Source organism: Pseudoxanthomonas winnipegensis (genome assembly GCF_004283755.1).
Lineage (GTDB): Bacteria > Pseudomonadota > Gammaproteobacteria > Xanthomonadales > Xanthomonadaceae > Pseudoxanthomonas_A > Pseudoxanthomonas_A winnipegensis.
Window position 1 is genome coordinate 681,855 of record NZ_SHMH01000001.1, and the last position, 55,295, is coordinate 737,149.

Sequence of the window (55,295 nt, forward strand, 5' to 3'; positions counted from 1 at the left end):
CCGAGGGCCAGAAGGCCAATCTGCTGTTCTCCATCGGCCCCCAAGTGGCGGGCGGTGTCGTTCTATCGGGACATACCGATGTCGTGCCGGTGGACGGCCAGCCCTGGACCAGCGATCCCTGGGCGCTCGTCGAACGCCAGGGCCGGCTCTACGGGCGCGGGTCGGCCGACATGAAGGGCTTCCTGGCCGTCGGCCTGTCGCGGGTGCCCGCCATGCTGGCGGCCAATCTCAAGCGCCCGGTGCATTTCGCCCTGTCCTACGACGAAGAGGTCGGCCTGCTGGGCGCGCCCGCGTTGATCCAGGCCCTGCTCGAACAGGTGCCAAGACCTGACCTGGTGATCGTCGGCGAGCCGACCGGCATGCGCATCGTCGACCGGCACAAGGGCATCATGGGCCTGCGCACCACCGTACGCGGCCACGAGGCGCATTCGAGCCAGACCCATCTGGGCGTCAGCGCGATCATGGTCGCCACCCGGCTGATGGCCAGGATCGCCGAGATCGCCGAGCGCCTGGCGGCCGAGCCGCTGGCACCCAACGGCTTCGAACCGGCGCATACCACCCTCACCATCGGCTTGGTCAACGGCGGTACCGCGCCGAACATCCTGGCGCGCGAATGCAGCTTCATCTGGGATATCCGCTCGACCTCGCCCCGCCAGGCGCGCGCGCTCTATGACGAGGTCCAGAGCCTGGCGAACGAACTGGATGCCCAGATCCGCGCGCGCTTCGCCGATTGCGGCATCACGACCGAGATCCTGTCCAACGCCCCGGCGTTGACCGGCCAGAGCAATGGCCCGGCCCTGGACTTCGTCTCGCGGCTGGCGGGAACCGACCAGTGCGAGGCCGCCTCGTATCTGGCCGAGGCCGGCCTGTTCGAGCAGGCCGGATTGCCCACCGTCATCTGCGGGCCCGGCTGGATCGCACAGGCGCACCAGCCCGATGAGTACATCGAAGTCGGCCAGCTCGCCGCAGGTGAGGCCTTCATGGACCGCCTGATCGACGCGCTGTGTCGATGAGCGCCTCCCCCTCCCTCCCCGGCAAACGTCTGATCGGCTCGCGCGGCTGGGTGCTTGGCATCCTCACCTCGATCTATCTCACCAACTTCATCGATCGCCAGATCCTGTCGATCCTGCTGCCGCAGATGCGCGATGAGTTCCACCTGTCCGACACCTCGCTCGGCCTGCTGGTGGGCCCGACCTTTGCGCTGTTCTACGCCACCATGGGCGTGCCGCTGGCGCTGCTGGCCGATCGGGTCAGCCGCCGGCGCCTGATCGCCGTCTCGCTGACGCTGTTCTCGGCGATGACCATGGCCTGCGGGCTGGTGACCCAGTTCTGGCAGCTGGCGCTGGCCCGCGTGCTGACGGGCGTGGGCGAAGCCGGCACCGGACCGGCCTCGCAGACGATGATCACCGACCTGTATCCGCCGCAGCGGCGCGCACGGGCGCAGGCGATCTACGCGGTGGGCTCCAATCTGGGCGTGCTGGTAGCCTTCGCCGCGGGCGGCGCCATCGCCGCCGCATGGGGCTGGCGCGCCGCCTTCATCGCCGCCGGCCTGCCCGGCCTGGTCTTGACCGTCCTGCTGCTCGCCACGGTGCGCGATCCCGAACGCGGCGCCAGCGATGGTCATGGCGGCGGCGAGCAGATTCCTGCGTTCGGCGGGGTGCTGGGCCAGCTGTGGCGCAGCCGCTGCTTCCGCTACCTGGCGCTGGGTGCATGCGCCACCTGCTTCACCTCCTATTCGCTGAGCGGCTTCTTCCCGCTGTTCCTGTCGCGCAGCCACGGCATGGCCACCGGCGACATCGGTCTGGTCATGGCCATGATCATGGGCGTGTGCGGCGGCCTGGCCACCTACGCCGCAGGCCATCTGGCCGATCAGTTCGGCAAGCGCGACGTGCGCTGGTATGCCTATGTCCCGGCGTTGGCGGCTCTCGCGCCGCTGCCGCTGGCGCCGTTCTGCTTCCTCGCCGACAGCACCGCCATCGCGCTGGCTGCGGCGATCGTGCCGCTGTCCATGACCGCCGCCTTCGTCGGGCCCACGATCACCGTGGTCCAGCGCCTGGTGCCGCTGCGCAGCCGCGCGACCGCGGTGGCGGTGCTGATCTTGATCGACAACATCGTCGGCCTGGGCCTGGGACCGCAGTTCGTGGGCGTGGCCAGCGACCTGTGGAAGCCGGCGCTGGGGCAGGACTCGCTGCGCTACGCCATGCTGGCCGCGATGGGAGGCTCGGCCGTCTCGGTATTCGGCTTCCTGATGGCGGCCCGGCACCTGCGCAGCGCCCTGGACGCACCCCAGGTCAAAGCCGGCGCGGCGGCATCGAATGGCTAAGCCGCGCGCCTTCACGACGAAGCAACACACCGCGCACTGGCGGTAGCTTCAGGCCAGGCCAGCCCACCACAGTCTGGTGGCCTGGAGGGTTGGATCAGCCGCGGCGCGCGCCCGCGCGTGCGCCGCGGATCCGATGTCCAACGCATCCCCGCTCTGCGAAGTCCCCACGTCCGATCCGGTGTCCGCCGCATGCCTGCGCCGGCTCCGGCGCTCCGTTCCGCCGCCTGCTCACCTGCCCGCCGCCCGAGGATTTCCATGATCACGCCCAAGCGCCCCGACCGCTGTCGTCCCCACCTTTCCCTGCTTGCGCTCAGCCTGTTTGCCGCCTTGAACGCACACGCCCAGAGCACCAATGCCGTGGCCGCGTCCAGTCCCGACCCGCAGGCCGAGACCACGACGGCCACCGCGCCCAAGGACCTGGACAGACTGATGGTGGTCGGCCAGCGCGCCACCCGGGTCAGCAACGGCGCCACCAACCTGGACCTGGACATCAAGGACACCCCGCAGTCGATCAGCGTGGTGAGCCGCGAGCAGATGCGTCAGTTCGGCGCCGACAGCCTCAACGACGCGCTGCGGCTGGCCACCGGCATCCAGGTCGAACAGGTCTCGACCAACCTGACCAACTTCCTGTCGCGTGGCTTCGAGATCAAGAACACCCAGATCGACGGCGTCGGCATGCCGAACGGCTGGGGCGTAGTCACCAATGCCATGGATGCCTACGGCTTCGACAAGGTCGAGGTGATCCGCGGCGCCAACGGACTGCTGACCGGCGTGGGCAACGCCTCGGGCACGATCAACTACGTGCGCAAGCGCCCGACCAACGAGGCGCAGGGCGAGGCCGGCGTCACCGTCGGCTCGGAAAACCGGCGCCGCGTGCAGGCGGATTACTCCACGCCCTTCAGCGCCGACGGCACCTGGGCTGGGCGACTCGTGTTCGCCCGCGAGAAGTCCGACTCCTATCTGCGCGGCTTCGAAAGCGACCGCACCTATCTCTATGGCGTGGTCGACGGCCAGGTGGGCGAGAACGGCACGCTGGCCTTCGGCTACTCCTACCAGAAGGCCGACACCCGCGGCGGCATGTGGACGGCGCTGAACTTCATCGCCACCAACGGCACCCAGCTGTCCTGGCCGCGCAGCGCCTCGACGGCGCAGGACTGGACCTATTGGAACTCGACCACCAAGGCCGCTTTCGCCGAGTACACCCATCAGCTGGGCGACAACTGGCAGGCCAAGCTGTCCTACAACGACCGCGAGTACGACCACATCGCGCAGCTGTTCATGGCCTACTCGCCCGCCGGCCTGGATGCGGCGACCGGCACGGGTCTGTACGGCTGGGCCTATCGCAGCCCTTACGAAACCAAGGCGCACATCGGCGACCTGACGCTGCATGGCCATTTCGACCTGATGGGCCAGGACCAGGAGGCGATGTTCGGCGTCAGCGCCGCACGCAGCGAGGGCGTGGACTGGTACAACCCGACCGATACCACCGGCCCGGCCTTCGGGCCGCTGCCAGGATTCCCGTACGCGGGCGATGTGATTGCCGAACCGCAGTGGGGCGCCAAGCAGGTCTATACGACCTTGAATCAGCGTCTGGTGCGCGTGTTCGGGGCTTCCCGCATCGCGTTCACCGATCGGTTCAAGACCATCCTCGGCTTCAACTGGGCGCAGTATCAGCGCGACAGTACCGACATCGTCGGCGGCAGGGCGGACAACACCGATCGCAACCTCGCCCCCTACGTCGGCGTGACGTTCGACTTCACCGACACGATCACCGGCTACGCCAACTATTCCTACATCTACCAGCCCCAGGACCAGGTCGACTACGACCGCCGCTATCTGGATCCCAGCAAGGGCAGCAACTACGAAGTGGGGATCAAGGGCGAATGGCTGGACCGTCGACTGCTGACCACCCTGGCGTTGTTCAAGGCCAAGCAGGAGGGGCTGGCCACCTTCGTCGGCACGCGTTTCATGACCGGCTACGCCTACAACTACTACGATCCGGTGGGCGTCGAGTCGCAGGGCGTCGAGCTGGAGATCAGCGGCCGGGTCGGCGAGTACACCCAGGTCCAGTTCGGCTACACCCAACTGGCGATGGATGGCGCCGAGGGGGACGACACCTACCCGTGGGTGCCACGCAGGACCGCGAACCTGTTGCTCAGCACGCGCCTGTCCGGCCTGCCGGCGATCTCCTTCGGCGCTGGCGCGCGCTGGCAGAGCGAGGCCGCCAAGTACGAGGGCTACGTGACCTCAAGACCGGTGCGCCAGTCGGGCTACACGCTGCTCAACGCCTTCGCGGCCTGGGACATCGGCAAGGACCTGACCCTGCGCGTCAACGCCAGCAACCTCACCGACAAGAAGTACATCCAGAGCCTTTACGCGATCGGCTACTACGGGCCGCCGCGCACGTACGCGGTGAGCCTGGACTGGCGCTTCTGAGGTCCTGTGCCTAGGGGCGCATCGACGAGCGTGCAGTCGGATGTGGAAACGGCCCCGAGGGGCCGCTTTCGTCGGGCGACTGGCTCTGACGTCAATAGCGCGAGTCGGCCATCTCCAACCTGGACACCGTTGATGCCGAGCACGGGCGCGATGGCAGCGCGTGGAACGAACGCCCACTCGCTATCAGTCAGTCCTTTGTACCGTCCTGCTCCTGCTCGATCCAGCGCTGCACCTGCACCGGCTTATGCGGGACCAGCGCGGGATGACGCGCGATCGCCGCATCCAGCGTGGCGGGCACCTGGCCCCGCAGCTGGACATCGAGAAAGGTCAGCACGACATCGTTCACCGCCGCGGCCGCATCGGCAGGCGCGAGGTCGCCAAAGCGCTCGACCCGCTTCTGACCCACCAGCAAGCCCAGATCGGTGAAGCCCAGATGGCGCAGCCCCTGCACGCGCAGGCGCACGATACGCGGGTCCTGGCCCGCGGTCCGCCAGGGCTCGTAGGCCAGGTCGTTGGGGCTGAAGGCCGGATCCTTCGGCTGCGGCGGCAACAGTCCGTAACGCGGCCAGTCGCTGAGCATCAGCAACAGCGGACGTTGCACCGGACTGTCGTACAGATCGGCATCCAGGTTCTGTCCATCCAGGTTGACCGCCGCCTGACATGCGACGACATGGCGACAGCCTGCCGCGGCGGCGGCGCCGCCCATCGACATCCCGACGAATGCCAGACGGTTGCGGTCGGCATGTTCCATGACCTGGCGCAGCGCCTGAGGCTCGTGTTGCGCGTGGATCGCATTGGCCACGAAGATCGCATCGTCACGCCACTGCGTCGCGGCGCGACCGACCCGACTGCCGGGTTGGGCCTGCGCGTAGATGGCCAGCGCCTGCCTGCGCGCGGACAGGTCGGCGCCGGCCGCCAGGATCTTCCAGGCTTCGGCGAACCTTGGGTCATCGGCCTGTCCCATCGGCTGGGTGGGCACCAGCGTGCCGTCCTGCAGCCGCAGGTCGGCCGCATCGCCGGGGTGGGCGATCGACACGACGATGTAGCCATGGCTAGCCAGCTGCATCGCCAGCGCGGTGTTCTGCTCGGGATACAGGAACAGCCCATGGCTGTACACCACGACAGGGAAGCCCCCCTTTGTCCGCGCCGGCAGCGCATTCGCCTGGGCCCGCACCCGCGCCGAGGCGAGCGACTGCAGGTCAGTGGGCGGATAGGCGAACAACCGCGCGATCGCCGGGAGTGTGGTGGCGATGCCGGCCTCCGACAGGTAGCCGACCGCTCGTTCCTGCGTTGCCGCCTGCGCCGGATACCACACCACGGCCGGCAGCCGGCGCGGCGCACTGGCCTCGTTCGCGACCTGCATCGCCCGCGCAGGATCGACGAATTCGGTACGGAGCACGCCCACCCCATAGCGGCCGTCCGCGGACAGCAGGTCTTCCGCGGTAGCGCGGGCGCTCAGGCAGGCAAGGATCGCCAGGGACAGAACGGCGAACGAGGTGCGAGGCTTCATACAGGATTCCCATGCTGCGCGGCGCTTCGACCGCACCATTGTGCCGAACGGATCGGCACTGCTTAGTTCGTAAGGTCAGCCGAGCCGCCATGCGCGTGCAGGACGGTCCGGCGCTGGCGCAGCGGTTCGCGCCGCGCCGCCGCCAGGGCACCGGTCCGATGCGCGCTGGGATTGGAACCGAACGCCAGCTTGAATGCGCGCGTGAAACTGCCAGGACACTCGTAGCCGCACTCGATGGCGATGTCGATCATCGACATATCGCTGCCGCTGACCAGCGCGAGGGCTTTTGCCAACCTGACCTGCTTGTAGGTCTGGCCCACGCTGCTGCGGAAGAACGCCTGAAACCCCTGCTGCAGCTTCTTGACCGTCATGCCGACAGCGTTGGCCAGGTCGGAGACGCTCAGCGGCTCACCGAGATTCTCCTCGATCAGACGCTTGGCCTCGCGCACCTTGTCGATGTCAGCCCGCCGCAGCATCGGCTCGGCGGGCGCCTCGACGGTGGCGTACGAACGGATCACCGAGCACACGATCTCGATCGACTTCGCCGTCAGGTACAGGCGCCGCAACTCGCCCTCGTAGGCGCAGTCCAGCGCCTGGGAAGCCGCGATGCCGGCACCGCTGTCCAGCGGCACATGCCGCAGACCGATCGGCGTGCGATGCAAGAGGTAGTCGCGGAAGAGCGCAGGCAAGGCGTCAATGTCCAGTCCCAGCGCCTTCTTGGCGCGGTCGCGGCGCAGGAAGACCGAGACATAGCGCAGCGGTCGGTTCGGCTCGTAGACCGTGCGGATCGACGCGCCGCTGGCCAGCCCGTAGAACGTGCAGAAGCCATGGGCAAGATCGTCTCCCGGCTGTCCGGCCTCGGCGCAGATCATGCTGCGCCCTTCGACCATCGCGCAGAACACCAGGTGATCGTCATGCCGATGCGAGCGGATGAGCCGGTCGGCCGCGCAGAAATCGATCATGGCGATCGAGAGCGCATCGTTGAGCTGGAGAAACTCCCATCCGCCCTCGCCCAGGCGTCGATCGTAGTGATGCCGGAATCCCTGACAGGAAGGCAGCGGCTCGCGCCAGCCCTCCTGTATCACGCCATGCCGTCCAGGCAGCCCGACGCTCGCTTTCATGTCCTCGATGGTCTGTTCGCTCAGGAGCACGTTCGATGTCTCCGCAACAGGGGCCGGAAGGGGCGCAAGCCACGGTGGTCCGTCGCCGACAGTGCCGGATCCCGTCCCACATCCAGGATCCGATGCCTCGGGCAGCGCTGGCCGCCCACCGCGGTGCCGGAACATCATGCGTGTGACATCCCGGTGGCTGTCCAGCCCGTCGCCGCGGTCGGACAACACGCCTATGTGGTTGTTTTGCAATAGCAAGCGCACGTGGGCACGCAACATCCGCGCGTCCAGCGGCCTGTAGACGCCTCAGGCGGCGAACACGGGGGCGCAACAACGCCGACAAATCGCACGGGCCGGCACCGGGCCACGCCGTTGCAACGCCGCGCGCGGGCACGCCACACTGCGGGCGTCGTCCCAGATGCCGCACGCGCATGCCTCCGAAGGACTCCATCGACCGCATCGACCTGAAGATCCTCCAGGCACTGCAGGAAAATGCCCACATCAAGAACCGCGACCTCGCCGAGCGCGTGGCGCTTTCGCCGAGCGCCTGCCTGCGCAGGGTCAAGGATCTGGAGGAGCGCGGCCTGATCACCGGTTATCGCGCCCATGTGGCGATCGACCGCATCCGCACGGTGACGATCGTGATCGCGCAGCTCTCGTTCGGACTGCATTCGGACCGGCAGTTCTCCGGCTTCGACGAATGGATCAGCCGCAAGCCGGAGGTGATCGAGTCGGTGCGGATCAGCGGCCACTACGACTACCTGCTGCGCGTGGTGACCAGCGACATCCACGACTGGAAGCGCATCATGCGCGAGATGACCGAGGAGAACTTCGGCATCGAGAAGATCGTCACCAGCTTCCTGCTGGACAGCATGAAGTCCTTCGACGGCTATCCGCTCCAGCCGACCGGTCAGAAGGAGCGCTAGATCGCGTCATCGGATCGGCCGTGGCGCCCGGCCACGAGACAGGCGGCATATCTCGACTCGGGTACAGCAAGACGCCGACGGGCATCCAGTTGGAACACTGCTGCATCATCCGCTGCATGGCGGTGTACTCACTGCGCGATCAGGAAGACCGCATAGACGTTTTCGGAAAGGGTGAGGGTGCCGGCTTCGAGCGATTCGCCGTCGGCCGGGCGCAGCGTTGGGTCCACCCGCGCGCCGAAGTCGGCCGAAGGCGGCGGTGGTGCCGGCGGGAACGGCGATTCCGGGCTTCGCCATGTCCCGGCCTGGATGCCGTAGCTGAAGGCGGGCGCCACGTCGGAGATGGTGTACAGGCCGGACAATCTGACGCCGTAGGCTTTTGCCAGCCCTTCGGCCGCCTGTCGCGATTGCGCGGCCGCTTCGCCCTTCAAGGTCGCGCGCAGCGCGGCCTCGTCGCGGTAGCCGGGCGTGATGCCCGAGAGCTGCAGGAACTCGCTGGTCTTCAATTCACCCAGGAAGGCGCGGGTGTCTTCCAGCGTGCCGAAGGCGACCGCCAGTCTGCGCGTGACTTCCGTGCCCTTGAACACCTCGCGCCCTTCTTCGTACGCATGCGCTGGCTTGATTTCCATCGTGGCCGCCTGGATCGAGCCGGGCAAGGCATGGTGGCGATGGAAGGCCGCCAGCACGCCGGTCGCATCGGCCTGCACCTTGCCGCGCGCGACCTCAGGCGACGGATCGACCCGATCGAGCGTCACCACCACGCCGAAGCGATCCGGCCGGACCTCCCGGTGCGCCTCGCCCTTGACCAGCAGATGCGGCTGCGCGGGCAGGCTGTTGATCTGCGCGGATGCGACCACGGGGTACAAAAGGGCCAGCAGTATCCAGAGACGTTTCATCGCATCGCTCCTGCGTTGGGCAACAGGCCGGCCAACGGCCTGTCGGATGATCCAGGCGTGTTCATCGCACCAGGCGCGCCACTTCGGCGATCAGCGCCTCCACCGCTTCCGGGCGGGTGGCCCAGGAGGTGACGAAGCGGATCACGGCATGGGTGTCGCTGTGCGGCGCCCAGCGCTCGAAGGCGGTCAGGCGGGCCAGCGCTTCGATGTGCGCATGCGCCAGCACGGGGAAGATCTGGTTGGTCGGCGAGTCGATCAGCATCTGGACGCCGGCCGCCTTCAGGCCCGACTGCAGGCGCTGCGCCATGGCATTGGCGTGCGCGCCGAGTTCGACGAACAGCGCGTCCTCGAACAGCGCCTCGAACTGGCAGCCCACCACCATGCCCTTGGCCAGCATCGCGCCGCGCTGCTTGATCAGGTAGCGCAGGTCGGCCTGCAGCGCCGGCTCGACCACCACCAGCGCCTCGCCCAGCAGGGCGCCGTTCTTGGTGCCGCCGATGTAGAAGGCGTGGGTGAGCGCGGCGATCTCGGCCAGGCCCAGGTCGTCGCCGGCGGCGGCCAGCGCGCAGCCCAGCCGCGCGCCGTCGAGGAACAGCAGCAGGCCGCATTCATCGCAGAGGTCTCGCAGCGCCTGCAGCTCGGCGCGGGTGTAAAGCGTGCCCAGTTCGGTGGTGTGCGAGACGTACACCAGGCGCGGCTTGACCATGTGCTCGCTGGTGTTGGCGGCCAGCAGGCCGCGCACGGCGTCCACGGTGAGCTTGCCTTCCACGTGCGGGGCGACCAGCACCTTGTGGCCGGTGGCCTCGATCGCGCCGGTCTCGTGCGTGGCCACGTGGCCGGTGTCGACCGCGATCACCGCCTCGTGCGGGCGCAGGAAGGCGGAGATCGCCAGCAGGTTGGTCTGCGTGCCGCCGGCCAGGAAATGCAACTGCGCCTGCGGCTGACCGCAGCGCGCGCGGATCAGTTCGGCCGCGCGCAGGCTGTGGCGATCCAGGCCATAGCCGGTGTTCTGCTCTGCGCTGGCCTGGGTCAGCGCCTGCATCAGCCGTGGATGCGCGCCTTCGCTGTAGTCGTTGCGGAACGAGGCCAGTCTGGTCATGCCGCTCCCGTCCATCACAGCCCCTTGGCGGCCTGCGCGACCGCGCGGAACAGGGCGCGGCCCTTGTTCATGGTCTCCTTCCATTCCAGGTCCGGGTCGGAGTCGTAGACCACGCCGCCGCCGGCCTGCACGTACAGGTGGCCGTCCTGGATGACGGCGGTGCGGATGGCGATGGCCGTGTCGGCATCGCCATGCCAGCCGATGTAGCCGACGGCGCCGGAATAGACGTTGCGCTTGACCGGCTCGAGTTCGGCGATGACCTCCAGCGCGCGGATCTTCGGCGCGCCGCTGACGGTGCCGGCCGGGAAGGTCGCACGCAGCACGTCGGCGTAGCTCAGTCCCTGCTTCAGCTTGCCGGTGACCTCGCTGACGATGTGCATGACATGGCTGTAGCGCTCGATCACGAACTGCTCGCCCACCTCCACCGTGCCGGGCTCGGCCACGCGGCCGACATCGTTGCGGCCCAGGTCGATCAGCATCACGTGCTCGGCACGCTCCTTCGGATCGGCCAGCAGCTCGGCCTCCATGGCCGCGTCCTCCTCCGGCGTGTGGCCGCGGCGGCGCGTACCGGCGATCGGGCGCACGGTGACGGTGTCGCCCTGCAGGCGCGCCAGGATCTCCGGCGACGAGCCGACCACCTGGGTGCCACCGACATCGATGAAATACATGTACGGCGAGGGATTGAGCGCGCGCAGCGCACGATACACATCGACCGGACGCGCGCGGAACGGCACGCGCAGGCGCTGGCTGGGCACGACCTGGAAGATGTCGCCGGCGCGCACGTATTCCTGCGCGGTGCGGACCATGGCGTGGTACTCCTCGCGGGTGAACGAGGAGCGGAAATCGCCCTCGTCGATCGCATCGGACAGCTGCGTCTGCGGATAGCCTGCGCCGGCCTGGCGCAGGCGGTGCGCCAGCTCGTCCAGGCGGCGGTTGGCCTTGGCCCAGGCCTGCGGCTGGGTGGGGTCGGCGTGTACGATTAGGTACAGCCGGCCCTTGAGGTTGTCGAACACCGCCAGCTCTTCGGAGAGCATCAGCAGGATCTCGGGGGTGTTCAGCTCGTCGGGCTTGTCCACCGCCAGGCGCGGTTCGATGTAGCCGATGCACTCGAAGCCGAACCAGCCCACCAGCCCGCCGGTGAAGCCGGGCAGGCCCTCGAACCTGGGCACCGAATGCGCGGCGCGCAGCGCCTCGACCTCGGCCAGCGGATCGGCCACATGGCGCGACTCGACCACTTCGCCGTAGTCCCGCGTTTCCAGGGTGTGGCCGCGCACGGCGTACACGCGCCGGGCGGGCAGGCCGATGATCGAATAGCGGCCGAAGCGTTCGCCGCCCTCGACCGATTCGAACAGATAGGTATAGGGGCCGTCGGCGAGCTTGAGATAGACCGAAAGCGGCGTGTCCAGGTCGGACAGCACTTCACGGACGACGGGGATGCGGGTGTGGCCTTCAGCAGCGTGCTGCTGGAACTGCTCTGCGGTGATCAAGAGGACATTCCTTACCGGACGCGGGGGCGGGACGGACGACGGCAACAGGCCACCATCGCCACGCGCGGCGAGCGGAAAGGGAGGAACGCTTGGTCGTCACGGCGGGCACGGGCGGTACTTTACCGCACTGCGGCAGGCGTGCAACGCAGACTGTGCTGGCCGGCGTCAGCCGGTGACTGCGAGGCGCGGCCGGCAGGCCCTGCAGGCGCGTCATCCGCAGATGCCGCGGGCTAACCCCGCCTTGGCGATCGACGGGAGCGTCTGCCTGCCGGACACGTATCCTGCCCCTTCCGCCATCGCGAACCGCGCCATGTCCGACCTGCCTGCCCTGCCCGCCACGCCCCCGGGGCGCTACGTCCACTACAAGGGCGGCCAGTACGAGGTGATCGGCGCGGTGCGCCACAGCGAGACGCTCGAGCCGCTGGTGCTCTACCGCGCGCTCTACGGCGAAGGCGGCCTGTGGGTGCGGCCGCATGCGATGTTCTTTTCCGAGGTGGAGATCGACGGCGCGCGCCAGCCGCGCTTCCGCCGCCTCGACGGGGTAGCGTGAGCGCATCGGCGATCGCGCTGCGCCAGGCGGTCTGGCCCGATGACGGCGCGCTGTTCGCCGCGCCGGGCTCCGTCGACAGCGCGACGTCTCGCTTCGACCCGGTGGCCGGGACCCGCTTCATGAAATTCGTCTTGCCGCTACCGGCCTGAGCGCGGCGACCGGGGCGCATTGACGGCGCCGACCCAAAAGAGAACAATTCTCATCAGCCACGCCCGTCGTGCGTTCGCACGCGTCCGCTCGAACCTCAAGGCCAGCCCTCCCCTGCCGCCTGCCGGCCTGTCGCAGGCCGGTTCCTGCTTCTCGATGGGATGTCTGATGTCTTGCCTTGCCTGCGTGTCGTTACCGTCCGGCCCCGCTCCTGCGTGTGCGATCTTCCCGTGCGCGCCCGAGGCGACGCGGCCATGAGCGCGACCTCCATGCGCGGCGCCGCCGTCTTCTCGTCCTGGCTCCGCCGGCCCTGGGTGGGCGTGCTCTCGCGCAGCCTGGCGGCGATCTTCGGCGGCTATGCGCTGGCGGCCAGCACCGGCGCGTTCCTGGCGGTGGCGCTGCCGATCGCGCGCAGCCAGGCGGTGCTGACCGGCATGCTGCTGGCGATCCTGGTGTGCGCCTGCGCGGCGCTGTGGGCCTTCGCCACGGCCAGCGCCTGGAAGGCCTGGGCCGGGATCCTGATCCCGACCGCGCTGCTGGCCCTGACCACCTGGCTGCTCAAGGTGCTGGCATGAACGCAGCGCCGCCGGTTCGCAGCCTTGGCCGCGTCCGCCAGACGCGTGGCACGCAGGGCATGACGCCATGAAGCAGGGCTTCCGCCAGTCGATGGCCTGGCTGCACACCTGGACCGGCCTGCTGGTGAGCTGGCTGTTGCTGCTGATCTTCATGGGCGGCACGGCCAGCTACTACCGCGAGGAGATCAGCCGCTGGATGCGCCCGGAGCTTGCGCGCACGGTGGTCTCGCCGGAACAGGCGGCGACCAGCGCGCTGGCCTATCTGCAGCGCGAGGCGCCGAACGCCGACTACTGGAACGTGACCCTGCCCGATGCGCGCAACCCGGCGCTGGACATGTACTGGATGAACCCGGCCGCCGAGGGCGCGGGCAACGACCGCGCCGCACGCCGCGCGCGCTTCGGCCAGGCCACGGTCGATGCGGCCACCGGCGAGGCTTCGGCGGTGCGCGACACGCGCGGCGGCGAGTTCTTCTACCGGTTGCACTTCGACCTGTACGCGATCCCGGTGCTGTGGGCGCGCTACATCGTCGGCTTCTGCGCGATGTTCATGCTGGTGGCGATCATCACCGGGGTGATCACGCACAAGAAGATCTTCAAGGACTTCTTCACCTTCCGCCCACGCAAGGGCCAGCGCTCGTGGCTGGATTTCCACAACGTCAGCGCGGTGATGGCCCTGCCCTACCACCTGGTGATCACCTACACCGGCATCGTCACGCTGATGGCGATGTATCTGCCGATCGGCATCAAGGTGGCCTATCCGGAAGGCGAGCAGGCCTTCTACACCGAGTCCTTCAGCGACCTGCCGGCGGTCGGGCCGGCCGCCGGCAAGCCGGGCGAGCGCAAGCCGGTCGCCGAGCTGCTGGCCGATGCGCGCCTGGCGCTGGGCGGCGCGCCGGTGGCCAGCTTCCGCATCGACCATCCCGGCGATGCGGCGCAGACCTTCAGCGCCTACCAGCGCACCAGCCAGCGGCTCTCCTACGAGGCGCCGTCGGTGCGGCTGGATGCGGCCAGCGGCCGGGTCCTGGCGCGCAGCGCCAGCGCCGGTGGCGCCTCGGAGACGCGCGGGGTGCTGTACGGCCTGCACATCGCGCGCTTCGCCGATGCCGGACTGCGCCTGCTGCTGTTCTGCTCGGGCCTGCTCGGCTGCCTGATGGTGGCCAGCGGCGCGGTGCTGTGGGGCATCAAGGAACGGACCAAGCACGCCAAGTCGGGCAGGGTCGGGTTCGGCCTGCGCCTGGTCGATGCGCTCAACATCGGCGCGGTCGGCGGCCTGCCGATCGCGTTCGCCAGCTACTTCTGGGCCAACCGGCTGCTGCCGTTGCAGCTGGAGGCGCGGCCGGACATGGAGGCGCGGGTGTTCTTCATCGCCTGGGCGCTCGCCCTGCTGGCGGGCTTTGTCTGGCCGCGGCGGCAGACCTGGGCGTGGCTGCTGTACGTGGGTGCGGCCCTGTTCGCGCTGATCCCGCTGCTCAACGCGGCCACCACCCACATCCATCTGGGCGTGACCCTGCGCGAGGGCGACTGGGCGCTGGCCGGGGTCGATCTGGTGACCTGCCTGCTCGGCCTGGCGCTGGCGGTGTGCGGCTGGCGCATGCAGCACTGGACGCCGCCGGTCTCGGCCGCGGACAAGCGCCGGCGCCAGGCGCAGGCCACGCAGGCGCCGGCGGCCGAAGGCGGCGCGGCATGAGCCTGCTGGCGATCGCGCTGGCCTTCAGCGGCTTCGTCGGCCTGTGCCTGGGCATGGAGAAGCATCAGCTGGAGCTGCACGGCGCCGCGCGGGCGCAGGACCGTGCGCGCCGGCGCTGGGCCTGGCTGGGCTGGGCGCTGGTGGCGGCGTCGTTCGCCTGCGCGGTGGCCGCGCGCGGCTGGGGCGTCGGCCCGGTGCTGTGGCTGGTGGCGATGACGGTCTCGGGCATCGTCATCACCTTCGGCCTGCTGCCCTACCGCCCGCGCTGGGTGAAGCCGGGCGCGGTGCTGCTGCCGCTGCTGGCGCTGGCGGGCTTGCTGGTCGGTTGAGGCCAGCGCCGCTGCGGGGGCGGCGCGGTTACCGCGCCTCTGCCGCCACGCCGGCCGAGCGGCCGCGATGCCGGCGGCGCTGGCGGTACAGGGCCTGATCGGCCAGCTCCAAGGTCTGCTCGAGCGTGGCGCCGGCGGCGCGGATGGCGGCGCCCTTGGAGAAGCCAATCGGCACCTGGTCGCCGGCGGCGCGCAGCTGCGCCATCCAGGCGTCCAGGCTGACCGGGTCCTGGTCGGGCAGGATCACCGCGAACTCGTCGCCGCCCAGCCGCACCACGACGCCCTCCGCGCCGGCGTGCCGCTGCAGGAACTCGGCGAACGCCACCAGCACCGCATCGCCGCGCCGGTGGCCGTGCGCGTCGTTGACCTGCTTGAAGTGGTCCAGGTCGACCGCCACGCAGCCGACCGACCGGTCCTGCCAGCGGCTCTCCAGCTCGTGCAGGTAGCGCCGGTTGAAGCAGTGCGTCAGCGGGTCGTGGAAGGAATGATCGCGCAGCACGCGCGCCTGGGCGACCTGGACGGTGACGTCCTGCGCGTAGCCCAGAACGTAGGGCTCGCCCTCGTCGCTGTCGACCACGTTGTGATAGTCCCAGTAGCGCAGGCTGCCATCGCGCGCGATCAGTTCCAGCGTGCCCGAGGCGCTGCCGTCGCGGAACACCCGCTCCAGGTACTCATGGAACTGTGCATGGCGCTGGGGCCGGATCCGTTCGATCAGGCGATGGCCCAGGACATCGGTCAGTTCGATGTCCAGCGAGCGTGCGCTGGCCGGGTTGGCGCTGAGGATGGTGCCCTGCGCATCGTGGGTGCAGATCAGCCCCAGGCTGGATTCGAACAACTTGCGGAAACGGCGCTCGCTGGTCTCCAGCGCCTGCACGGCCCTGTGCCGCAGCGTCACGTCCTGGAAGGCGCCGACCAGCTTGGGCTGGCCGTCGATCGTTTCCCGCCGGCCGACCGAGCGCACCCAGATGCGGCGGCCGGCGCGGGTGGTCTGCGGCAGTTCCAGGTCCCAGGGCTCGCCCTGCTCCATCGCGCGCCGCACGGCGTCGCGGAAGGTGTCGCGCACCTGTTCGTCATAGAACGAGAGCGCCTCGTCGAGACCCGACGGGGCGAAGCCCGGCGGCACATCGTGGATGCGGCAGGCCTGGTCGGACCACTGGATGCGTCCGGTGTCCAGGTTGACCTCGAAGCCGCCCACGCCCGCGGCGCGGCCGGTGCGCTCCAGGAAGGCCTCGCTGTCGCGCAGGCGGCGTTCGAGCATGGTGCTGCGCTGCAGGGCAGTGGACAGCTCCAGTGTGCTGCGGGTCAGCGCCTCCTGGCTGCGCAGCAGCTGGGCGCGCAGCTCGATGGCGGCCACCGCCGCGTGCGCCAGCTGCTCCAGCGCGGCTCTCTGGGCCGGCTCGAGCTGGCGCGGCACAGTGTCGAACACGCACAGCGTGCCGACCGGGTGGCCGCTGGTCAGCGTCAGCGGGGCGCCGGCGTAGAAGCGCACGTAGGGCTCGCCGACCACGGTCTCGAAGCGCGAGAAGCGCACGTCGCGCCGGGCATCGCGCACCTCCAGCAGCTTGTCGCTGCGGATGGCGTAATCGCAGAAGGCGGTCGTGCGCGCGGTCGCTTCCAGCCCCGGCAGGCCGTGGTTGGACTTGATCCATTGCCGGTCCTGCTCGATCAGGGTGATCAGCGCCACCGGCGAGGCGGTCAGTTCGGCCGCGGCGCGGGTCAGCGCGTCGAACAGCGGCTCGGGCGAGCTGTCCATCACCCGCAGATCCATCAGGCGCCGCAGGCGTTCGCTCTCGTAGTCCTGTTCGTGCTCGGCCATGGCGCTTCGATGGAAAGCCAGGGTGGGTGGGCCTGGCGCACCGGATTCTCTCGCATCTTCGGCGCGCGCGCGCGCGGGCGACCCGGCGCACAGCGTCCCCGCCGGGCAGCGCCTGGGCTACTCGACGGTCACGGCCTTGGCCAGGTTGCGCGGCTTGTCCACATCGGTGCCGCGCGCCAGGGCGGTGTGATAGGCCAGCAGCTGGACCGGGATGGTGTGCACCACCGGGCTGAGCACGCCGGTGTGGCGCGGGGTGCGGATCACGTGCACCCCGGCGGACTCGCTGAAGTGGCTGTCCTGGTCGGCGAACACGAACAGCTCGCCGCCGCGGGCGCGCACTTCCTGCATGTTGGACTTGACCTTCTCCAGCAGCCGGTCGTTGGGCGCGATGAACACCACCGGGATGGTGTCGTCCACCAGCGCCAGCGGTCCATGCTTGAGCTCGCCGGCCGGGTAGGCCTCGGCGTGGATGTAGGAGATCTCCTTGAGCTTGAGCGCACCTTCCAGCGCGATCGGGTAGCTCAGGCCGCGGCCGAGGAACAGCGCGTTGTCCCGGCGCGCGAACGCCTCGGCCCAGGCGGCGATCTGCGGCTCCAGGTTGAGCGCGTGCTGCACGCTGCCGGGCAGGTGGCGCAGCTGCTCCAGGTAGTCGGCTTCCTGCGCATCGTCGACCTTGCCGTGCAGGCGGCCCAGCGCCACGGCCAGCTGGAACAGCGCGGCCAGCTGGGTGGTGAAGGCCTTGGTCGAGGCCACGCCGATCTCGGCGCCGGCGCGGGTGTAGCAGACCAGCTCGCTGGCGCGCGGGATGGCGCTTTCGGGCACGTTGCAGATCGACAGCGTATGGGTGTGGCCCAGCGACTTGGCGTACTTGAGCGCCTCCATCGTGTCCAGCGTCTCGCCGGACTGGGAGATGGTGACCACTAGGTGGCGCGGGTCGGCATAGGCGGCGCGGTAGCGGTACTCGCTGGCGATCTCCACGCTGCACGGCAGCCCGGCGATGGCCTCGATCCAGTAGCGCGCGGTCATGCCGGCGTAGTAGCTGGTTCCACAGGCCAGGATCTGCACGCCGGTGATGCCAGCGAGCACCTCGCCGGCGCGCGCGCCGAACAGGCTGGCCGGGAAGCCGCCGGCATCGATGGCGGCCTCGATGGTGTCGCCCAGCGCGCGCGGCTGCTCGTGGATCTCCTTCTGCATGAAGTGCCGGTACGGGCCCAGCTCCAGCGAGGCCAGCGAGACGTCGGACACATGCACCTGGCGCTGCACGGCCGCGTCGGTCGCGTCGAACACCGTCACGCCCTGGCGGGTCACATCGACCGTATCGCCTTCCTCCAGGAAGATCACCTGGCGCGTGGCCTGGAGGATGGCCGACACGTCGGAGGCGACGAAGTTCTCGCCCTCCCCCAGGCCGACCAGCAGCGGGCAGCCCATGCGCGCGGCGACCAGGCGGCCCGGTTCGTCGCGCGAGACCACCGCCAGCGCATAGGCGCCGGTGAGCTCCTTGACCGTGGCCTGCAGCGCGGCCAGCAGGTCCAGGCCCTGGCTCTGGTGGTGGTGGATGAGGTGGGCGATGACCTCGGTGTCGGTCTGCGACTCGAACACGTAGCCCAGCTCGGTGAGCTTCTCGCGCTGGGCCTCGTGGTTCTCGATGATGCCGTTGTGGACCAGCGCCAGGGCGCCGCGGCTGATGTGCGGATGGGCGTTGGCCTCGGTCACACCGCCGTGGGTGGCCCAGCGGGTGTGGCCGATGCCCAGCGTGGCGCTGAAGTGCTCGGCGCGCGCGGCGGCCTCCATCTCGGCCACCCGCCCGGTGCGGCGCACGCGGCGGACCTCCCCCTCGACCACGGCGATCCCCGCCGAGTCGTAGCCGCGGTATTCCAGGCGCTTGAGGCCCTCGATCAGGACAGGGACCACATCGCGATCCGCGATCGCGCCGACGATGCCGCACATGGGTGAATCCTTTGCCGTTCTGCCGTTGAAGAAGCCGCGCCAGTTTACAGGGCGGACCTGAGCGGCTTCTGGCGCAGCATTGCGAAAGCCGATCGCGGCCATGGCGGCCTCCCCCTCTGTAGAGCGGAGCTTGCTCCGCTGGGGCTTCCAGAGGGTCCGGCCAAAACGCAGCGGAGCAAGCTCCGCTCTACAAGGAGACCGCGACCTGATCCGAGAGGTAGTGGCTCCCACATCGTGATCGAACCTCCCCTCTCGCGCAGCGAAGGCGGGGAGGCTGGGAGGGGGTTTCTACCTTTGCGTTTCCCGCGAAGAGCATCCCTCCCCCTCAGTCGCTAGGTCGCGACTTCGAGCTCCCCTTGGCCTGCGGCCAAAGGGAGGGGGCAACCGCATGCAGCGCCTTTCTGGACACACCGCGCTGCTGTCCGCCCGGACAACCCAAGTGTCCGGTCGGACACTGTCCGCGGCTCGGACAGCTTGCAGATCAAGCACTTGCAGTTGGCACGCCCCGTGCGTGGTGAAGCGCAGCTTTCCCAGCAGGCGTGCCCCGTGTCCATGCAACAGACCGACAACCCCTTCCGTATCCGCGACACCGCCGCCCAGGACGTGGTAGTCGACACCGGCAAGGGCAAGCGCTGGAAACGCTGGGGCCTGATCGGCGGCGGTGTGGCCGTGCTGGCCGCCGCCCTGGTCTGGGTCGTGATGGGCTGGGCCGCGGGCGGGCGCTCGTTCGACGCCAGCCGCGTGCGCATCGCCACGGTCACCCGCGGCGACCTGGTGCGCGACCTGGCCGCCGACGGCCGCGTCATCACCGCCAACAGCCCGACCCTGTACGCCATCGACGGCGGCACCGTCAGCCTGAAGGTCGTCGCCGGCGACGTGGTGAAGAAGGGCGACGCGCTGGCGGTGATCGACAGCCCGGCCCTGCGCAGCAAGCTGGCCCAGGAGGAATCCACCCTGGCCGGCATGGAGGCCGAGGCCAGCCGCGCCACGCTGGACGTGGCCAAGGCGCGCTCGGAGGCGAGCAAGCTGGTCGACCAGGGCAAGATCGACCGCCAGGGCGCCGCGCGCGACGTCGAGCGCTACCAGCGCGCCTATGACGCCGGCGCGCTGCCGCAGGTGGAACTGGCCAAGGCCCACGACACCCTGACCAAGACCGAAATCGAACTGCAGCACGCCCAGCAGGACGCCCAGCTCAATCAGCAGGCCGCGCAGCTGGATGCGCGCAACAAGCAGCTGCTGGCCCAGCGCCAGCAGGCGGTGGTGGAGGAACTGCAGCGCCAGGTCGATGCGCTGACCCTGCGCGCGCCCTTCGACGGCCAGGTCGGCCAGGTGCAGATCGCCCAGGGCACCAACGTGGCGATCAACGCGCCGATCCTCTCGGTGGTGGACCTGTCCAAGTTCGAAGTGGAGATCAAGGTGCCGGAGAGCTTCGCCCGCGACCTGGCGATCGGCGTGCCGGCGCAGCTGACCTCCGGCAGCGGCGAACCCTTCCCCGGCAAGATCTCGGCCGTCTCGCCCGAGGTCGTCGCCGGCGAGGTCACCGCGCGCGTGCGCTTCGACGGCCCGCAGCCGCCGGGCCTGCGCCAGAGCCAGCGCATGAGCGCGCGCATCCTGCTGGACACGCGCAAGAACGTGCTCAAGGTCGAGCGCGGCCCGTTCGTCGAACAGTCCGGCGGCCGCTACGCCTACGTCATGGATGGGTCGAGCGCCCAGCGCCAGCCGGTCCAGCTGGGCGTGTCGAGCCTGTCGGAAACCGAGATCCTCTCCGGCCTGAAGGAAGGCGACCGCGTGGTCGTCTCCGGCGCCGACCAGTTCGGCGATGCACCGCGGGTGACGGTGCATTGATTCAAGTCACCCGGTAGAGCGGAGCTTGCTCCGCTGAGGCTCCGCCGGTCATGCGGCAGCGGAGCAAGCTCCGCTCTACAGGCTCCGCCGGTCATGCCACAGCGGAGCAAGCTCCGCTCTACAGGCTCCGCCGGTCATGCGGCAGCGGAGCAAGCTCCGCTCTACAGACATCGCAGTACCCACCGCCCCACGCCATTCATTCCAACGAAGGACTCCGCCATGCTCGAAATGCACGCCGTCTCCAAGGTCTTCCGCACCGAGCAGGTGCAGACCCACGCCCTGCGCTCGCTGGACCTGCACGTGAAGGAAGGCGAGTTCGTCGCCGTCACCGGGCCGTCCGGCTCGGGCAAGACCACCTTCCTCAACATCGCCGGCCTGCTGGAGACCTTCACCTCCGGCACCTACCGCCTGGACGGCGAGGACGTGAGCCATCTCAACGACAACGCGCGCAGCAAGCTGCGCAACCAGAAGATCGGCTTCATCTTCCAGAGCTTCAACCTGATCCCCGACCTCAACCTGTTCGACAACGTCGATGTGCCGCTGCGCTACCGCGGTATGGCCGCGGCCGAACGCAGGCAGCGCATCACCGAGTCGCTGGAGCGCGTGGGCCTGGGCTCGCGCATGAAGCACTACCCGGCCGAACTGTCCGGCGGTCAGCAGCAGCGCGCCGCCATCGCCCGCGCCCTGGCCGGCAGCCCGCGCCTGCTGCTGGCCGACGAACCGACCGGCAACCTGGACTCGCAGATGGCCCGCGGCGTGATGGAGCTGCTGGAGGAGATCAACGCCGCCGGCAGCACCATCGTCATGGTCACCCACGACCCGGAACTGGCCGCGCGCGCCCAGCGCAACGTGCACATCGTCGATGGCCAGGCCACCGACCTGGTGCGCGAGGCGTCGCTGATGTCCGGCGCCGCGCCGACCGCCTCCGCGCAGGCCTGAGCCACAGGTCCGCGGCGATGTTCGGCTACTACCTGGCCCTGGCCCTGCGCAGCCTGCGCCGCAACCCGGTGCTGACCGGGTTGATGGTGCTGTCCATCGCCGTGGGCATCGGCGCGGCGATGACCACGCTGACGGTGCTGCATCTGCTGTCGGGCGATCCGCTGCCGGGCAAGAGCGAGACGATCTTCATCCCGCAACTCGATCCTCGCCCTGCTTCGCGCCCCGGCCAGCGTCCGTTCGACAAGCTGGACTACATCACCGCGATGGACCTGTGGCGCTTGGGGCACCCGGATCGCCAGGCCATGGTGGCCGAGAGCGAAGTCAAGCTGCGCGCGGCCGACGCCGGCACCCCGGCCCTGATGACCCAGATGCTGTCCACGCAGTCCGGATTCTTCCCGATGTTCCAGGTGCCATTCGCGCACGGCGGTGCGTGGAGCGCGCAGGACGATGAGGACCACGCGCGCGTGGCCGTGATCTCGGCCGATCTGAACAACCGCCTGTTCGCGGGGAAGAGCAGCGTCGGCCAGCACCTGCGCATCCGCGACGCCGATGTGCGCATCGTCGGCGTGCTGGCGCCGTGGCGTCCTTCGCCCCAGTTCTACACCTTGGCCGGCGGCAGCTTCGCCCATGGCGACACGGCCAGCTTCTACGGCAAGCCGCAGGACGTGTTCATGCCGATGTCCAGCGCGCTGGAAGTCAACGGCCAGCACATGCAGCCGTGGACTTGCTTCGGTAGCGCGCCCACGCCGCTGAACCTGACCACGGCCCCCTGCGTGTGGCTGCAGCTGTGGGTGGAACTGGACAACCCGCTCAAGGTCGCACAGTACCGGCGCCTGCTTTCCGACTATGCCAACCAGCAGAAGGCGGCCGGGCGTATCGGCATCAGCGAGACCGCGCGGCTGCAGTCGTTGCCGCAATGGCTGGATCACAATCGGGTCGTGCCCAGCGATGCACGCCTGCAATCGTGGCTGGCCGTCGCGTTCCTCGGCCTGTGCCTGTTCAACGCCATCGGTCTGCTGCTGGCCAAGTTCCTGCGCCGCAGCGGCGAGATCGGCGTGCGCCGCGCGCTGGGCGCGTCCCGCAAGGACATCTTTGGCCAGTGCCTGGCCGAGGCCGGCATGATCGGTCTGATCGGCGGCGTGCTGGGCTGGATGCTCACGCTGCTGGGCTTGTGGGTGGTGCGTCAGCAGCCCGTGGAATACGCCGACATGATCGGCATGAACCTGTGGAGCTTCCTGCTGACCTTCGCCGCGGCGATCGCCTGCAGCGTGTTGGCCGGGGTGTTCCCCGCCATGCGCGCCAGCCGCATCGCGCCGGCCATGCAACTCAAAGCGCTGTAAGGACGCCGCCATGCAGATCAAGCCCATCCTCTCCGCGCTGACCCGCCACCGCATCGCCGCCGTGCTGATCGCGCTGGAGATCGCGCTGGCCTGCGCGGTCCTGTGCAATGCGTTCTTCCTGATCAGCGCGCGTCTGGACCTGCTGCACCTGGACAGCGGCGTGGACGAGAAGGCCTTGGCCACGGTAGCGCTGTCGGGCTGCGATGCCTGCGGCAGCCATACCGAACTCAACGCACGCGTCCTGGACGTGGTGCGCGGGACGCCCGGCATCCAGGCGGTCGGCACGATCAATTCGCTGCCTTTCACCTCGCCTGCCGGCAATTCCGGCGTCTGCCTGGACCAGCAGTGCAATCACGTCGGTGGCGTGCCGCACTTCTACACGGCCGACGCCGGTGCCATCGCCGCCCTGCGGCTGACACCCGTGCGCGGCCGCAGCTTTTCCGATGAGGACTATCAGTCCTTCGAGCGGTTCGCGCCCAACGCGGCGAACGTCCTGATCACCCGCGCCCTGGCCGAGCACCTGTGGCCGGGGCAGGATCCGCTTGGAAAGGAGCTTTGGGGGGCCGGCCACTATCGCGTGATCGGCATCCTGGAGCATCTGTCCCGGCCGGACCCCGGCCGCAGCGAAGACGGCATGATCGGCACCGACTGGTCCGTGGTGGTGCCGGTGCGCAACGACTCGCAGTCGGGCATCTACGTGCTGCGCGCCGATCCCAAAGAGCTGCCGCGTTTGCTGCAACAGGTGCGCGCTCGGATCACGCAGGCCATTCCGCAGACCCTGCTCGACGATCGCTACAGCCAACCGCTATCCGAGCTGCGGCAGACCTACTTCCGTCCCGACCGCGCCATGGCCGGGCTGCTGGTGGCGGTGATCGCCGCGATGCTGCTGGTGACCGCGCTGGGCATCGTGGGGCTGGCCAGCTTCTGGGTGGCCCAGCGCACCAAGCAGATCGGCATCCGTCGCGCGCTGGGCGCCACGCGCAAGGACATCCTGCGCTACTTCCAGACCGAGAACTTCCTGCTGGCCAGCGGCGGCATCGTGCTGGGCATGCTGCTGGCCTACGGCGGCAACCTGCTGCTGATGAAGTACTTCGAACTGGCGCGCCTGCCGCTGCTCTACCTGCCCATCGGCGCGGTGCTGCTGTGGGGCGTGGGCCAGCTGGCCGTGCTGGGGCCGGCGCTGCGCGCCGCCTCGATTCCGCCCGTCGTCGCCACCCGCGCTGTCTGACCCCTAAGGACCGCCATGCTCGCCTACTACTTCAACCTGGCCCTGCGCAGCTTCAGGCGCAACAAGGTCCTGACCGCGCTGATGGTGCTGGCGATCGCCATGGGCATCGGCGCCACCATGACGACGCTGACGGTGTTCCATGTGCTGTCCGGCGATCCGATCCCCGCCAAGAGCGACCGGCTGTTCATCGTCCAACTCGACCCGGAGCCGGCGGCGAACTACAAGCCCGGCGAAGAACCGGAAGAACAGCTGACCCGCTTCGACGCCGAGGCGCTTCTGCGCCAGGGCAAGGCCAAGCGCCAGGCGCTGATGACCGGCGGCGGCACGGTGGTGCAGACGGCGGGCAGCAGCCTCAAGCCGTTCGTGATCGACACGCGCTGGAATTCCGCGGACTTCTTCCCGATGTTCGAGGTGCCGTTCCTGTACGGCAACGGCTGGAGCGCGGCGGACGACCAGGCCCACGCGCGCGTGGCGGTGATCTCCAGGAAGCTCAACGACAAGCTGTTCGGCGGCGCCGACAGCACCGGCAAGACGATCCGCCTGGGCGATCACGACTTCCGCATCGTCGGGGTCGCCGACGACTGGGCGCCGCAGCCGCACTTCTACGACCTCAACGTCGGCAGCTACGGCAGCGACGAGCAGCTGTTCGCGCCGTACTCGACCGCCATCGAGCTCAAGCTCTGGGGCAACGGCACCACCAACTGCTTCGGCAAGAACCCCACCAACGATCCGCGCGACCTCAACGCCCCCTGCGTCTGGACGCAGTACTGGGTGGAGCTGGAGAGCCCCGCGCAGGCCCGCGACTTCAAGGCCTACCTGGACAACTATTCGCGTGAGCAGAAGGCGGCGGGTCGTTTCCAACGCGATCCGAACACGCGCCTGCGCGACGTGATGCAGTGGCTGGATTACAACCACGTGGTGCCGGGCGATGTGCGGCTGCAGCTCTGGCTGGCGTTCGGCTTCCTGGTGGTGTGCCTGCTCAATACCGTCGGCCTGCTGCTGGCCAAGTTCCTGCGCCGCAGCGGCGAGATCGGCGTGCGCCGCGCGCTGGGCGCGGCGCGCAGCGAGATCTTCAAGCAATGCCTGGTGGAGGCGGGAGCCATCGGCCTGGCGGGCGCGGTGCTGGGCCTCGGCGTGGCGGAGCTGGGCCTGTGGGCGGTGCGCCATCGCCCGACCCAGTACGCGGCGCTGGCCCAACTGGACGGCACGATGCTGCTGCTGACCTTCGTCCTGGCCCTGCTCGCCAGCCTGCTCGCGGGCCTGCTGCCCGCCTGGCGGGCGATGCAGATCACCCCGGCGGTACAGCTCAAGACGCAATGAGACAGGAGTGACGCTCCACATCCCCGCATCGCCCTTCGCGCCCGACCCACTCACGCCTCGCCGCAAGAGGATCCCATGGAAATCCGCCCCATCTTCTCGGCCCTGCGCCGGCACAAGACCGCCGCCGCGCTGATCGTGCTCGAGATCGCGGTGAGCTGCGCCATCGTGTGCAATGCGCTGTTCCTGATTTCCCAGCGCATCGACAACCTGAACCTGCCCAGCGGAATCGCCGAGGATCAGCTGCTGCATCTGCGCCTGAGCGGAATCGGCAAGGACGACAACGCCGATGCGCGCACCGAGGAAGACCTGGCGGCCCTGCGCGCCATCCCCGGCGTCATCGCCGTCACCACCAGCAACCAGCTGCCTTTCCGTAACGGCTCCTCGAACAGTGGGCTCAGCCTCACCCCCGATCAGGCGGACAACACCCTCAACGCGGCGGCATACCGCGTCGGCCGCGACGCCATCAAGACCTTCGGGCTGAAGCTCATCGCGGGACGCGACTTCAATGTCGATGAGTACCTGCTCGGCAGCGAGTTGAACAAGCCGGACATCGATTTCAGCAAGGTGGCCGCCTCCATCATCGTCAGCAGCGCGATGGCCAAGAAGCTGTTCCCCAACGAGCCGGCCGTCGGCAAGACGGTGTACATGTCGCAGACGCCGCTGCACATCGTCGGCGTGGTCGAGACCCTCACCCGCCCGACCTTGAACGGCGGCAACCGCACCTACTCGATGCTGCTGCCGATCCGCGACAACTACAACAGCATGGGCCGCTACATCGTCCGCGTCAGCGATCCGTCGCGCCGCAACGAGGTGATGAAGGCCGCCCTGGCGACGCTGGACAGGATCGACAGCAGCCGCCTGGTGCTCAACAACGAGACCTATCAGGACGTGCGCGCCGATTACTTCAGCGACGACCGCGACATGATCGGCCTGCTGGGCGTGGTCTGCGCCGCGCTGCTGCTGGTCACTGCGCTGGGCATCATAGGCCTGGCCAGCTTCTGGGTGGCCCAGCGCACGCGCCAGATCGGCGTACGCCGCGCGCTGGGCGCCACGCGGGCCCAGATCCTGCGCTACTTCCAGGTGGAGAACTTCCTGCTGGTCGGCATCGGCATCGGCCTGGGCATGCTGCTGGCCTATGCGCTCAACCAGCTGCTGATGAACCGCTACGAGCTGCCGCGCCTGCCACTGGCCTACCTGCCCGCCGGCGCGGTGGTGCTGTGGCTGCTCGGCCAGGTGGCCGTGTTGTGGCCCGCGCGCCGCGCCGCGGCCGTGCCGCCCGCCATCGCCACCCGCAGTGCCTGACCGTCCGGAGCGCCCATGATCGCCTACTACTTCAATCTGGCCCTGCGCAGCTTCAGGCGCAACAAGGTGCTGACCGCGCTGATGGTACTGGCCGTGGCGCTGGGCATCGGCGTATCGATGACCACGCTGACGGTGTTCCATGTGCTGTCCGGCGACCCGATCCCGGGCAAGAGCGACCGGCTGTTCTACGCGCAGCTCGACCCGTTTCCGATCGACGGCTACACGCCGGGCGAGGAACCGCAGCCCGACATGAGCCGCTACGACGCCGAGACGCTGCTGGCGCAGAAGCGCGCCAAGCGCCAGGCCATGATGACCGGCGGCAGCGTCACCGTCCAACCGGAAGGCACGGCGATCAAGCCCTTCGTCCTCAGCGCGCGCTATACCTCGGCCGACTTCTTCGCGATGTTCGAGGTGCCCTTCGTCTACGGCCGCGGCTGGTCCGCGCAGGACGACAGCGGTCAGGCACGCGTGGCGGTGATCGCGCGGACGTTGAACGACAAGTTGTTCGGTGGCGCCGACAGCACCGGCAAGGTCATCCGCCTGGACGGTCACGACTTCCGAATCGTCGGCGTAATCGACACCTGGGACCCGCAGCCGCTGTTCTACGACCTCGCCGTGGGCGTCTACGGCACCCACGAGCAGATCTTCGAACCGTTCCAGACCGCCATGTCCCTGCACCAGTCGCGCAGCGGCAACATGAACTGCTACGGCGACAACGTCACCTCCGATGCCACCGCGCGCGAGGCGCCCTGCGCCTTCATCCAGTACTGGGTGGAGCTGGAGCGCGCCTCGCAGGCAGCGGACTTCAAGGCCTACCTGAACCAGTACTCGCAGCAGCAGAAGGACGCCGGCCGCTACCAGCGCCCGCCCAACGCGCGGCTGCGTGATGTCATGGACTGGCTGGATTACCAGCAGGCGGTGCCGGGCGATGTGCGCCTGCAGCTGTGGCTGGCGCTGGCGTTCCTGCTGGTCTGCCTGGTCAACACCGTCGGCCTGCTGCTGGCCAAGTTCCTGCGCCGCAGCGGCGAGATCGGCGTGCGCCGCGCGCTGGGCGCCAGCCGCACGGAAGTCTTCAAGCAGTGCCTGGTCGAGGCCGGCAGCATCGGCCTGGTCGGCGGCGTGATCGGCCTGGGCCTGGCGGAGCTGGGCCTGTGGGTGGTCCGTCACCGGCCCACGCAGTACGCCGAGCTGGCGCACCTGGACGGATCGATGCTGCTGCTGACCTTCGTGCTGGCGCTGCTGTCCAGCCTGCTGGCCGGCGCGCTGCCGGCCTGGCGCGCCATGCAGATCACGCCTGCCGTGCAGTTGAAAACGCAGTGAGGCAGGAGCGAACGCAGAGGCGTGGGAAGTGAGCAAGGCGACGGCCGAACGCTTCCAATCGCCTCCTCCCCGACTCACTCCTCACTCCTTACCACTCACCTTTCCAGCCGCAGGACTCCCATGGAAATCCGCCCCATCCTGTCCACCCTGCGCCGCCATAAGACCGCCGCCGCGCTGATCGTGGTGGAGATCGCGCTGACCTGCGCGATCATCTGCAACGCGCTGTTCATCGTCGGCCAGCGCTGGGAGGCGCTGCGCGAGACCAGCGGGATCGACGAGCAGCAGCTGGTCACCGTCTCGCTCAGCGGCGTGGGCCCGCAGACCGATGTCGATGCATTGACCCAGCAGGACCTGGGCGCCCTGCGCGCGATCCCCGGCGTGGCCAGCGTGGCGCTGGTCAATCAGCTGCCGTTCCGCCGCGGCTCCAACAACTCCTCGCTGGCCACGCAGCCGGACCAGAAGATCCCCACCCTCAACGCGGCCTTCTACACCGGCGCCGAAGGCACGCTGAAGACCCTGGGCCTGCGCCTGGCGGCGGGGCGCGACTTCGCGGCGGACGAATACATGGACTGGTCCGAGCTGATGAAGCAGGTGGACGGCAACAAAGGCGTGCCGCTGCGCACGATGCCGCTGATCGTCTCGCGCGAGGCGGCCAACAAGCTGTTCCCGGGCGAAAGTGCGGTCGGACGCAAGGTCTACATGGCCAACGTGCCGATGCTGATCGTCGGCGTGGTCGAGCGGCTGCGCCGGCCCAACACGGTCAATGGCGACACCGGCTACTCGATGCTGATCCCGGTGCGCACCCCCTACGAGAACGGCGGCCTGTACGTGCTGCGGGTCCGCGACCCGGCCCAGCGTGCGCAGGTCCTGCGCCAGGCGGTAGCCGCGCTCGAGCGCGTGGCCAGCAACCGCCTGATCATGGACAGCAAGACCTACGACGAATGGCGCAGCGACTACATGAGCAAGGACCGCGACATGATGGGTCTGCTGCTGGCGCTGTGCGCGCTGCTGTTGCTGGTCACCGCGCTGGGCATCATCGGCCTGGCCAGCTTCTGGGTTGCGCAGCGCACCCGCCAGATCGGCGTGCGCCGCGCGCTGGGTGCGACCCGCGGCCAGATCCTGCGCTACTTCCAGATCGAGAACTTCCTGCTGGTCACCCTGGGCATCGTCCTGGGCATGGGCCTGGCCTACGCGCTCAACCAGCTGCTGATGCGCCATTACGAGCTGCCGCGCCTGCCGCTGTGGTACCTGCCCGTCGGCGCGCTGCTGCTGTGGGCACTGGGCCAGCTGGCCGTGCTGTGGCCCGCCCGTCGCGCAGCGGCGGTGCCGCCGGCGATCGCCACCCGAAGCGCCTGAGCCAGGAACGACGCCATGCTTGCCTACTACCTCCAACTGGCCCTGCGCAGCTTCAGGCGCAACAAGGTGCTGACCGCGCTGATGGTGCTGGCCATCGCGCTGGGCATCGGCGCGTCGATGACGATGCTCACGGTGCTGCACAACCTCTCCGGCGATCCGCTGCCCGCACGCAGCGGCGTGCTCTATCACCCGCAGGTCGACCCACGTCCGGCGCAGCTGCCCGGCGCCAACCCGGAGCCGCCGGACGATCTGGCCTGGCAGGATGCGGTCAACCTGTATGCGCTTCCGGGCGCGAGCCGGCGCGTGCTGACCAGCGCCAACTGGCTGCCGACGCGGCTGGATGCGGCCGGCAGCCCGCTGACCATGCGCGACACGCGCGCGGCCACGGCCGACCTGTTCGCCATGTTCGACATGCCCTTCGTCTATGGCTCGGGCTGGTCGCAGGCCGACGACGACCGGCGCGCGCAGGTGGTGGTGATCACCCGTTCGCTCAACGATGCGCTGTTCGGCGGCGCCGACAGCGTCGGGCGCACGCTGGTGATCGCCACGCGCAACTTCCGCGTGGTCGGCGTGATCGAGGACTGGAACCCGCAGCCGCGCTTCTACGATCTCAACTCCAGCGCCTTCGGCAAGGCCGCGCAGCTGTACATGCCGTTCTTCACCTGGCTGGAGCTGCCCCAGGACTACGGCTACGGGCCGATGGCCTGCTGGGGCCAGGGCGGCAACGGGCTGCACGATCCCAAGACGCCGAACTGCACCTGGGCCCAGTTCTGGGTGCAGTTGGACGATGCGGCGCAGGCGGCGGCCTATCGCAGGACGCTGGAGAACTACAGCGCCCAGCAGCGTCAGCTGGGTCGGTTCGAACGCGCGCCCAACGTGCGCCTGCGTGGCCTAGTGGACTGGCTGGACTACAAGCGCGTGGTGCCGCCGACGGTGCGCATGCAGACCTGGATCGCCTTCGGCGTGCTGCTAGTGTGCCTGGTCAACGCGGTGGGCCTGCTGGTCTCCAAGTTCATGCGCAAGGCCGGCGAGGTGGGCGTGCGCCGCGCGCTCGGCGCCAGCCGCAGGGCGGTGTTCGCCCAGTGCATGACCGAGTCGGCGCTGATCGGCGCCCTGGGTGGCGCGGCGGGCCTGCCCTTGGCCTGGCTCGGCCTGTGGCTGGTGCGGCAGCAACCCATGAGCTACGCCGCTTCGGTGCACCTGGACCCGCAGATGCTGGTCGTCGCCCTGCTCATCGCCGTCACCGCGGCGGTGCTGGCCGGCGTGTGGCCGGCCTGGCGTGCGTCGCGCATCGCCCCCGCCCTGCAGGTGAAGTCGCTATGAGTCCCTTCGATACCGTCCGGCCCATCCTCAGCGCGCTGCGCAGCCATCGCGCCGCCGCCCTGCTGCTGGCGCTGGAAATCGCCCTGACCCTGGCGGTCCTGTGCAACCTGGTGTTCATCGTCTCGGGCAATCTGCAGCGCGCCCGCACGCCCACCGGCGTCCCCGAGTCCGATATCGCCGTGATCCAGAGCATCGGGGTGATCGGCGCGGACAACCCCGGTACCGCCGGCAGCAATCTGGCCACGCTGCAGTCGGTGCCGGGCGTGATGTCGGCGGCTTACGGCGGACCGCCGCTCTGGGGTGTGGATCGCATCAGCCTGTTTGACAGCGCCGATGCGCAGCAGCCACTGGCGCAGGCGTATGTGTTCGCCGGCAGCCAGGGGCTCAACCGCACGCTGGGTGTGCGCATCGTCGAAGGCCGGGCTATCCAGGACGCCGAACTGCCTGGCGTGGCCGAACTGGCGGGCGATCCGGCCACCACGCCCTCGGCCAGCCGGCAGATGCCTGCCCTGCTGACCGCACCCTTGGCCGGGAAGCTGTTCCCGGGCCAGTCGGCGATCGGCCAGATCCTGCACGCCAATGTCTTCGGAACGCCGGTCAGCCTGCGCGTGGTCGGCGTGGTGGCACCGGTGCGCGCGGCGATCACCGGCCGCGCCGAGGACGCCGACGCGGTGCTGACCGAGTTCCGCGTGGCCGGCGAAGGCCTGGGCGGCGGCTACATGATCCGCAGCCGGCCCGGGCAGTTGGCCCAGGTCCTGCCGCTGGCGGCCCGCGCCATGCAGCAGGCCAACCCCGGTCATGTGCAGCAGCGCGTGGAACCCATGACCAGCCTGCGCGAGCAGCAGTTCCGCAACGATGCGGCCACCAACCGCATGCTGCTGACGATCATGGGCATCCTGCTGACGGTCACCGCACTGGGCGTGGGCGGACTGGCCAGCTTCTGGGTGCAGCAGCGCACCAAGCAGATCGGCATCCGCCGCGCGCTGGGCGCCACCCGCGGCGACATCCTGCGCTACTTCCAGCTGGAGAACTTCCTGATCGTCGGCGGCGGCGTGGCGGTCGGCGCGCTGCTGGCCTTCGTCCTCAACCAGTGGCTGATGCAGCACTACGAACTGGACCGCCTCGACGCGAAGACCGTCCTGGCCGGCGTGGTGGCGGTCTGGCTGCTGGGCCAGCTCGCCGTCCTCGGCCCGGCCCTGCGCGCCGCCTCCATTCCGCCCGTTGTCGCCACCCGCAGCGCCTGACCCTCCGGAGAGCCCATGTTCGCCTATTACTTCAACCTCGCCCTGCGCAGCTTCCGACGCAACAAGATCCTGACCGCGCTGATGGTGCTGGCCGTGGCCCTGGGCATCGGCGCGTCGATGACCACGCTGACGGTGTTCCACGTGCTGTCCGGCAATCCGATTCCCGCCAAGAGCGACAAGCTGTTCTACGTGCAGATGGATCCGCAGTCGATGGCCGGCTACAGGCCCGGCGATGACCCGGCCGAGCAGATGACGCGTTTGGATGCCGAGACGCTGCTGCGCGACAAGCGCGCCGACCGTCGGGCGATGATGAGCGCGGGCCACGTGGCGATCGAACCGGACACGCCCGGACTGACGCCGTTCGTGCTGGAGGCGCGCTTCACCTCGGCCGACTTCTTCCCGATGTTCGACGTGCCCGTCGTGCAGGGCCGGGCCTGGACCGGCGAGGACGATGCGGCGCGGGCGCGGGTGGCGGTGCTGTCCAGCGCGCTGGCGCAGAAGCTGTTCGGCAACGCCGACCCGACCGGACGCACGCTGCAGCTGGGCAAGACCGCCTTCCGCGTGGTCGGTGTGATCGGCGACTGGAATCCCAACCCGCGCTTCTACGACCTCACCAACGGCCGCTACAACAGCGAGGCGGAGGAAATCTACGTCCCGTTCTCCACCTCGCGCGATCTGCGCTGGGGCAGCACCGGCAACATGAACTGCTGGGATGATGGCGACAACAAGGATCCCGAAGGCAATACCGGCCTGAACCAGCCGTGCGTCTGGCTGCAGTACTGGGCGGAGCTGGACACGCCGCAGAAGGTCGCCGACTACCGCGCCTACCTCACCAACTACTCCGACCGCCAGCACGCGGCCGGCCGCTTCCAGCGCCCCACCAATGTGCGCCTGAGCGATGTGATGACCTGGCTGGATTTCAACCAGGTCGTGCCCAGCGACGTGCGCCTGCAGGCCTGGCTGGCACTGGGCTTCCTGGGAGTGTGCCTGCTCAACACCGTCGGACTGCTGCTGGCCAAGTTCCTGCGCCGCGGCGGCGAGGTCGGCGTGCGCCGCGCGCTGGGCGCCACGCGCAAGGACATCTTCCTGCAGTGCCTGATCGAAGCCGGCACCGTCGGCCTGGCCGGCGGCGTGCTCGGCCTGGCGCTGGCGACGCTGGGCCTGTGGGCGGTGCGCCATCAGCCGACCGACTACGCCGACCTGGCCCGCCTGGACCTGCCGATGCTGCTGGCGACCTTCCTCCTGGCGATCGCCAGCAGCCTGATCGCCGGCATCCTGCCCGCCTGGCGCGCGATGCAGGTCACGCCGGCCATCCAGCTGAAAACGCAGTGAGCGAGGAGTGAGCGCGGAGGGGAGATGCGAGCAAGGCAACGGCCACGCGCTCCAGAACATTCCCTCCATCGCGCACTTCTCACTTTTCTTCCCTCACTTCTCGCCACAGGCCTCCCATGGACATCCGCCCCATCCTCTCCACGCTGCTGCGCCACAAGACCGCCGCGGCCCTGATCGTGCTGGAGATCGCGCTGAGCTGCGCCATCGTGTGCAACGCGCTGTTCCTGATCGGCAATCGCCTGGCGCACATGCAGCGGCCCAGCGGCTTCGACGAGGCGCATCTGGTGTTCGTGAAGGCCAATGGGATCACCAAGGACGATGAGGGAGCCAAGGCCGTCACCCGGGCCGACCTGGACGGTCTGCGGGCCATTCCCGGCGTCGACTCGGCCACCGTGCTGAACCTGATCCCGTTCGGAGGCGCGGTGTGGATGAGCGGCATCAAGCTGCGCCCGGAACAGGAGGATTCGACCCTCAACGCGGCCAACTACATGGTGTCCGAAGACGGGCTCAAGACCCTCGGCCTGCGCCTGCTGGAAGGTCGCGATTTCACCGCGTCGGAGTACGTGGACGACGGCACCGAAGGCGACGGCTGGATTCCTTCGGTGATCGTCAGCAAGGCGCTGGCCCGGCGCCTGTTCCCCGACCAGGGCGCGATCGGCCAGTCGATCTACGTCTTCGGAAAAAAGCCGCACCGGATCGTCGGCATCGTCGAGCACCTGCCCAAGCCGCGCGACAGCGGCTCGTCGGCGGCCGAGTACGACATGAGCATGCTGTTCCCCTCGCGCGTCACCTATAGCGATGGCGGCATCTATGCCCTGCGCGTGCACGACCCGGCCCAGCGCATGGCGGTGCTGGAGCAGGCCAAGCGGGTCATCGCCTCGCACGGCCCCACCCGCATCATCAGCAAGGGTGGCACCGGCACGCTGGAAGACAAGCGTGCGCGCTACTACCGCAACGACCGCGCCATGGCCTGGCTGCTGGTGGCGGTGAGCGCGGCGCTGCTGGTGGTCACCGCGCTGGGCATCGTCGGCCTGGCCAGCTTCTGGGTCGCCCAGCGCACCCGCCAGATCGGCGTGCGCCGCGCCCTGGGCGCGACCAAGGGACAGATCCTGCGCTACTTCCAGACCGAGAACTTCATCCTGGCCACCCTCGGCATCGTGCTCGGCATGGTGCTGGCCTACGCCATCAACCAGCTGCTGATGAGCAAGTACGAACTGCCGCGCCTGCCGCTGATCTACCTGCCGGTGGGCGCGGTGCTGCTGTGGCTGCTAGGGCAGATCGCCGTGCTCTGGCCCGCGCGCCGCGCCGCGGCCGTGCCGCCGGCCATCGCCACGCGCTCGGCGTGATGGCGACTCACCGCATATCACGAGGAATCCGAACGTGATCGCCTACTACCTCCGCCTGGCCCTGCGCAGCCTGCGCCGCACGCCGGTGATGACCGCGCTGATGGTGTGCGCCATCGGCCTGGGCATCGGTGCGAGCATGACCATGCTGACGGTCCTGCACGTCATGACGCAGGATCCGATTCCGGCCAAGAGCGGCGTGCTGTTCTATCCCACGCTGGATCCGCTGCCGGCGGACTATCCGAAGAGTACCTGGGGCAATCCGGCCGACAATCTGACCTGGCCCGACGCGATGGCCCTGCTGCGCCAGGGCAAGCCTGCGCGCCAGGCCGTCATGGCCGGCGGCGGGCTACTGGTCTGGCCGCTGGACGCGGCCGGTCGCCCTACGGAACGCAGCGGGCGCTACACCACCTGGCAGTTCTTCGACCTGTTCGGCGTGCCGCTGGAACACGGCGGCGGCTGGACCGCGGCGGACGATGCGCAGCAGGCCCGCGTGGTGGTGCTGGGACGCGACCTGGCGATGAAGCTATTCGGCAGCACCGACGTGGTGGGCCGCAGCGTGCGCCTGAAGGACACGGCCTTCCGCATCGTGGGCGTCGCGGCGCCCTGGTCGCCGCAGCCGCGCTTCTACGTGGACCTGGGCGGTGGCCGGTCCTTCGGCGAGGCCGACGACTTCTTCCTGCCGCTGTCCACGGCGATGGAACTGAAGTTCGACATCTCGGGCAACCGCTCCAGTTGGGCCGACACCGAGATGCAGGACACGCTGCGCTCGCCCAGCATGACCTGGCTGCAGATGTGGGTGGAGCTGGAGACGCCGCAGCAGGTCGCCGACTACCGGCGCTTCCTGCACGACTACGCGGCCCAGGAGCATGCCAGCGGACGCTTCCAGCGCGGTCCCGAGACCGCAAGGCTGTATCCGCTGATGGATTGGCTGGGCCACAAGAAGCTGGTGCCGTCCGAGGTGCAGCTGCAGCTGTGGCTGGCGATCGGCTTCCTGATCGTGTGCCTGGTCAACATCGTCGCGCTGCTGCTGGCCAAATTCCTGCGGCGCGGCGGCGAGGTCGGCGTGCGGCGCGCGCTCGGTGCACGTGCGTCCGACATCCTGCTGCAGCTGGGCTGCGAGGCGGCACTGATCGGCGTGGCCGGCGGTGTACTGGGAAGCGTTCTGGCTCAGCTCGGCCTGTGGAGCGTGCGCCAGCGCCCGGACGGGTATGCCCGGATCGCGCAGATGGATACCAGCATGCTGGTGGCCTCGGTCGCGCTGGCCATCGTCGCCACGCTGCTGGCCGGGCTGATCCCGGCCTGGCGCGCCAGCCGCATCTCCCCCGCCCTGCAGATCAAGGCAGTCTGACCATGGCCCTGCCGCTTAAGCCCATTCTCTCGGCGCTGCGCCATCACCGCCTGACGGCCATGCTGCTGACGCTGCAGGTGGCCCTGACCTGCGCCATCGTCATCAACGCCGGTTTCCTGCTGGTCGAGCGCATCCAGCGCATCACCACGCCCTCGGGCCTGGTGGAGGATGAACTGTCGGTGGTGACCGCGCGCGGCGTGGACGAATCGACCAACGCCGCCGCGCAGCAACGCACCGACCTGGCGGCGCTGCGCGCCCTCGATGGCGTCAAGGCCGCCGCCGCGATCGACGACGGCAGCCTGCCGCTATCGAGCAACATCGACATGTCGGGCGCCTGCGCTTCGCAGGCGGATCTGGATCGGGCCAAGGCCGCGCGCGGCACCGAGGGCATCGCCGGTTGCATCTCGATATCGATCTACAGCGGATCGGACGGCATGCTGGAGACGCTGGGGCTGCGCCTGCTGGCCGGCCGCGACTTCACCGCCACCGAGCGCGGGGCCGACAAGATCACCGCCGTGATCGTCTCGCGCACCCTCGCCCAGCGCCTGTGGCCCGGGGAAAGCCCGGTGGGCAAACAGCTCTATGGCTTCCAGGGCCCCGTCCCCGTCGTGGGCATGATCGACGATATCCTGACCCCGGTGCTCGGCATCGGCTTGGACGACCACATGGTGATGTTGACCGCGCGGAGCCGCGCGGGGATCTCCAGCACCTACGTCCTGCGCAGCGCACCGCAGGATCGCCAGCGTGTCCTGCGCGCCGCCGCCGTCGCACTCGACAAGGCAGGCCCCGTCAGGCTGATCCCGGAGGACGGGCAGCGGACGTACACCCAGATCCGCCACGACTATTTTCAACGCGACACCACTATGCTCGGCCTGCTGCTCGCCTCCTCGCTGGCGCTGCTGTTCGTCACCGCGCTGGGCATCGGCGGCCTGGCCAACTTCTGGGTCGGCCAACGCACCCGCCAGATCGGCATCCGCCGGGCCGTGGGCGCCACGCGGCGCGACATCCTGCGCCACTTCCAGGCCGAGAACTTCCTGATCGTCGGCGCCGGCGTTGTGCTGGGCATGCTGCTGGCCTATGGCCTGAACCAGCTGCTGATGCGCCAGTACGAGCTGGACCGCCTGCCGCTGTTCTACCTGCCCCTCGGCGCAGCGCTGCTCTGGGCGCTGGGCCAGCTCGCCGTGCTGGGGCCGGCCCTGCGCGCTACGCGTGTGCCGCCGGCCATCGCGACGCGGGGCGGGTGAGCCATGTCCATCTCGAGGAGACCTTGACCATGCCACGCCCTGTCCTGCTCGCCCTGTTGCTGGTCTGCGCCGCGCCCGTGGCGCTCCCCGCCGCTCCGGCCGACCGTTCCAGCCACCACGAAAGTCATCTGCGCGTCGACGAGAGCTCGCTCACCTGGGACAGCGATGGCCGGCGCCTGGCCCTGCGCGACGGCGCCGACGGCGTTCGCGTCGTGGAGGCCAATACCCTGCGCCTGCAGCCGGGCGATGTTGTGACCCGGGTCGGAGACACGCCGGTGCGCAGCGTCCGCCAGTGGCTGGCGGCCCTGCGCGCTCGGCCTGGCAAGAGCGTGGTCCTGCAGGTCCGCGGGATCGACGGACGCGTGCGCGTGGTGCAGCTCTCCGGCGGTGAGATCGCCGACCTGGCACCGCCGCCTCCGCCTCCGCCGCCCCCTACGCCGCCGCCAGCCCCCATCCGCTGATGCGCGTACTTCACATGCACCGCGTCGTTGCCCCGCACGCCCGGCTGCACCAAGGCCTGCGCGTTAAGCTGCACTCAATTTGGTTCCCGGATAGGAGTCCGACAATGAAGGCCACCCTCCTGGGCGCGTTCCTGGCCCTCGCGGCGAGCCAGCCGACCGGCGCGGCGGCCGCGGAAGCGTCCCTGCAGGACACCATCAGCGCGCTCGATACGCAGGTCTTCGATGCGTTCAACCGCTGCCAGGATCCGGCGCAGCTGGCGCGGCACGCGGCGTACTTCGATCCGGCCGTGGAGTTCTACCACGACACCGGCGGGGTGACCTGGACGCGCGATGCGATGCTGGCCAACACCAAGCAATATGCCTGTGGCCGCTACACGCGCCAGCTGGTGCCCGGCAGCCTGAAGGTCTATCCGGTCAAGGACTTCGGCGCCATCGAACAGGGCCAGCATCGCTTCTGCCAGGCCGGATCGCAGCAGTGCGACGGGCTGGCGGACTTCGTCATCGTCTGGCGCCAGCACGACGGCCAGTGGACCATCACCCGCGTGCTGAGCTATGGCCACCGCAGCCAGTGAGCCGCATGCCATGATCTGGCTCCGTTCCCGTTCCTGGACGCTCTCCATGCGCCTGCCTGCGCGCTTTCTGCTTGCCGCCGCCATGAGCGCGGTGCCGCTGCATGCCGCGCCACAGACCGCGCCGGACCAGGGCGTACTGATCTCGCAGGACACGCTGGATGGCTACACCGGCCGCTACGTCACCCCCGACAAGCTGGCACTGCGCGTGTGGCGCGAAGGCAATGTGCTGAAGCTGCAGCCCGAAGGCGGGTCGACCACGACGCTGATCGCCGATTCGGAAACCACGTTCCACACCGACGGCCAGGCCGCGCGCGTGGAGTTCGCCTTCGACGCGGCCGACCGTGTCAGCCACCTGCTGCTGGTCCAGGGCGGCGCCACGGTCAAGGCCTTGAGGCAGCAGTGAGCGGAGCGGGGTGAGGCGTGAGTCAAAGCACTGATCCTCTCGCGCGCCCGCGCTTGTTCCTCACTCCTCGCTCCACCCACTCACTTCTCGCTCCACCATGCCCACTCTGCTGATCATCGACGACAACCCGGCCGTGGCCACGGCGCTGAACGTGCTGTTCTCGCTGCACGACATCGCCACGCTGCACGCGGCCACGCCGGAGGAGGGCCTGGCGCTGCTGGAACGCGAGGCGGTGGACCTGGTGATCCAGGACATGAACTTCTCCGCCGACACCACCAGCGGCGAGGAGGGCCAGGCGCTGTTCGCGCAGATCCGCGCGCGCCATCCCGACCTGCCGGTGGTGCTGCTGACCGCGTGGACACACCTGGAAGCGGCGGTGGAACTGGTCAAGGCCGGCGCGGCCGACTACATGAGCAAGCCCTGGGACGACCGCCGCCTGCTTGCCACGGTCAATACGCTGCTGGAGCTGTCCGAGGCGCGCGCCGAACTGGACCGCCGCCGCGCGCGCGATCGCCTGCAGCGCGCGCAGCTGGAGCAGAAGTACGACCTGTGCGGCGTGGTGTTCAACGATCCGGCCAGCGAGCGCGTGCTGGCGCTGGCCTGCCAGGTGGCGCGCAGCGACCTGCCGGTGCTGATCACCGGCCCCAACGGCAGCGGCAAGGAGAAGATCGCGCAGATCGTGCAGGCCAACTCCGCGGTACGCCATGGCGCCTTCGTCACGCTCAACTGCGGCGCGCTGCCGAGCGAGCTGATCGAGGCCGAGCTGTTCGGCGCCGATGCCGGCGCCTACACCGGCGCCAACAAGGCGCGCGAAGGCAAGTTCGAGGCGGCCGACGGCGGCACGCTGTTCCTGGACGAGATCGGCAACCTGCCGCTGGCCGGCCAGATGAAGCTGCTGCGCGTGCTGGAGACCGGCAAGTTCGAGCGTCTGGGCTCCAACCGCGAGCGCAGCGTGCGCGTGCGCGTGATCAGCGCCACCAACGCCGACCTGCCGGCGATGATCCGCGACGGCGCGTTCCGCGAAGACCTCTACTACCGCCTCAACGCGATCGAGCTGGCCCTGCCGCCGCTGGCCGACCGCCCCGGCGACATCCTGCCGCTGGCCGCGCACTTCGCCGACAAGCCCATCGGCGACTCGGCGCGCGCCGCGCTGCTGCGTCATCCCTGGCCCGGCAACGTGCGTGAGCTGCGCAACGTGATCCAGCGCGCCAGCCTGCTCAGCCCCGGCGCCCACATCGAGGCGGCCGACCTGAATCTGCCGGTCGCCACCGCACCCGTTCGCACGCATGCGCCGGTCCACGAACCCGACCGCGCCCAGATCGAAGCGGCCATCGCCCGCGCAGGCGGCGTCATCGCCCAGGCCGCCAGTGAGCTGGGCCTGAGCCGCCAGGCCCTGTACCGGCGCATGGAGCGCCACGGCATCAAGAGCCCGACATGAAGCACTCGCTCGCCGGCCGCCTGCTGCTGTGGCTGATCCCGCTGGGCGTGGCGGCCATCGCGTTGCCGCTGACGCTGCGGCAGTGGCTCGAGGACGACTGGCTGGTCGGCGTGATCAGCGCCGCGCTCCTGCTGCCGCTGGCGGCGTGGATGCTGCACCAGGCGCTGGCACCGGTGCAGTCGCTGTTCCGCGCGCTGTCCGGCTCGGTCAACAGCTATCGCGACGGCGAGTTCAACTTCGGCATCCACTGGCAGGGCCACGACGAACTGGCCGGCCTGGTGACCTCGCACGAGGAACTGGGCCAGGTGCTGCGCAGCCAACGCCAGGGGCTGGCGCAGCGCGAGCTGCTGCTGGATAGCATGGTCCAGCACTCGCCGGTGGCGATGCTGCTGCTGGCGCCCGGTGGCGATGGCGGCATGCGTGTGGTGTTCGCCAACCTGGCCGCGCGCACGCTGCTCTACGGCGGGCGGCGCATGGAGGGCCAGCCGTTCGACCCGCTGCTGCAGCAGGCCCAGCCCGAACTGGTCGAGGCCCTGCAGCGCGGCGGCGACAGCCTGTTCGCCGTACCGTCCGATGAGGAAGGCGGCGAAGAGCAGATCTATCACCTGGCGCGTCGCCGCTTCCAGCTCAACGGCCGCCAGCAGGAACTGCTGCAGCTATGGCGCCTGACCACCGAACTGCGCCGCCAGGAGGTGCAGACCTGGAAGAAGGTGATCCGCGTGATCAGCCACGAGCTCAACAACTCGCTGGCCCCGGTCGCCTCGCTGGCGCACTCGGGTGGCGAACTGGTGCGACGCGGCCGCCACGAGCAGCTCGAGCACGTGTTCGCCACCATCGAGGAACGCGCGCGGCATCTGGAGGAATTCATCCGCGGCTACGCGCGCTTCGCCAAGCTGCCGCAGCCGCAGAAGCAGGCGATCGAATGGGGCGCCTTCCTGCGTGGGCTGCAGCAGCAGATCGGCTTCAATATCGAAGGTCACGCGCAGGACACGCACAGCCGCATCGACCCGGCGCAGTTCGGCCAAGCCCTGCTCAACCTGGTCAAGAACGCGCACGAATCCGGCGGCGATCCCACCCAGGTCACCGTGCGCGTGCTGCCGCTGGGCAACCAGGTGCGCGTGGAAGTGCTGGACCGCGGCAGCGGCATGAACGAGGCCGTGCTGCAGAACGCGCTGGTGCCGTTCTATTCGACCAAACGCAACGGCACCGGCCTGGGGCTGGCACTGACCCGCGAGATCATCGAGGCCCACGACGGCCGCATCGCCTTGCACAACCGCGAAGGCGGCGGCCTGTGCGTGACCCTGCACCTGCCCACCACCTGATCCGTTGCTGACGTGGATTGGAGCGGCTCCTCCCTGTAGAGCGGAGCTTGTGGCAATCCCCTTTTGGGGACTCCGCCGCTCTTCGTTCGGTGCGGGGGAAAAGCCCCAGCGGAGCAAGCTCCGCTCTACGGAGATCTGAGGAGACAGTTGCTCCCACCTGCTCCCCTCAGCGGCTCCCGGCGTACGCCGTGCAATCCATTTCCAGCAGCGCCTTCATCGGCAGCGCGCTCACCGCCATCGCGCTGCGCGCCGGAAGCCGCTCGGGCTTGAACGCCGCGGTGTAGATGGCATTGAAGGTCGACCAGTTGGCCATGTCGGTGATCATGACCGTACAGCGCGCCACATCGTCCATCGACCGCCCGGCGCGCTGCAGCGCCTTGGCCACATTGGCCATGGTGTTGCGCGCCTGGGCGTCGAATGCGTCCGGCAGCTTGCCCTCCGCATCGACACCCAGCTGGCCGGAGACATACACCGTATCGCCCGCGCGCACCGCCGCCGCATACGGCGCCTTGCTGCCGGCGGGGATGAAGTATTCAAGATCCGCGGCCGGCGCGACGGCAGCGAACACGGAGAGGGTCAACAGCGCGGTACTGCACAGCAGAAGGCGTGACGGCGTCATGGGTCGGGTTCCAGATAAGGAGCGGAAGATGCGCACGCCAGCGCCGCTTCCGGGCACCGGCCTTCGCACCGCGTTGCGCGCAACGCCTCCCATTGAACGCACAGCGAACTTACCTGTGTTGCTCGTCCAAGACCAGTGCTTTTGAGGGGTAGGCTGCGAGCAATCAGAGGTGAGGGCGCTGGCGCAACCGCCTTTGCTCGCTCCTCAGGCCTCCCGCTCAATTCTCCTTCTTGACCGGCCGCGTCCAGCCTTCCAGCGTCTGCTGGCGGGCGCGGGCGAGGGTCAGTTCGCCGGCCGGCGCGTCGCGGGTGATGACCGAGCCGGCGCCCAGGGTGGCGCCATCGCCGATGGAGATCGGCGCCACCAGCGCGCTGTTGCTGCCGACGAACACGTTGTCGCCGATGGTGGTGGTGAACTTGTTCACCCCGTCGTAGTTGCAGGTGATGACGCCCGCGCCGACGTTGGTGCGGCTGCCGATGACCGTGTCGCCCAGGTAGCTGAGGTGATTGGCCTTGGTGCCCACGCCCAGCACGGCGTTCTTGGTTTCCACGAAGTTGCCGACATGCACGCCGTCGGCCAGCACCGTGCCCGGACGCAGCCGTGCGAACGGGCCGATCTGCACCGCGCCCTCGGTGACCACGCCTTCCAGGTCGCAGTGCGCGCGCACCTCGGTGCCCGGGCCCAGCTTGACGTTCTTCAGGCGCACGAAGGGGCCAATCTGCACGCCGTCGCCCAGTTCGACCCCGCCCTCCAGCACCACGTCCACATCGATCTGCACGTCCAGGCCGACGCGCACGGTGCCGCGCTGGTCCACGCGCGCCGGATCGATCAGCCGCGCACCGGCCAGGCACAGCGCCTTGGCCTGGCGCATCTGCCAGGTGCGCTCAAGCTGGGCGAGCTGCCACGGGTCGTTGGCGCCCTCGGCCTCCAGCGGGTCGGCGACCAGCACCATCTCGGCCGGGGTGAACTCGGCCGCGGCCATGCCGAAGATGTCGGTGAGGTAGTACTCGCCCTGCGCGTTGTCGTTGGACAGCTGCGCCAGCCAGCGATGCAGCGCCGTCGATTCGGCGGTGACGATGCCGGTGTTGATGGTGCGGATGCGGCGCTGCTCGTCGTCGGCGTCCTTGTGCTCGACGATGGCGCCGACCTTGCCGTTGGCATCGCGCACGATGCGGCCGTAGCCGCTCGGATCGTCCGGCTCGGCCACCAGCACCGCCAGGCGGCCCGGCGCGTGCAGCAGGCGCAGCAGCGTGTCGGCGCGGATCAGCGGCACATCGCCATAGAGCACCAGCACGGTGGCCGCGTCGGGCACCTGCTCCATCGCCTGCTGCACGGCATGGCCGGTGCCCAGGCGCACGGCCTGCTCGGCCCACTGCAGGTCGGACTGGTCGGCGAAGGCCTCGCGCACCGCCTCGCCGCCATGGCCGTAGACCACGTGGATCGCCTCGGGCTGCAGCGCACGCGCCGTATCGATCACATGCGCCAGCATCGGCCGGCCCGCGATCGGCTGCAGCACCTTGGGCCGGGCCGAGCGCATGCGCTTGCCCTCGCCGGCGGCCAGGATGATCACGTGCAGGGGAAGCGTCATGGGCGTGCGTCGCTGGAAGACATGGCGAAGGATTCTAATCGTCCCGGCCCGCGCCCACGTCACAGCGTGCCGGCAGCGCGCAGTGCTGCGCCTCGCCTGCGATAATCGCGCGTCTGCAGGCTGCAACCCTCAAGGAAGATCGTCTTGTCCGAATCCCGTTCGTCAACCGCCCCGGCGCTGTCCTGGAAGTTCACCCTCGGCCTGGCCGCGCTGCTGACCCTGCTGACCGCGCTGATCAACGGTCAGGACCGCAACTGGGACCTGCGCAACTACCACCTCTACACCGGCTCGGCGCTGCTGCAGGGGCGTCTGACGCAGGACATCGCCGCCGCCCAGCTGCAGACCTGGCACAACCCGGCCGCGGATCTGCCGTTCGTGTGGATGGTGCATGCCGGTTGGCCTGGTTGGCTGATCGCGTTCTGGCTGAGCCTGCCCTCGCTGCTGGCGCTGTTCTTCGCCCTGCGCCTGCTGGACCGCTGCTGGCCGCAGGCGCGCAGCCGCATGCGCCTGGTGCTGACCGGCGTGTTGGCGCTGACCGGTGCGGCCGTGGGCCCGAGCGTCGGCTCGACGTTCAACGACGCCCTCATCGCCACCGGCGCTACCGGGGCGCTGTGGTGGGTGCTGCGCTCGCGCGAGCAGGCCGGCCTGTGGAAGACCTGGCTGCCTGCCGGGCTGATCCTGGGCCTGGCCACCGGCCTGAAGCTGACGGGCGTCATCTATTGCGTCGCGCTGGGCGCTGTCGCCCTGCTGGCCGGCCCCCTGCGCCAGGCACCGCTGCGCGTGCTGGCCGTGGCGGTCGGCGGCCTGCTCGGCGGCGTGGTGAACGGCGGACCATGGGCCTGGGTGCTGTGGCAGACCTTCGGCAATCCGCTGTTCCCGTACTTCAATCAGGTCTTCCAGTCGCCGGACGCCCAGGCGGTGGCCTACAACGACGCGCGCTTCATCCCGCACGGGCTGGATGCCTGGATGACGGTGTTCCAGTTCACCAAGCGTGGCTTCCATTTCTCCGAGGCCAGGCTGGCCGATCCGCGCATCCTGCTGGGCCTGCTGGCGCTGGGCCTGACGCTCTTCGTGCAGCGCAGGCAGCGCCGTGCGTGCGACGATGTGGCGCTGCTGTTGTTGTTCTGCCTGGTGACCCTGGTCGTCTGGACCAGGCTGTACGGCATCTATCGTTATCTGATCGCGGTCGAGCTGCTGTGCGCGATCGCGCTGGCGGGCACGGCGACCGCGTTCCTGCCCAAGCGCTGGCCGCGCTTCGTGCTGATCCTCGGACTGGCGCTGGTGATCGGCCTGACCAAGCGACCCAGTTGGGGCCGCACGCATCCGTTCACCACGCCGATGGTGCAGGTGCGTTTCCCGCCCATGGACAAGGAAGCGCTGGTGGTGATCTCGAGCACTTCCCCGCTGGGGCACGCAGTGGCGTTCCTGCCGCCATCGGTGCCGGCAATCTCGGTCGCCAACAACTTCATGCAACCTCAGGTCTGCACGGCCCTGCAGGCCCGCGCCGAGGCCCGCATCCGCGAGCACCGTGGCGCGCTCTATCTGCTACGCGAGGTCAGCACTGACCTGGACGATCCTGTCGCCAGCGAGTACACGCGCTACGGCCTGACGCAGGCGGGTGCGTGCCAACCCGTGGCCGACTCGCTGCGCCCACTGGAGCTGTGTCCGCTGCAGCGGGTGCGCGAGGTCAGCGTGCTGTGTCCGCAGGCGGGCGCTGCCCCACCAGCTGGTCGGTGATCAGGCGCTGGATCTCGTTGGCACGGCGGTTGACCGTATCCAGGATCAGCCCGGTCGCCAGCGAGACGATGCCCACCAGCGTCAGCGCCACCGCCAGCACCGCGGTCGAGGGATGGGTGACCAGCCCGGTGCGGCTGAACTCGGCGATCACCACGCTGCCAAAGCCCAGTCCGGCCAGCACCATCAGCGCCGCCACGCCGCCGAAGAACAGCAGCGGCCGCATGTCCTTGAACAGGAACAGCAGCGTGCGCAGCACGCGCACGCCGTCCCTGTAGGTGCTCAGCTTGGACTGACTACCATCGGGGCGCACGCCGTAGGCGATCGGCCGTTCGGCCAGCACGAAGCCGTTGCTCAGCGCGAACACGGTCATCTCGGTCTCGATCTCGAAGCCATGCGAGAGCACCGGCATCGACTTGACGAACCGCCGCGAGAACGCCCGGTAGCCAGACAACACATCGCGCACGGGGCTGCCGAACAGCATCGCCACGCAGCGCCGCACAAGCTGGTTGCCGATGCCGTGGAAGCGGCGGAACGAGGCATGCTGGAAATCCTCCAGCCGCGTGCCGACGACCATATCCGCGCGCCCCTGCCGGATTTCCTCCAGCAGCGCCGCCGCGGCACCGGCCGGATAGGTGTCGTCGCCATCGACCATCAGATAGGCATCGGCCTCGACGTCGCGGAACATCGCCCGCACCACATTACCCTTGCCCTTGGCCGGCACGCGCCGCACCTGCGCGCCGGCCGCACGCGCGACTTGGGCGGTGTCGTCGGTGCTGGCGTTGTCGAACACCCAGACCTCGGCCTGCGGCAGGGCCGCGCGAAAATCGCCCACCACCTTGGCGATGGTGGTGGCTTCGTTGAAACAGGGAATCAGAATGGCGACGCGCACCTGACCTCCATGGCAGGAAACTGCGCGCGATCTTACAGGGCCGCAGGCGTGCGCCGGCTAGAATGCGCCGCATGGGCTCCTTCTCGCTACCGCCGCAGCTGTTCAAGCAGGGCTCGATCTTCATCGTCGTCGGCGGCGTGCAGCTGCTGCTGGACTGGAGCGTATTCGTCGCGCTCAGTGCGCTGGGCCTCGACGCGGTGCCGGCCAACCTCGCCGGGCGCGTGGCGGGGGCGATCCTGGGGTTCTGGCTCAACGGGCGGTATACCTTCGCCTCGCGCGAGGACGGGGCGCGGCTGGGGTGGTCGCGGTTCGCGCGGTTCCTGGCGGTGTGGATCCCCGCCACGGTGCTCAGCACCTGGATGATTCTGCTGGTCGAGCAGCGCCTGGGCCTGCAGCTGGCCTGGCTGGCCAAGCCGCTGGTGGAGGGCGTGCTGGCGGTGCTGACCTTCGCCGCCAGCCGCTATGTGATCTATCGCTGAGCGCCACCACGCTTGGTGGGAGCTGGCCTGCTGGCCAAGCCGCTAGTAATGACGTGCTGTCCTTGCTGACCTTCGCTAGTCGCTCGCCGAAGAGCCCCCTGCTTGGTGGGAGCAACTGTCTCTCAGTTCAAGCCGCGGCCTTTTTGTAGAGCGGAGCTTGCTCCGCTGCGTTTCGACCGGATCATCGGCAAGCCCCAGCGGAGCAAGCTCCGCTCTACAGGTGGGAGCCGCCATGGCGGCGATGGGGCTCTACCCCAGGAAGTTCACAGGTAAGGCCTCGTCGCCGCCATGGCGGCTCCCACCAAACGTGGGGCAGGACCGCCCCCCCCCCCCACAATGCAAAACGCCGGCTTGCGCCGGCGTTCTGCATTTCCGCGTCTGCGGCCCAGGCCGGGCCGCCCGAGCGCTCAGTGCTTGAGCGTCTTGCGCAGGCGCTCGAGGGCCTGCAGCTGGACCACGGCTTCCATCAGCTTGCGCTGGGCTTCGGCCAGGTCCTCGGTCTCGCCACGGTTGGCCAGCACGCGCTCGGCCTCGTCCTTGGCCGCCTTGACCGCGGCCTCGTCGATGTCCTGCGCGCGGATGGCGGTGTCGGCCAGCACGGTCACCACCTGCGGCTGGACCTCCAGGATCCCGCCGGAGATGGCGAAGTCCAGGTGCTCGCCGGAGGGCGTGGTGACCACGACCTTGCCCGCCTTCAGGCGCGTAATCAGCGGCGCGTGCTTGGGCGCGATGCCCAGCTCGCCCAGCTCACCAGTGGCGACCACCAGGGTGGCTTCCCCGTGGTAGATCTCCTGCTCGGCGCTGACGATGTCGCAACGGATGGTGCTCATGGTTACCTCGCTGGTGCGAGGCGGGATTGGGGATTGGGGATTCGGGATTGGCCAAGACGGTCGCACCGCCTTGCCCTCACCCCACGCCCATCTCCTCGATACCGCCTTGCAAATCCCTAATCCCTAATCCCGAATCCCGGCGCTTAAGCCTTCTCAGCCAGCTTCTTGGCCTTTTCCACGGCCTCGTCGATGCCGCCGACCATGTAGAAGGCCTGCTCGGGCAGGTGGTCGTACTCGCCGTCCAGGATGCCCTTGAAGCCGCGAATGGTGTCCTTCAGCGCCACGTACTTGCCCGGGGCGCCGGTGAACACTTCGGCCACGTGGAAGGGCTGGCTGAAGAAGCGCTCGATCTTGCGCGCGCGCGAGACCGACTGCTTGTCTTCCTCGGACAGCTCGTCCATGCCCAGGATGGCGATGATGTCCTTCAGCTCCTTGTACTTCTGCAGCGTGGACTGCACGCGACGGGCGACGTCGTAGTGCTCGGCGCCCACCACCAGCGGATCCAGCTGGCGGCTGGTGGAGTCCAGCGGGTCCACGGCCGGGTAGATGCCCAGCGAGGCGATCTGGCGGCTCAGGGTGACGGTGGAGTCCAGGTGGGCGAAGGTGGTCGCCGGCGAGGGGTCGGTCAGGTCGTCCGCGGGCACGTACACGGCCTGGATCGAGGTGATCGAGCCGGACTTGGTCGAGGTGATGCGCTCCTGCAGCACGCCCATTTCCTCGGCCAGGGTGGGCTGGTAGCCCACCGCCGACGGCATGCGGCCCAGCAGCGCCGACACTTCGGTACCGGCCAGCGTGTAGCGGTAGATGTTGTCGACGAACAGCAGCACATCCTTGCCCTTGCCCGAGGCGTCCTTCTCGTCGCGGAAGTACTCGGCCATGGTCAGGCCGGTCAGCGCCACGCGCAGACGGTTGCCCGGCGGCTCGTTCATCTGGCCGTAGACCATCGCCACCTTGTCCAGGACGTTGGAGTCCTTCATCTCGTGGTAGAAGTCGTTGCCCTCGCGGGTACGCTCGCCCACGCCGGCGAACACGGACAGACCGCTGTGCGCCTTGGCGATGTTGTTGATCAGCTCCATCATGTTGACGGTCTTGCCGACGCCGGCGCCGCCGAACAGGCCGACCTTGCCGCCCTTGGCGAACGGGCACATCAGGTCGATGACCTTGATGCCGGTCTCCAGCAGCTCGGTGGAGGAGGACTGGTCCTCGTAGGACGGCGCGGCGCGGTGGATTTCCCAGCTGTCGCTGCCCTCCACCGGGCCGGCCTCGTCGATCGGGCGGCCCAGCACGTCCATGATGCGGCCCAGCGTGGCGCTGCCGACCGGCACGGAGATCGCCTTGCCGGTGTTGATAGCCACCAGGTTGCGCTTGAGGCCATCGGTGGAGCCCAGCGCGATGGTGCGGACCACGCCGTCGCCCAGCTGCTGCTGCACTTCCAGCGTGATCTCGGTGTTGTCCACCTTCAGCGCGTCGTACACCTTCGGCACTTCGCCGCGCGGGAATTCGACGTCGACGACCGCGCCGATGATCTGAACGATCTTGCCCTGACTCATTTTGCTGCTCCGGTTAGCTTTATTTCTGTCCGGATGGCCTGCGCCATCCCTTGGATTTCGTGATTGGGGATTCGGGATTCGGGATTGGCTGAAGCGCGCTGCGCTGCTCTTGCCAATCCCGATTCTCCAATCCCGAATCCCGGCACTTACACAGCGGCCGCGCCGCCGACGATCTCGGAAATTTCCTGGGTGATCGCCGCCTGACGGGCCTTGTTGTAGGACAGCTGCAGGGTGCCGATCAGCTTGCTGGCGTTGTCGCTGGCGGCCTTCATCGCGACCATGCGCGCGGCATGCTCGGAGGCCACGTTCTCCAGCACCGCCTGGTACACCAGCGACTCGACGTAGCGCACCAGCACGTGCTCGAGCACGGTCTTGGCATCGGGTTCGTAGATGTAGTCCCAGTCGTGCTTGGCGACGTCTTCCTCGGCCTGCGGCAGCGGCAGCAGCTGGTCGAAGGAGGCCTTCTGCGACATCGTGTTGACGAAGTGGTTGTAGACCAGGAAGACGCGATCGACCTTGCCCGACTCGTACGCCTCCAGCATCACCTTGACCACGCCGATCAGCTGTTCCACATGCGGCACATCGCCCAGGTGGCTCAGGCTGCCGACCATGTCGACTTTCAGGCGACGGAAGAACACCGAGGCCTTCTGGCCGATGGTCACCACGTCGATCTGCGCGCCCTTGTCCTGCCACTGGCGCATCTCGCCCAGGGTCTTGCGGAACAGGTTGTTGTTCAGGCCGCCGGCCAGGCCGCGGTCTGAGGACACGATGATGTAGCCGACGCGCTCGACCTTCTCGCGCTCCACCAGGTAGGGGTGCTGGAAGTCGGTATTGGCCTGGGCCAGATGGCTGATGACCTGGCGCATCGCCCGCGCGTAGGGGCGCGAGGTCTTCATGCGGTCCTGGGCGCGGCGGATCTTCGCGGCCGAGACCATCTCCAGGGCGCGCGTCACCTTGCGGGTGTTCTGCACGCTCTTGATCTTGTTCTTGATTTCGCGTCCGCCTGCCATCTCTCGCTCCGCTGGTGGGATTCGGGATTCGGGATCCGGGATCGGCCGAAGCCATCCGAATCCCGCTCCTGCGAATCCCTAATGCCTAATCCCCAATCCCGGCTGCTGCTTACCAGCTACCGGTCTGCTTGAACTCTGCGATGCCCTGCTTGAAGGCGCCTTCGATCTCGCCGTCCCAGGCACCGGTGCCGTTGATCTTGTCCAGCAGCGCGCCCTGGGTGTTGGTGAAGTGCGCATGCAGGCCGGCTTCGAAGGCCAGCAGCTTGTTCACCGGCACGTCGTCCAGGTAGCCCTCGTTGACCGCGTAGATGGACAGCGCCTGCAGGGCGATGGACATCGGCGCGTACTGCTTCTGCTTCATCAGCTCGGTCACGCGCTGACCGCGCTCGAGCTGCTTGCGGGTGGCTTCGTCCAGGTCCGAGGCGAACTGCGCGAACGCCGCCAGCTCGCGGTACTGCGCCAGCGAGATGCGGATGCCGCCGGAGAGCTTCTTGATGATCTTGGTCTGAGCCGCGCCACCGACGCGCGAGACCGAGATACCGGCGTTCACCGCCGGACGGATGCCGGCGTTGAACAGGTCGGTTTCCAGGAAGATCTGGCCGTCGGTGATCGAGATCACGTTGGTCGGCACGAACGCCGAGACGTCGCCGGCCTGGGTCTCGATGATCGGCAGCGCGGTCAGCGAACCGGTCTTGCCCGTGACCTCGCCCTGGGTGAACTTCTCGACGTAGTCCTCGGACACGCGGCAGGCGCGCTCCAGCAGGCGCGAGTGCAGGTAGAACACGTCGCCCGGATAGGCTTCGCGACCCGGCGGGCGCTTGAGCAGCAGCGAGATCTGGCGATAGGCCACGGCCTGCTTGGACAGGTCGTCGTACACGATCAGCGCGTCCTGGCCACGGTCCAGGAAGTACTCGCCCATGGTGCAGCCGGAGTAGGCGCTGATGTACTGCATCGCGGCCGACTCCGAGGCGGTGGCGGCCACCACGATGGTGTGGGCCAGCGCGCCGTTCTCCTCGAGCTTGCGCACGATATTGGCCACCGTCGAGGCCTTCTGGCCGATGGCGACGTACACGCACTTGATGCCCGAGTCCTTCTGGTTGATCACCGCGTCGATGGCCATCGCGGTCTTGCCGGTCTGGCGGTCGCCGATGATCAGCTCGCGCTGGCCGCGGCCGATCGGGATCATGGCGTCGACCGACTTGTAACCGGTCTGCACCGGCTCATCGACCGACTTGCGCCAGATCACGCCCGGCGCCACGCGCTCGACCGGCGCGGTCTGCGCGGTGTTGATCGGGCCCTTGCCGTCGATCGGCTCGCCCAGCGCGTTGACCACGCGACCCAGCAGCTCGGGACCGACCGGCACTTCCAGGATGCGGCCGGTGGTCTTGGCCACGTCGCCTTCGCGCAGGTGCTCGTAGTCGCCCAGCACCACGGCGCCGACCGAGTCGCGCTCCAGGTTCAGGGCCAGGGCGAAGGTGGGCGTGCCCTCACCGGCGGGCGGCAGCTCGATCATTTCGCCCTGCATCACGTCGGCCAGGCCGAAGATGCGCACGATGCCGTCGGACACGCTGGTCACGGTGCCTTCGTTGCGCGACTCGGCGGCCAGCTTGACCTGCTCGATGCGGGTCTTGATGAGGTCGCTGATTTCAGAGGGGTTGAGCGTGGTGGCCATGATGGTTTTCCTTGTGCAGCCGGTGCGCGGCTGCGGATAAATGAAAGCGTGTGCCTGTCGCCAGCCGGTCGCTGCAGCGTCCGGCGGCGCCTGGAATCAGCCCGCCAGCGCCGTCTGCAGGCGCGCCAGCTTGCCCTTGAGCGAACCATCGATGACCACGTCGCCGGCATCGATGACGGCGCCGCCGATCAGCGAAGCGTCCACCTCGGTGGTCACCTCGACCTGGCGGCCGAAACGCTTGGCCAGCGCGGCCTTGATCACGTCCAGCTCGCCCGGCGGCAGTTCGGCCGCCGAGGTCACCCGGGCCAGCACGACGTGCTCGGCCTGCGCGCGCAGCTGCTCGTAGAGCGCGGCGATCTCGGGCAGCAGCGCCAGGCGGCCGGCATCGGCCAGCACGCCCAGAAAGCGCGTGAATTCCTCGCCTGCGCCTTCGGGCGCCAGCAGCGCCAGGGCCTGCTCGCGGGTCAGCTGCGGATTGGGCAGCAGCGCGGCGACGCGCGGATCGGCCGCGACCTGGGCGGAGAAACCCAGCGCCTGCGACCACGCCGGCAGCTGCCGCGCATCCTGAGCCGCGCCGAAGGCGGCGCGGGCGTAGGGGCGGGCGAGCGTGATGGACTGACTCATGATCGGATCATCCGCCTTAGATCTGCGCAGCCAGTTCGTCCAGCAGCGCCTTGTGGGCGGCCGGATCGATCTCGCGGTGCAGCAGCTTCTCGGCGCCGCTCACGGCCAGCACGGAGACCTGCTTGCGCAGCTCCTCGCGAGCGCGGTTGGCGGCGGCGGCGATCTCTTCCTGGGCCAGTTCCTTCTGCCGGTTCGCCTCGGTGATCGCCTCGTTGCGGGCGGCCTCGACGATCTGGTTGGCGCGGGCGTGAGCCTGGTCGATGATCTCGTTGGCCTTGACGCGGGCGTCCTTGAGGGCCTCGTTGGCCTTCTCCTGCGCCTGCGCCAGGTCCTTCTGGCTGCGGTCTGCAGCGGCCAGGCCTTCGGCGATCTTCTTCTGCCGTTCTTCAAGCGCCGCATTCAGCGGCGGCCAGATGAACTTCATCGTGAACACAATCAGGATCACGAAGGAAAGCATCTGGCCGAAGAAGGTCATGTTGACGTTCATGACGTGTCCTCGACGGGTTCGTTCAACCCGCCATGCGCTGACCGCATGGCGAGCGTTGCCTGGCGATCCGCGAATGCGGATCGCGACGACGGCTGATTAGCCGCCCTGTGCGTTCAGCACAGCGGTCAGCAGCGGGTTGGCGATACCGAAGTACAGCGCGATGGCCAGGCCGATGATGAAGGCGGCGTCGATCAGGCCGGCCAGCAGGAACATGCGGCCCTGCAGCACCGGGATCAGCTCCGGCTGGCGGGCGGCCGACTCCAGGAACTTGGAACCCATGATGGCGATGCCCAAGCAGGCACCCAGCGCGCCCAGGCCGATGATGAGGCCGATGGCGATGGCGGTCAGGCCCTGCACGTGTGCGATGAATTCCATGAAAACTCTCCAGCGATTGGTTGGTTAGTACGAAAGGGTGAAGCGAAAAACGGTCGAAGCGGCTTTAGTGGCCTTCACGCGCACCGGCGATGTAGACGACGGTGAGGATCATGAAGATGAAGGCCTGCAGCAGGATGATCAGGATATGGAAGATGCCCCAGGCCGCGTTGGCGATCACGCCCGGCAGGAAGGTCACCCAGCCGCTCATCAGGCCGGCGATGAGCATGAACACCAGCTCGCCACCGTACATGTTGCCGAACAACCGCATGGCCAGCGAGATCGGCTTGACCAGCCACTCGATGATGTTCATGGCTAGGTTGACCGGCGCCAGGATGATCGCGCCGATGCCGTGCGCGTGGAACGGCGCGGTCAGCAGCTCCTTGCCGAAGCCGAAGCCGCCCTTGGCCGCCAGCGCGTGACCGATCAGGATGAAGAACACGGTCACCGACAGCGCCAGCGTGGTGTTCAGGTCGGCGGTGGGCACCATGCGGAAGTAGGTGTGGTGCGCCGCCTCGGCGCCCGCGGTGTGGGTGATCAGGAACGACGGCAGATCCAGCGGGATCAGGTCCATCGTGTTCATGAAGACCACCCACATGAAGATGGTCAGCGCCAGCGGCGTCACCGAATTGCGGTTGCCGTGGAAGGTGTCCTTGACCTGGCCGTCGACGAATTCCATCACCAGCTCAACGAAGGCCTGACCCTTGGTCGGCACCCCGGCGGTGGCGCGGCGGGCGAAGAACGCGAACCAGGCCACAAAAATCAGGCCCAGCGTCAGCGCGATCAGCCAGCTGTCGAAATGGAACGTCCCGCCCAGCGCCTGGCCAGCGTTGTGCCCCAGGTGATGGGTGATGTATTCGGTCAGACCGCCCGAATTGTTGGCTTCACTCACGTGGCAACACCTTTGCGTTGGATCAGATTGGCCAGCACCATGCCCAGTGCGGCCCCTACAAGACCGGTGATCAGCGCCAGGCCTGGCAACCGAAATCCGGCCAGACCCGCCACCAGCACCAGCAGTACCACCACCCACTTCGCCGCCACCCCCATCAGCAGTCGCGCGAAGGCGACGCCGGCCGGGGCGATCCCGCCGCCCAGCGCCACTTTCGCGGCAGCCCAGGATCCGGCGGTGAAGCCAAGCCCCCCATACAGCGCCCCGAGGGCGTGCTGCGGCGAGTGCGCCAGCCAGGCCAGCGCGACCAACACGGCGGCGGCAGCCTGCCAGGCTATCGCCCGCTGTGCCAGTTGCCGACCCGTGTTTGCGGAGTTCAGCACGTCGTTGGCCTTGTGGGGTGCGAGAGACGGTGAGTGCGAGTGGCCCCGTCAAGCCGCCAAAGTATAGCAGCGCGGCGATTTTCGCGACAACCTTCAAAAGTCTGATTTGCCTGAGAAAAGCTGTCCGTTCGCTCATGTGCGTGTGCGGGCTCGGCTGAAAGCGTTTCCGCAGTGCGTCACGCGCATGCCAGGTTGGCTGGGGAACTTTTCCTCATTGGCGCCGGTCAAGGGCATGCGAGGTCTGCGACCCACTTCCTCGTCGATGCTCTGTCGCAGACCTTCCCGAGCCCCGGCGCGCGCGCCGGGGCTCTTTTGTTGCGCATCGTGCGAGCCCATGGCGCCGAAGCGATGCCAAGCGCGCGCACGCGTAGCCGCTGGCACATGGGCGCAGCGTCCAGGCCGGCGGCGGGTCGTCACACGCCATCCGCATGAATGAATCTTGGAGTCTCATTTCTTCACCGGACGTGCACCGGGCCGCGTGCAGCGTGTGCGCACCTGAGCCGGGCGTCACCGGCATTACATTGGACCGACCAGAGTTCCATAGACACTCAGTCGCCGCTCTGCGCGTAGCGCTTTTCGAACTCTACCGGTGACATGCCGCCAGCGGAACCATGCCGGCGAATCGGGTTGTAGAACATCTCGATGTAGT

General features: G+C 68.7%; 49 protein-coding genes (1 of these 49 only partly in view). 30 read left to right on the forward strand and 19 right to left on the reverse strand.

What is annotated here, in order from left to right; all coding sequences use genetic code 11:
• The 3 genes from argE to EAT51_RS03085 all read left to right on the forward strand — a co-directional run.
• Positions 1–1,013 carry the 3' portion of an acetylornithine deacetylase gene (argE, locus tag EAT51_RS03075; protein WP_130516166.1) on the forward strand. It extends 160 nt beyond the left edge of the window, so 1,013 of the gene's 1,173 nt are visible here — the last part of the coding sequence; the start codon falls outside the window, past its left edge; its stop codon occupies positions 1,011–1,013.
• Positions 1,010–2,323 (forward strand): spinster family MFS transporter, encoded by a 1,314-nt coding sequence (locus EAT51_RS03080; RefSeq protein ID WP_130515196.1) that lies wholly within the window; start codon positions 1,010–1,012, stop codon positions 2,321–2,323. Before argE ends, EAT51_RS03080 begins: the two co-directional genes overlap by 4 nt.
• 327 nt (positions 2,324–2,650) lie before the next feature.
• Positions 2,651–4,759, forward strand: coding sequence for a TonB-dependent siderophore receptor (locus EAT51_RS03085; protein WP_228257790.1), 2,109 nt, complete (start codon positions 2,651–2,653; stop codon positions 4,757–4,759).
• Positions 4,760–4,946: 187 nt separating this feature from the next.
• On the opposite strand, the gene EAT51_RS03090 is transcribed toward EAT51_RS03085, so the two are convergent.
• Together EAT51_RS03090 and EAT51_RS03095 are read right to left on the reverse strand one after the other, a co-directional pair.
• Positions 4,947–6,308, reverse strand: a complete 1,362-nt coding sequence (locus EAT51_RS03090) for an alpha/beta hydrolase (RefSeq protein WP_130515192.1) — start codon at positions 6,306–6,308, stop codon at positions 4,947–4,949.
• Positions 6,309–6,331: 23 nt separating this feature from the next.
• Positions 6,332–7,420 carry an AraC family transcriptional regulator gene (locus tag EAT51_RS03095; RefSeq protein ID WP_165421889.1) on the reverse strand — a complete coding sequence of 363 codons (1,089 nt, stop codon included), beginning with the start codon at positions 7,418–7,420 and terminating at the stop codon, positions 6,332–6,334.
• Positions 7,421–7,809: 389 nt separating this feature from the next.
• On the opposite strand from EAT51_RS03095, the gene EAT51_RS03100 reads away from it, so the two are divergent.
• Complete coding sequence (locus tag EAT51_RS03100; protein ID WP_130515188.1) at positions 7,810–8,304, forward strand: Lrp/AsnC family transcriptional regulator; 495 nt, start codon at positions 7,810–7,812, stop codon at positions 8,302–8,304.
• A gap of 128 nt (positions 8,305–8,432) precedes the next feature.
• Here the strand turns inward: EAT51_RS03100 and EAT51_RS03105 are convergent, their stop codons facing one another.
• The 3 genes from EAT51_RS03105 to trpE form a co-directional block, all read right to left on the reverse strand.
• A complete protein-coding gene (locus EAT51_RS03105; RefSeq protein WP_130515186.1) occupies positions 8,433–9,197 on the reverse strand; it encodes an SIMPL domain-containing protein in 765 nt (254 codons plus the stop codon).
• Between the two features lie 61 nt (positions 9,198–9,258).
• On the reverse strand, positions 9,259–10,311 hold the full coding sequence (locus EAT51_RS03110) for a threonine aldolase family protein (protein WP_130515184.1): 1,053 nt from the start codon (positions 10,309–10,311) through the stop codon (positions 9,259–9,261).
• On the reverse strand, positions 10,311–11,783 hold the full coding sequence (gene trpE / locus EAT51_RS03115; protein ID WP_130515182.1) for an anthranilate synthase component I: 1,473 nt from the start codon (positions 11,781–11,783) through the stop codon (positions 10,311–10,313). The genes EAT51_RS03110 and trpE overlap by 1 nt, the downstream gene beginning before the upstream one ends.
• 310 nt (positions 11,784–12,093) lie before the next feature.
• On the opposite strand from trpE, the gene EAT51_RS03120 reads away from it, so the two are divergent.
• From EAT51_RS03120 to EAT51_RS03135, 5 genes are all read left to right on the forward strand, one after another.
• Positions 12,094–12,333: a DUF1653 domain-containing protein gene (locus EAT51_RS03120; RefSeq protein ID WP_130515180.1), complete on the forward strand. Its 240-nt coding sequence runs from the start codon at positions 12,094–12,096 to the stop codon at positions 12,331–12,333.
• Positions 12,330–12,482, forward strand: coding sequence for a hypothetical protein (locus EAT51_RS20205; protein ID WP_165421890.1), 153 nt, complete (start codon positions 12,330–12,332; stop codon positions 12,480–12,482). The genes EAT51_RS03120 and EAT51_RS20205 overlap by 4 nt, the downstream gene beginning before the upstream one ends.
• 252 nt (positions 12,483–12,734) lie before the next feature.
• Positions 12,735–13,055 (forward strand): DUF3649 domain-containing protein, encoded by a 321-nt coding sequence (locus tag EAT51_RS03125; RefSeq protein ID WP_130515178.1) that lies wholly within the window; start codon positions 12,735–12,737, stop codon positions 13,053–13,055.
• A 67-nt stretch (positions 13,056–13,122) separates the two neighbouring features.
• Positions 13,123–14,742 (forward strand): PepSY-associated TM helix domain-containing protein, encoded by a 1,620-nt coding sequence (locus EAT51_RS03130; protein ID WP_130515176.1) that lies wholly within the window; start codon positions 13,123–13,125, stop codon positions 14,740–14,742.
• On the forward strand, positions 14,739–15,071 hold the full coding sequence (locus tag EAT51_RS03135; protein ID WP_130515174.1) for a DUF3325 domain-containing protein: 333 nt from the start codon (positions 14,739–14,741) through the stop codon (positions 15,069–15,071). The genes EAT51_RS03130 and EAT51_RS03135 overlap by 4 nt, the downstream gene beginning before the upstream one ends.
• 28 nt (positions 15,072–15,099) lie before the next feature.
• Here the strand turns inward: EAT51_RS03135 and EAT51_RS03140 are convergent, their stop codons facing one another.
• Together EAT51_RS03140 and glmS are read right to left on the reverse strand one after the other, a co-directional pair.
• Positions 15,100–16,887, reverse strand: coding sequence for a sensor domain-containing diguanylate cyclase (locus EAT51_RS03140; protein ID WP_130515172.1), 1,788 nt, complete (start codon positions 16,885–16,887; stop codon positions 15,100–15,102).
• A 117-nt stretch (positions 16,888–17,004) separates the two neighbouring features.
• Positions 17,005–18,834: a glutamine--fructose-6-phosphate transaminase (isomerizing) gene (gene glmS, locus EAT51_RS03145; protein WP_130515171.1), complete on the reverse strand. Its 1,830-nt coding sequence runs from the start codon at positions 18,832–18,834 to the stop codon at positions 17,005–17,007.
• 699 nt (positions 18,835–19,533) lie between these two features.
• On the opposite strand from glmS, the gene EAT51_RS03150 reads away from it, so the two are divergent.
• The 19 genes from EAT51_RS03150 (at position 19,534) to EAT51_RS03240 (ending at position 41,517) form a co-directional block, all read left to right on the forward strand.
• Positions 19,534–20,679, forward strand: coding sequence for an efflux RND transporter periplasmic adaptor subunit (locus EAT51_RS03150; RefSeq protein WP_425478183.1), 1,146 nt, complete (start codon positions 19,534–19,536; stop codon positions 20,677–20,679).
• 219 nt (positions 20,680–20,898) lie between these two features.
• Positions 20,899–21,618: an ABC transporter ATP-binding protein gene (locus EAT51_RS03155; protein WP_130515170.1), complete on the forward strand. Its 720-nt coding sequence runs from the start codon at positions 20,899–20,901 to the stop codon at positions 21,616–21,618.
• A 17-nt stretch (positions 21,619–21,635) separates the two neighbouring features.
• The gene (locus EAT51_RS03160) at positions 21,636–22,958 is read left to right on the forward strand and encodes an ABC transporter permease (RefSeq protein ID WP_130515168.1); all 1,323 of its coding nucleotides are present in this window, start codon (positions 21,636–21,638) and stop codon (positions 22,956–22,958) included.
• 10 nt (positions 22,959–22,968) lie between these two features.
• Positions 22,969–24,186, forward strand: a complete 1,218-nt coding sequence (locus EAT51_RS03165; protein WP_130515166.1) for an ABC transporter permease — start codon at positions 22,969–22,971, stop codon at positions 24,184–24,186.
• Positions 24,187–24,201: 15 nt separating this feature from the next.
• Positions 24,202–25,506, forward strand: a complete 1,305-nt coding sequence (locus tag EAT51_RS03170; protein WP_130515164.1) for an ABC transporter permease — start codon at positions 24,202–24,204, stop codon at positions 25,504–25,506.
• A gap of 75 nt (positions 25,507–25,581) precedes the next feature.
• Entirely contained in the window at positions 25,582–26,808 is a 1,227-nt protein-coding gene (locus EAT51_RS03175) for an ABC transporter permease (protein ID WP_130515162.1), read from the forward strand.
• Between the two features lie 15 nt (positions 26,809–26,823).
• Positions 26,824–28,128, forward strand: coding sequence for an ABC transporter permease (locus EAT51_RS03180; RefSeq protein ID WP_130515161.1), 1,305 nt, complete (start codon positions 26,824–26,826; stop codon positions 28,126–28,128).
• A 120-nt stretch (positions 28,129–28,248) separates the two neighbouring features.
• Positions 28,249–29,484 (forward strand): ABC transporter permease, encoded by a 1,236-nt coding sequence (locus EAT51_RS03185; protein WP_130515158.1) that lies wholly within the window; start codon positions 28,249–28,251, stop codon positions 29,482–29,484.
• 15 nt (positions 29,485–29,499) lie between these two features.
• Positions 29,500–30,807 carry an ABC transporter permease gene (locus EAT51_RS03190; RefSeq protein ID WP_130515156.1) on the forward strand — a complete coding sequence of 436 codons (1,308 nt, stop codon included), beginning with the start codon at positions 29,500–29,502 and terminating at the stop codon, positions 30,805–30,807.
• Positions 30,804–32,051, forward strand: coding sequence for an ABC transporter permease (locus EAT51_RS03195; RefSeq protein WP_130515154.1), 1,248 nt, complete (start codon positions 30,804–30,806; stop codon positions 32,049–32,051). The genes EAT51_RS03190 and EAT51_RS03195 overlap by 4 nt, the downstream gene beginning before the upstream one ends.
• A 15-nt stretch (positions 32,052–32,066) precedes the next feature.
• On the forward strand, positions 32,067–33,383 hold the full coding sequence (locus EAT51_RS03200; RefSeq protein ID WP_130561289.1) for an ABC transporter permease: 1,317 nt from the start codon (positions 32,067–32,069) through the stop codon (positions 33,381–33,383).
• A 116-nt stretch (positions 33,384–33,499) separates the two neighbouring features.
• Positions 33,500–34,729: an ABC transporter permease gene (locus EAT51_RS03205; RefSeq protein ID WP_130561290.1), complete on the forward strand. Its 1,230-nt coding sequence runs from the start codon at positions 33,500–33,502 to the stop codon at positions 34,727–34,729.
• A 34-nt stretch (positions 34,730–34,763) separates the two neighbouring features.
• Entirely contained in the window at positions 34,764–36,077 is a 1,314-nt protein-coding gene (locus EAT51_RS03210) for an ABC transporter permease (protein ID WP_130515149.1), read from the forward strand.
• A 2-nt stretch (positions 36,078–36,079) separates the two neighbouring features.
• Positions 36,080–37,321: an ABC transporter permease gene (locus EAT51_RS03215; RefSeq protein WP_130561291.1), complete on the forward strand. Its 1,242-nt coding sequence runs from the start codon at positions 36,080–36,082 to the stop codon at positions 37,319–37,321.
• A 29-nt stretch (positions 37,322–37,350) separates the two neighbouring features.
• Positions 37,351–37,782 carry a PDZ domain-containing protein gene (locus EAT51_RS03220; RefSeq protein WP_130515145.1) on the forward strand — a complete coding sequence of 144 codons (432 nt, stop codon included), beginning with the start codon at positions 37,351–37,353 and terminating at the stop codon, positions 37,780–37,782.
• 104 nt (positions 37,783–37,886) lie between these two features.
• Entirely contained in the window at positions 37,887–38,354 is a 468-nt protein-coding gene (locus tag EAT51_RS03225) for a nuclear transport factor 2 family protein (RefSeq protein ID WP_130515144.1), read from the forward strand.
• A gap of 46 nt (positions 38,355–38,400) precedes the next feature.
• A complete protein-coding gene (locus EAT51_RS03230; protein ID WP_130515142.1) occupies positions 38,401–38,757 on the forward strand; it encodes a hypothetical protein in 357 nt (118 codons plus the stop codon).
• A 97-nt stretch (positions 38,758–38,854) separates the two neighbouring features.
• Positions 38,855–40,195: a sigma-54-dependent transcriptional regulator gene (locus EAT51_RS03235; protein ID WP_130515141.1), complete on the forward strand. Its 1,341-nt coding sequence runs from the start codon at positions 38,855–38,857 to the stop codon at positions 40,193–40,195.
• A complete protein-coding gene (locus EAT51_RS03240) occupies positions 40,192–41,517 on the forward strand; it encodes a sensor histidine kinase (RefSeq protein ID WP_130561292.1) in 1,326 nt (441 codons plus the stop codon). Before EAT51_RS03235 ends, EAT51_RS03240 begins: the two co-directional genes overlap by 4 nt.
• 166 nt (positions 41,518–41,683) lie before the next feature.
• Here EAT51_RS03240 and EAT51_RS03245 read toward each other — a convergent pair whose 3' ends face one another.
• The gene (locus tag EAT51_RS03245; protein WP_165421891.1) at positions 41,684–42,172 is read right to left on the reverse strand and encodes a RidA family protein; all 489 of its coding nucleotides are present in this window, start codon (positions 42,170–42,172) and stop codon (positions 41,684–41,686) included.
• 181 nt (positions 42,173–42,353) lie between these two features.
• The gene (glmU, locus tag EAT51_RS03250) at positions 42,354–43,724 is read right to left on the reverse strand and encodes a bifunctional UDP-N-acetylglucosamine diphosphorylase/glucosamine-1-phosphate N-acetyltransferase GlmU (protein ID WP_130515135.1); all 1,371 of its coding nucleotides are present in this window, start codon (positions 43,722–43,724) and stop codon (positions 42,354–42,356) included.
• 144 nt (positions 43,725–43,868) lie between these two features.
• Between glmU and EAT51_RS03255 the strand changes: the two genes are divergently transcribed.
• On the forward strand, positions 43,869–45,461 hold the full coding sequence (locus EAT51_RS03255; protein ID WP_130515133.1) for a glycosyltransferase 87 family protein: 1,593 nt from the start codon (positions 43,869–43,871) through the stop codon (positions 45,459–45,461).
• Here the strand turns inward: EAT51_RS03255 and EAT51_RS03260 are convergent.
• Positions 45,412–46,350: a glycosyltransferase gene (locus EAT51_RS03260; RefSeq protein ID WP_130515131.1), complete on the reverse strand. Its 939-nt coding sequence runs from the start codon at positions 46,348–46,350 to the stop codon at positions 45,412–45,414. The genes EAT51_RS03255 and EAT51_RS03260 overlap by 50 nt on opposite strands.
• 71 nt (positions 46,351–46,421) lie before the next feature.
• On the opposite strand from EAT51_RS03260, the gene EAT51_RS03265 reads away from it, so the two are divergent.
• Positions 46,422–46,829: a GtrA family protein gene (locus EAT51_RS03265; protein ID WP_130515129.1), complete on the forward strand. Its 408-nt coding sequence runs from the start codon at positions 46,422–46,424 to the stop codon at positions 46,827–46,829.
• A 407-nt stretch (positions 46,830–47,236) separates the two neighbouring features.
• On the opposite strand, the gene EAT51_RS03270 is transcribed toward EAT51_RS03265, so the two are convergent.
• The 9 genes from EAT51_RS03270 to EAT51_RS03310 form a co-directional block, all read right to left on the reverse strand.
• The gene (locus EAT51_RS03270) at positions 47,237–47,659 is read right to left on the reverse strand and encodes a F0F1 ATP synthase subunit epsilon (RefSeq protein WP_130515127.1); all 423 of its coding nucleotides are present in this window, start codon (positions 47,657–47,659) and stop codon (positions 47,237–47,239) included.
• 143 nt (positions 47,660–47,802) lie between these two features.
• Positions 47,803–49,209, reverse strand: coding sequence for a F0F1 ATP synthase subunit beta (gene atpD, locus EAT51_RS03275; protein ID WP_130561293.1), 1,407 nt, complete (start codon positions 49,207–49,209; stop codon positions 47,803–47,805).
• Between the two features lie 146 nt (positions 49,210–49,355).
• Positions 49,356–50,219, reverse strand: coding sequence for a F0F1 ATP synthase subunit gamma (gene atpG / locus EAT51_RS03280; RefSeq protein WP_130515123.1), 864 nt, complete (start codon positions 50,217–50,219; stop codon positions 49,356–49,358).
• 109 nt (positions 50,220–50,328) lie between these two features.
• Entirely contained in the window at positions 50,329–51,891 is a 1,563-nt protein-coding gene (atpA, locus tag EAT51_RS03285) for a F0F1 ATP synthase subunit alpha (RefSeq protein WP_130515121.1), read from the reverse strand.
• A gap of 96 nt (positions 51,892–51,987) precedes the next feature.
• Entirely contained in the window at positions 51,988–52,515 is a 528-nt protein-coding gene (locus tag EAT51_RS03290; RefSeq protein ID WP_130561294.1) for a F0F1 ATP synthase subunit delta, read from the reverse strand.
• 16 nt (positions 52,516–52,531) lie between these two features.
• The gene (locus EAT51_RS03295) at positions 52,532–53,002 is read right to left on the reverse strand and encodes a F0F1 ATP synthase subunit B (protein WP_130523792.1); all 471 of its coding nucleotides are present in this window, start codon (positions 53,000–53,002) and stop codon (positions 52,532–52,534) included.
• 96 nt (positions 53,003–53,098) lie between these two features.
• On the reverse strand, positions 53,099–53,377 hold the full coding sequence (gene atpE / locus EAT51_RS03300; protein WP_130561295.1) for a F0F1 ATP synthase subunit C: 279 nt from the start codon (positions 53,375–53,377) through the stop codon (positions 53,099–53,101).
• A gap of 64 nt (positions 53,378–53,441) precedes the next feature.
• Positions 53,442–54,266, reverse strand: coding sequence for a F0F1 ATP synthase subunit A (gene atpB / locus EAT51_RS03305; protein WP_130515113.1), 825 nt, complete (start codon positions 54,264–54,266; stop codon positions 53,442–53,444).
• Positions 54,263–54,646, reverse strand: a complete 384-nt coding sequence (locus EAT51_RS03310) for a hypothetical protein (RefSeq protein WP_228257792.1) — start codon at positions 54,644–54,646, stop codon at positions 54,263–54,265. The genes atpB and EAT51_RS03310 overlap by 4 nt, the downstream gene beginning before the upstream one ends.
• Positions 54,647–55,295 lie beyond the last annotated feature (649 nt).

Coding starts and splice junctions, on each gene's coding strand:
- EAT51_RS03080 (WP_130515196.1), top strand. CDS start 1,010: ATGAGCGCCTCCCCCTCCCTCCCCGGCAAACGTCTGATCGGCTCGCGC.
- EAT51_RS03090 (WP_130515192.1), bottom strand. CDS start 6,308: ATGGTGCGGTCGAAGCGCCGCGCAGCATGGGAATCCTGTATGAAGCCT.
- EAT51_RS03100 (WP_130515188.1), top strand. CDS start 7,810: ATGCCTCCGAAGGACTCCATCGACCGCATCGACCTGAAGATCCTCCAG.
- EAT51_RS03105 (WP_130515186.1), bottom strand. CDS start 9,197: ATGAAACGTCTCTGGATACTGCTGGCCCTTTTGTACCCCGTGGTCGCA.
- EAT51_RS03110 (WP_130515184.1), bottom strand. CDS start 10,311: ATGGACGGGAGCGGCATGACCAGACTGGCCTCGTTCCGCAACGACTAC.
- EAT51_RS03120 (WP_130515180.1), top strand. CDS start 12,094: ATGTCCGACCTGCCTGCCCTGCCCGCCACGCCCCCGGGGCGCTACGTC.
- EAT51_RS03125 (WP_130515178.1), top strand. CDS start 12,735: ATGAGCGCGACCTCCATGCGCGGCGCCGCCGTCTTCTCGTCCTGGCTC.
- EAT51_RS03130 (WP_130515176.1), top strand. CDS start 13,123: ATGAAGCAGGGCTTCCGCCAGTCGATGGCCTGGCTGCACACCTGGACC.
- EAT51_RS03135 (WP_130515174.1), top strand. CDS start 14,739: ATGAGCCTGCTGGCGATCGCGCTGGCCTTCAGCGGCTTCGTCGGCCTG.
- EAT51_RS03140 (WP_130515172.1), bottom strand. CDS start 16,887: ATGGCCGAGCACGAACAGGACTACGAGAGCGAACGCCTGCGGCGCCTG.
- glmS (WP_130515171.1), bottom strand. CDS start 18,834: ATGTGCGGCATCGTCGGCGCGATCGCGGATCGCGATGTGGTCCCTGTC.
- EAT51_RS03150 (WP_425478183.1), top strand. CDS start 19,534: ATGGGCTGGGCCGCGGGCGGGCGCTCGTTCGACGCCAGCCGCGTGCGC.
- EAT51_RS03155 (WP_130515170.1), top strand. CDS start 20,899: ATGCTCGAAATGCACGCCGTCTCCAAGGTCTTCCGCACCGAGCAGGTG.
- EAT51_RS03160 (WP_130515168.1), top strand. CDS start 21,636: ATGTTCGGCTACTACCTGGCCCTGGCCCTGCGCAGCCTGCGCCGCAAC.
- EAT51_RS03165 (WP_130515166.1), top strand. CDS start 22,969: ATGCAGATCAAGCCCATCCTCTCCGCGCTGACCCGCCACCGCATCGCC.
- EAT51_RS03170 (WP_130515164.1), top strand. CDS start 24,202: ATGCTCGCCTACTACTTCAACCTGGCCCTGCGCAGCTTCAGGCGCAAC.
- EAT51_RS03175 (WP_130515162.1), top strand. CDS start 25,582: ATGGAAATCCGCCCCATCTTCTCGGCCCTGCGCCGGCACAAGACCGCC.
- EAT51_RS03180 (WP_130515161.1), top strand. CDS start 26,824: ATGATCGCCTACTACTTCAATCTGGCCCTGCGCAGCTTCAGGCGCAAC.
- EAT51_RS03185 (WP_130515158.1), top strand. CDS start 28,249: ATGGAAATCCGCCCCATCCTGTCCACCCTGCGCCGCCATAAGACCGCC.
- EAT51_RS03190 (WP_130515156.1), top strand. CDS start 29,500: ATGCTTGCCTACTACCTCCAACTGGCCCTGCGCAGCTTCAGGCGCAAC.
- EAT51_RS03195 (WP_130515154.1), top strand. CDS start 30,804: ATGAGTCCCTTCGATACCGTCCGGCCCATCCTCAGCGCGCTGCGCAGC.
- EAT51_RS03200 (WP_130561289.1), top strand. CDS start 32,067: ATGTTCGCCTATTACTTCAACCTCGCCCTGCGCAGCTTCCGACGCAAC.
- EAT51_RS03205 (WP_130561290.1), top strand. CDS start 33,500: ATGGACATCCGCCCCATCCTCTCCACGCTGCTGCGCCACAAGACCGCC.
- EAT51_RS03215 (WP_130561291.1), top strand. CDS start 36,080: ATGGCCCTGCCGCTTAAGCCCATTCTCTCGGCGCTGCGCCATCACCGC.
- EAT51_RS03220 (WP_130515145.1), top strand. CDS start 37,351: ATGCCACGCCCTGTCCTGCTCGCCCTGTTGCTGGTCTGCGCCGCGCCC.
- EAT51_RS03225 (WP_130515144.1), top strand. CDS start 37,887: ATGAAGGCCACCCTCCTGGGCGCGTTCCTGGCCCTCGCGGCGAGCCAG.
- EAT51_RS03230 (WP_130515142.1), top strand. CDS start 38,401: ATGCGCCTGCCTGCGCGCTTTCTGCTTGCCGCCGCCATGAGCGCGGTG.
- EAT51_RS03235 (WP_130515141.1), top strand. CDS start 38,855: ATGCCCACTCTGCTGATCATCGACGACAACCCGGCCGTGGCCACGGCG.
- EAT51_RS03240 (WP_130561292.1), top strand. CDS start 40,192: ATGAAGCACTCGCTCGCCGGCCGCCTGCTGCTGTGGCTGATCCCGCTG.
- glmU (WP_130515135.1), bottom strand. CDS start 43,724: ATGACGCTTCCCCTGCACGTGATCATCCTGGCCGCCGGCGAGGGCAAG.
- EAT51_RS03265 (WP_130515129.1), top strand. CDS start 46,422: ATGGGCTCCTTCTCGCTACCGCCGCAGCTGTTCAAGCAGGGCTCGATC.
- EAT51_RS03270 (WP_130515127.1), bottom strand. CDS start 47,659: ATGAGCACCATCCGTTGCGACATCGTCAGCGCCGAGCAGGAGATCTAC.
- atpD (WP_130561293.1), bottom strand. CDS start 49,209: ATGAGTCAGGGCAAGATCGTTCAGATCATCGGCGCGGTCGTCGACGTC.
- atpG (WP_130515123.1), bottom strand. CDS start 50,219: ATGGCAGGCGGACGCGAAATCAAGAACAAGATCAAGAGCGTGCAGAAC.
- atpA (WP_130515121.1), bottom strand. CDS start 51,891: ATGGCCACCACGCTCAACCCCTCTGAAATCAGCGACCTCATCAAGACC.
- EAT51_RS03290 (WP_130561294.1), bottom strand. CDS start 52,515: ATGAGTCAGTCCATCACGCTCGCCCGCCCCTACGCCCGCGCCGCCTTC.
- EAT51_RS03295 (WP_130523792.1), bottom strand. CDS start 53,002: ATGAACGTCAACATGACCTTCTTCGGCCAGATGCTTTCCTTCGTGATC.
- atpE (WP_130561295.1), bottom strand. CDS start 53,377: ATGGAATTCATCGCACACGTGCAGGGCCTGACCGCCATCGCCATCGGC.